This window comes from Psychrobacillus sp. NPDC096623 (assembly GCF_044762655.1).
Lineage (GTDB): Bacteria > Bacillota > Bacilli > Bacillales_A > Planococcaceae > Psychrobacillus.
Map to the genome: position 1 here is coordinate 346,029 of NZ_JBIWER010000001.1, position 57,671 is coordinate 403,699.

Sequence of the window (57,671 nt, forward strand, 5' to 3'; positions counted from 1 at the left end):
TCTTTTTCAAGTTGCTTATCTAATGCTCCCTGAAAAGCGGTAGAAACATTTGCAGTATTGGCACTAGACTCCTGGAAAACAGATAGTAAAACAGCTGGTTCATCATTCGCTCTAGTTTGAGAAAATTGTTCTGACTTAGTTAAATCGACAGTCGCTATATCTGCAATCGTAATAGTTGTCCCATCCAAAGGATTAACAGTTACTACTAAATTTTTTATATCTTCGACAGATGTTAACGTGCTAATAATTCTAGTAGTTAATGATTTATCCTCATTAGTTTCAACTGGATTACCTGGAAGTGAAATGTTGTTCGCCTGAATGACTTGTACGATGTCAGCTTGTGTAAGTCCCTTGTTTTTTAATTTCTCTTGGTCCAATAAAATCTGCACTTCTTCGACTAAAGAACCGGATATATTAACACTTGCGACTCCTTCTGTTCTCAATAATTCTTTCTCTAATTGCTTTGCTATTTGTTGAATTTCAGCTTTTGAATCCTTCGTGTTTAGGGATAGCTGGATGACTGGGAATTGAGCAGGATCAAACTTCAGAAATCTTGGCTTATCTGCTCCATCAGGAAGTGGTGTAATATCAATTCGTTGCATAACGTCTAACTGAATGGCATCCATATCTGTAGACCAATCGAATTCTAAAAGAATAAAATTAGCCCCTTCTTGGGATGTACTATTAATCGACTCGATTCCTGGTAAAGTACTTAACGATGCTTCTAAAGGCTTCGTAACTTTTTCATCTACTTCAATTGGACTTGCCCCTTGATAGTTCGTGACAACCACTGCAATCGGAGGATTTAAATCTGGTATTAAAGTAACAGGTATTTTAAAAAATGAAACCCCGCCAAGTATGATGATTAAAAACATTATAACGGTTGTAAATACGGGTCTTTTTATGGAAAAGTCACTAATATTCATTCGGGGACCACCTTCTTATTTGCTCTTTCTATCATATGCTCTACAGAAGCAGAGTTCAAATATTTATCCAGTTTAGCCTGAGAAATCAAGAAAAACCTGGCAAAAATGCCCGGTCTTTAAATAACTTTGCCGTAGATTTTCGCTCAGGGCGGACGCTTTCCGCCGGCATGACTTTAGCTGCTTCACTTGCTCCTGCGCAAGCTCGTCGAAAAAAAGATTTTGCTACGCTCATTCCAGGGTCTTCAGCTCATGCTTTTCCGGCAGGAGTCGCCGCCCTGAGCTCCAATCTACAAGAACCACTTAATATATGAAAGTTGAATCCAATACCATATAAATAAGTGCTCTTCTCTATGATTTGATAACGTTTTTATTCAAAAAAGATTACAAGTAATTTGAGTTAATCACTAAAAAAATTGGCCAATCTTTTAGTCTTTCGGGTAAGGTTTGCTTAATTTTATAGTTGAGTACTATTCACTGTATTGATTGCTGTGAAAGGTGGCTCTTCAGCGGGATGAGTGAGACAGATGAGTTATCAAAGCGGCGCATTAGCGACGGTGATAGCTCATCGCTCAGCCCGTGAAACGCATCCACCCGTAACGGAAATCAGTAGTATTTTTCATTCTTACAAGTCCTTCAACCAAGTGTTCACAGGACATTTTAATATCCTTTCATCCAAAAAAGGTCACCATAAAGGCAACCTTTTCCATTCTATAGTAAGTTATAAAGCTTAATATGCTCGTATTTGTCTTGGAACCAACGAGTGGCAAACTCATTTTCAAATAAGAACACATAATTATCATATCGATCTTTTACAAGCATCGAACGTGGACCTGTCATAGATTCCTTAACCTCATCTTCGTTCTCAATCCATCTGGCAACTTTAGAGCCGATTGGTTCCATTCTGACATCCACATTATATTCATTATTCATACGATGCTCAAACACTTCAAATTGAAGCTGTCCAACAGCACCTAAAATAATTTCCTCAGTGTGTAGTGTTTTATAATACTGGATTGCCCCTTCTTGCACTAATTGTAATATTCCTTTGTGGAAATGCTTCGACTTTAGTACATTTTTAGCAGTTACTTTAACAAATAGCTCAGGTGTAAATTGAGGAAGCTTTTCATATGTAAAAGCTTTCTTGCCACCGACAACCGTATCTCCTATCTGATAATTCCCCACGTCGTAAAGCCCGATAATATCTCCAGCAACCGCCGTATCAACTGTTTCACGATCATCAGCCAAAAATTGGGTAGACTGCGTAACTTTAAACGTTTTTCCAGTACGAGCCAATGTAACCGTCATGCCTCTATCAAATTTACCAGAAACGATACGAACAAAGGCAATACGATCACGGTGAGCTGGATTCATATTCGCTTGAATTTTAAAGATAAAACCTGAAAAATCTTCGTTTAACGGATTTATTTCTTCTTCCTTTTCAGTCATGCGAGGCTGAGGTGTTGGAGCAAATTGTAAATAGGTTTCTAAAAATGTTTGTACTCCGAAATTAGTTAAAGCACTACCAAAAAATACGGGAGTCAAATCTCCGGCCAATACTTTTTCCTTATCGAAATCATTACCGGCTTCGTTTAGCAACATTATATCTTCAATAGCCTGTGTATAGTAGGAAGTTTCTTTCATTGAATGATCAACTGCAAGCTCTCCCTCTTCATCTAAAGGAAGGAATCTCTCAGATTCTTCGGTACGGAATTGCTCGATGCGTCCATTAAAACGATCATAGATTCCTAAGAACTCTTTCCCCATACCAATTGGCCAGTTCATTGCATATGATTGAATGCCAAGAACCTCTTCTAATTCTTCCATTAGTTCAAGTGGTTCCTTCCCTTGACGGTCCAGCTTGTTTATAAAAGTGAAAATAGGAATACCTCTCATACGACAAACTTTAAATAGTTTTAACGTTTGAGCTTCAATACCTTTTGCTGCATCGACAATCATCACCGCGCTATCTACAGCCATTAGTGTACGATAGGTATCCTCACTAAAATCCTGATGTCCAGGTGTATCCAATATATTTATACGACAATTATTATAGTCAAATTGCATAACAGACGAGGTTACCGAGATACCACGTTGCTTTTCAATTTCCATCCAGTCAGATGTTGCAAATTTCCCAGACTTTTTCCCTTTAACTGTTCCTGCATCACGAATGGCTCCACCAAAGTATAAAAGCTTTTCCGTAATAGTTGTTTTTCCGGCATCTGGATGGGAAATGATTGCAAAGGTTCTTCTTTTTAATATTTCATCTTGTAATTTTATGTCCATTCTGTTATATCTCCTTCTTATTCACTTTCTTATCATATGGATTTAGAGGGAAAAAAACAAGTAAAAAAAGTGAAAGTACCTATCTTAGTTATGATGATCGTTGGACTAGATAAAGAAAAACCGGGCAGAAAGAAACCCGGTCCCTTAAGAATAAAAATCTAGATATACCTTTGATTGTAGCTCCGGTCGGACGCTTTCCGTGGGCACGGCTCGAGCCTGTAGTCTCTCCCTCGTGCTATTCCCACAGGAGTCGCCGACCTGCGCTACAATCCATAATAACCTCTATTATATAAGTATAGTTCCATACAATATCATTTAAATGACACTCTGTCTTTTACTGCTCTTATTGCACTACAATCCTATCCCAAAAAGATTACTGGTAATTGGATGATTGTTTATAAAATTTGCCCAATTCCTTTATGTTAAGGATAAGCTATAGCAAATCTCTTCGTGTAGTACTACACATTCATTGATTGAAGTGTAAGGTGGCGACTTCTGCGGGATGAGTGAGACAGATGAGATATCACAGCGGCACGAAGCGACGGTGATAGCTCATCGCTCACCCCGCGAAACGCGTCCACCTGAAACGTAAATCATAGGATTATTTATTATTCCTAGTTCCCTGAACTCAGTGTTCACGAGATACTTTTATTTACTCTCTTTTTTTAAAAAATCGGTTTTACCCGATTTTCAAGAGATTTTCGTGTTTACATAGCTATATAAAAGTTTGGCAGTATTTTCTAATGAATCGATATGTGTACGTTCATAAGCATGAGATGCTTCAATTCCAGGTCCTAATAATGCATGCTTCACATCATACCCTGCTCGAATTGCTGCCGAAGCATCAGACCCGTAGTATGGATAAATATCTAATTTGTAATCGATATTTCCTGTTTGAGCCAGCTCTACTAATTGACGAGTTAATTCATAATGGTATGGTCCCGAGGAATCCTTTGCACAAATAGAAACCGTAAACTCATCCGATGCTTGTCCATCTCCAATAGCACCCATATCTACAGCCAAATATTCCACCGTTTCCGCCGGTACATTTGAGTTACCGCCATATCCAATCTCCTCATTATTAGAAATATAGAAATGAGTTGTATGTGGTAAGGTCACCTTTGAGGTTTGAATAGTTTTGATTAATTGAAGAAGTAAAGCAGTGCTAGCTTTATCATCTAGATGGCGGGATTTAATAAACCCGTTTTCGGTTTCTTCAAATCGTGGATCAAATGAAACAAAATCCCCTACCTCAATACCTAATTTTCGTGTATCTTCTGCAGTTAATACTTTTTCGTCTATACGAACTTCCATGTTTTTTTCATCACGAGGTAAACCACTAGCATTTTTGTATACATGCACAGTAGTTTGGTGCATTAAAATAGTGCCTCGTATTTTTTTACCATCTGCTGTATGAATAGTACAATATTCACCTTCTACAGCATTCCAGTTAAAGCCACCTACCATAGTAAGCTGCAATCTACCGCTTCCCTTTACTTCCTTTACCATCGCACCTAAAGTGTCTGTATGCGCAGTTAAAAGACGATGCTTTGTTTCATCAGAACCTTTTATAGTTGCGATTAATGCCCCTTTATTTGTTCTAATATAATCCACTTTTAGCTTCTGTAGAATGTCTTCCATAAAATCCATAATCTCTTTTGTATAACCAGATGGACTAGGGATTTCTACTAATTGTTTTAATAATGAAACTGTATCTTTTGCATGAAATGAAAATGACATTAAAAATCCTCCTTTAAGCATACCTTTATCATACCAAAATATTACTTTAATATAAAACTTGGTACTTGGTATGCTTTAATAGGTTTTGAATAGTAATAGCCTTGTATTGTATGACAATTATGAGCCTTTAAAAACTCTACAACCTCTAAGGTTTCTACTCCTTCTGCAACTACTTCTAGACCTAAACTATGACCGATTCTAATTATGGAGGACACAATCACTTCATCACGGCCCGTTAATACCCGGTCCATTAGACTTCTGTCAATTTTTAATGTGTGAATTGGAAGCTCACTTAAATATCGGAAGTTAGAAAAACCAGAACCAAAATCATCCATTGCTAGCTTGATTCCAAGCTTTTCTAATTTATGTAGTAAATTCAATAATTTATCCATATTCTTCATTAATATATTTTCTGTCATCTCTATTTCTAAATATTTTGCAGGTAGCCCGGTTTTCTCCAAAATTTCTTGCAAATTTGTAAAAAAATCATTCTGCTCTAACTCTACGGGACTTATATTAACGGAAATAGTTTGAAAAGGGACCCCCTGTTTGAGCCATATAACTCCTTGTCTACAGACTTCTTCTAACACATATTTTCCAATAGAAATAATGAGACCTGTTTCTTCTGCGAAAGGTATAAAGTCATTTGGCGGAATAATTTCTTTACCTTTTTTATTCCATCGAATTAATGCTTCATAGCCATCAACCTTTTCTCTTTTCAAATTTACTTTAGGCTGATAGTCAAGGTAAAACTCATGATTATTTAAACCTGCCCGAATATCGCTTTCTAACCCTACCTTGTTGACATGCCCCTCCATAAACTTTTTATCGAATATCACAGCAGTTCGCTTTCCATAGTCCTTTGAAATATTAAGTGCTAGATCAGCTGCTCGGTGCATTTCCTTATAACTAGATCCGTGCAACGGAAAGGAAGCAATGCCGATAGAACAAGATATATATATTTCCATTTCCTCTATACTAAAAGGTTCTTCAATCTTTTGGATTAATTCCAATGCATTTTCTAGTGTTTTATTTTCTTTTTGTCGCTCCACAATAAGCACAACAAATTCATCACCACCAATGCGATATAACTCACCAGTTCGTTTATAGAAATTCTTAATTCTTTTAGCAACTACTTTAAGTAAGGAATCGCCGGTAACATGACCTAAGGAATCATTAATATTTTTAAATCGGTCCAAATCTATATATAGAAAACTAAATGGCAGGTTTTCATTTATAAGTTCTACAATATCTCTTTCAAGAGCAGCGGTATTATATGTATTTGTCAAATGATCACGGTACGCCATCTCAGTGAGTTCAGTCCTCGCTGATTCGAGCTCTGTAATATCGTTGCCAATACCAATCGCACCACTTATTATTCCATCTTGTTCAATTGGAGAAATTGTAATATGTACACATCTATCGCCAAACCATTCTTTGTAGAAGACTTCTTCCCCAATATTAACTTTTTTTATATAAAATAATAATCTGTCTGTCATCTCTTCAGAAAAGTATGTATTTATATTATAGATTGGACTTAAAACTTTTTTCTTAATAGAATCCCTGTTGGGTTGAATCGTTTGTAGCCCTTTTTCAGCTAAATATTCTGCAGCTAATTTCCCTGTTAATAAGGAAAAACCACAATTGTTATCACTATCTTTTTCCACTTTGAAAACTAAATTGTTAATATGGTGGACAACTGTTTCAAATGAGGAAAGTAGTTTGGACTGCAATAATACTTCTTTTTCTTTTTCTAATGTAATATCCGTACGGATGCTGAGGAAATAAGTATCATTACCATACGTTTCAACAGGTAATATATATGTTTTCACCCAATATAATTCGCCATTCTTACGTCTATTGCATATTTCACCTGTCCATGTGTTTCCTTTAAAAATAGTTTCCCACATTTCTTTAAAGAAGGATGCAGGGTGAGTATTGGAATTAATAATTTTATGTGTTTTTCCTATTAACTCTTCCTTCGAATATCCTGTAATATCGCAAAAGCGATCATTTACAAATAATATTTGTCCAGCCTTGTTGGTAACAGCTATTATCATCGTTTCGTTCACTGCATAATCCATAAGCTCCATATTAAAAAAGGCATCGTCAAGCTTCTCCTGAAGTGCTATATCACTCGCCAATGACTCATCAAATATTGCAGTTTTAACTTTATATAATAATTCATCGGTGTTCGTATTAAATACAGACTTCATATTACTCCCCCCGCCTAAAAATGGTTGTTAAGTATCAATATCTAACTCAATGTTAGTTAAATAGTCACTATTTGTCAATGAGTCGACAGTAAATATATATCGATTTTACAAGAGTTGTGACATTTTATAATCTTTTAGTAAGAATTGGTTAACACTGAATACAAAAAGCCATCCTAGCTTAAAGAAATAGGATGACTTTTGGATCATATAATATTACTAATTTTCAATTTCATTTAGTTGCATTTTCATTATTTACTTTAGCAAACCTCTTACTAGCTTTACTTTATTTTTATACGGTGGAAAAACAATATTAATCGGTAAGGTAGTATTTTTCTTCACAATGGATTTTTGGTGAGTAAATAAAGTAAAACTCGCTTCTCCATGATAAGCTTGAGTCCCTGAATTTCCTACTCCCCCGAATGGAAGGTGTACACTGCCAGCATGCGTAATCGTGTCATTTATACAGCCACCGCCAAATGGGAGCTCTTGAAGAAAGTATTGCTGAGCTTTTTCATTTTCGCTAAACATATAAGCAGCCAAAGGTTTTGGCAATTTGCGAATTCGATACACTATTCCTCGTAAATCGCTATAACTAATGATAGGTAATATAGGACCAAACAATTCTTCCTCCATAGATGGACTATTGAAGTCAACTCCATTTAAAATGGTTGGCTCTATAAATAAATCATCCCGGTCCATTTTGCCTCCGAAAATAATTTGGTCCCTTTCCGCTTCTAAAACACCACTTAGTCGATCAAAATGATTACTATTCACTATTCTTCCAAGGTCAGTACTTTGTTGAATATCGTTACCATAAAATTGAGCAATTGCTTTCTTTAACTGTTCGATAAACTTATCTTTAACAGTTTCCTCCACTAATACATAATCAGGTGCAATACATGTTTGACCAGCATTCACGAATTTCCCCCACACAATCCGTTTAGCTGCAACAGCTAAATTAGCCGTGTGATCAACAATTGCTGGACTTTTCCCACCTAATTCTAGAGCAATTGGAGTTAATCTTTCTGCTGCTGCCTTCATCACAATTTTCCCTACTTGAACGCTTCCAGTAAAGAAAATAAAATCAAACGCCGCATGTATTAGCAAGGAGGTTTCTTCCTTTTCTCCCTCGACAACGCGAATATATCTTGGGTCATATGCTTCCGCGATTATTTTTTTCACGATATCAGATGTATTTGGTGTTGCTTCAGAAGGTTTTATAATTGCACAATTTCCTCCAGCAATAGCTCCTATAAGTGGTTCCATCACAAGCTGGAACGGATAATTAAATGGTGCAATGATCAAAACCGTACCGTATGGATCGTTGACGATAAAGCTTTTAGATGGCATTAAAGCAACTGGTGTTTTTACAACCTTTGGTACCATCCACTGCTCCAAATTTTTAATCATATAAGATATATTGTCATAAACCAATCCGATTTCCGTCACATAGGCTTCAAATTCACTTTTTCTTAAATCTTTGTATAAAGCTTCGATAACTTCTCCTTCATACTTTTTAATCGTCTTTTTAAGTATTTCCAATTGTTCTACCCGAAATGCCACAGTTCTCGTCATTCCACTATAAAAGTAAGCTTGATGCTCGTCTAGCATACGATTTAGTTGTTCCTCTGTAAATCTCATTTATACTCACTCCTTTTCCATTTCTTTACTCTTAAAGAAATCATACTATGTATTTCTAATAGAAGATAGAACAAGCAATTATTTTTGGTATACATGAAGAGTGACTTTCGTGGAATACTACTTTTAAGAATTCTTTTCCAACTATATTGATCAATAATTTCTTGATTCTTAAACTGGAAAGTTTATTTTATCTTAATTTTTTAATCGTTTTTATATAGTCGATTCTGTGGATATTGGAGAGGCGAGTCTAGCGGGAACAGCACGAGCGAGAGAACAGGCTCGAGAGGCACAAGCCGTGCCCGCCGAGAGCGGAAATCAGCGTTGTAAGTGTGCTTTTATGAAAGTGGCACATATAGCAAAACTTTTAGCCTATACACTTTAGAAAATCTATGCTTATTGATTCATTTTTCAGCAAAATAGTTTATGAATGAAAGTTGGCAGGGTATAGAACTGATATATAAATAAACGTATTAAGGGAGGAAATAACAATGACTGAAACAGAAACTTGGTGGGAGCCCATTTTTACAGGAGCTATCGCATTAGGGCTTAATAAGGAACGAATGAATGAAATAGAAGAAGAATCATTTTTATATTTTAAAGAAGACCACGGTGAAACGGAGACACCTAATTGAATAACCGATATAGGATATCAGCTTTTCCCTTCATATGATTAAGGAAAAGCTGATTTTTTCATTCTATATTCTTCCAAAGGTATAAAGCGGCATAGCTATTATAAGGTGACCACGATTCTAAATGAGGTGTAATTTCACTTTTCATAGGCTTTCTGTCTAAATGCCAAAGTATTTTAAGTGAATTTTGAAGCCCTATATCCGCTAATGGAAATAGATTCTCTCTTCCTAAACCAAACAACAAGAAGCTTTCTGCTGTCCAAGGACCAATTCCTCTGTACTTAATCAGTTCTGAAATGATGAAATCATCCTCTTGAGTGGAAAGAGCCTCTAAGTTTAATTGACCCTCTGCAACAGCTTTAGATATCCCTACAATATATTCTGCTTTTCTTGTACTAAATTGCATTTGACGTAACGTATTAACATCAATACTCGCTATAGTTTCAGGAGACGGATACAACCAAACACCCTCCTTGCATTTACCAAAAGTGTGAACGAGTCTTTCAGTTAATGTTCTAGCAAAAGAAAGATTTAGCTGCTGATGAATGATACTTTTAATAATATTTGCGTATAAAGAAAAATCCGTAATAATCGGAGTTCCTTCGAATCTTAAAAACAACGAATGTAAATTAGTATTTAAAAAGTGCTTTTGAATTGGTTCTAAGCTTCGATTAAAATGAAAGATGGATTGCACTCGTTCATATTGTTCCTTTGTTTCTAAGCCCGATACTATAAATTTAGGTTCATGAAATGACCCAATACTTTGAACCGTTATAATAGATTCTTCCAAAGGGATTTTGACTGTTTGATTGGCTATATCAACGCAATTTAATGGATCGAAAGCTAGTCTTATTAAGACATCCTCCATCCGATAATTAAAGGCTAACTCTACTGTTTGTGTCATGGCTATCTACTCCTTTTTAACTCATGTTACAATACAATGGGTGATATTAATGAAAAAGTTTTTTGTATGGGTAGGTCTACTTTTTGGCATTCTGTATGGTTGTGAAGAAAATTCCTCTAATGGTGTCATTCAAACAAGTGGAAGCACAGATCAAATTTCCGTAGAAGTTGTTGAGGTGATTGACGGCGATACTATTAAGGTCAAGTATAATGGAAATATAGAAAAAGTTCGATACTTGCTAATAGATACACCAGAAACAAACCATCATACATTAGGAAAGCAGCCTTTTGGTCAGGAATCGAAACAACGCAACAAGGAATTATTAAATAGTGGGGATGTCACAATTGAGTTTGATGTAGGAAACCGTATAGATGATTACGGCAGAATGCTAGCATATGTTTATGTAGATGGGGAGAGCGTTCAAGAAACATTGCTAGAAGAGGGGCTTGCCCGTGTTGCCTATGTATTCCCTCCGAATACCCGGTATTTAGATGAGTTCGAAAAAGCTACTGAAATTGCGGAGAAGAAGAAAATGGGGGTATGGCAGACAGAGGATTATGTCACGAACCGGGGCTTCGATGTTTCAGTTAGAGCCAATAAAAACACTCAAGAAGCTGTACAATCAGCCAAAAAATGTAACATTAAGGGGAATATTAATCGGCAGGGTAAAAAGATTTACCATCTACCTACCGGAAAGTATTATGAGCAAACAAATCCTGAAGAATGGTTCTGCACCGAGCAGGATGCTACTAAAGCAGGTTTTAAAAAATCTGGGGAGTAACAAAAAAACTGTGTAGCCTCTTTGAACGAGGCCGCACAGCTTAAGTTCTAGCACCTTTTATTTTAACTTCTGGTGCTGTTTGTTCAGGTGGAATATCTGCAAACGTTTCATTTTCTTCTTCTAAATCTCTCGTCCGATGCGCCAAACGCGAAGCCGCACTCGAAGCAATGCTTGCTACTAAATCATCCAAGAAAGTATGAACCGCTCCACCGATCTTTGTATCTAGTTTAGAAATAAGTCCTATTTTATTTTTATCTAAATGACCAAACGTCGTTACTGCAATACTTCCGTACGTAAATACAGCCCCTAGTGCGATCGTTTCGTCTACCCCGAACAATCCTTCATCTGCTTCTACTATTTGTTGTAACGGTGCAGATAACATTTTCTTCTCTGCTAACTCGTCTAGTTCGATACCAACTAAAATGGCATGCTGCATTTCTCTTTTTTTCAATACACTTTTAACCGATTCTATACAATGCTCAATCGTAAGGCCTTTGTTGTATGGAAACTGCATTTCATAGACGATTTTTGCAATTTCTTCAATCGTAACTCCTCGTCTCTTTAAAGCATCCTTTGTAGCTTGCTCCACTTCACGTGAATGGACTCTTGATGTCTGTCTATCCATATTATTATCCCCTTTGATTTTACAGCGTTTGGTTTATTATACCTCTTTGCTAGTATATGATACAATTTCTTTACTACATGAATGACTTTAGGAGGAACTTATGAATAAAGGTACTATTCAAGATATATCTTTTTTTAGCGAAGCTTTACAGGAAGATATGCAACTACTAATTTACTTACCACCAAACTATTCACCACTATATAAATACTCAGTACTAATCGCATCCGACGGCAAAGACTATTTTCAGCTAGGTAGAATTTCCAGAGTTGCTGATGAGTTATACGAAGAGGGTGCAATAGAAAACATAATCATCGTTGGAGTGCCTTATAAAGATGTTAAAGACCGGAGAAGCAAATACCATCCAGAAGGTTCAAAGCATATTGCTTATACTCGATTTTTAGCTCAAGAGTTAGTCCCTTATATAGATGATAACTATCCTACCTATCAGGTTGGTATGGGGAGATCTCTTATTGGCGATTCCTTAGCTGCGACTGTTTCACTGATGACTGCTTTAGCTTATCCAAATACATTTGGAAAAGTAATTATGCACTCTCCGCTCGTAAATGATGAGGTTCTTAAAAAAGTGGAAAATCACGCAGACGTACATGCTTTTTCGCTATATCATGTCATTGGAACGGAAGAAAAAGCAGTGAAAACTGGTGACGGCAAACTAACAGATTTCATCACACCTAATAGAGAATTACACAATTTAATTAAGAATAAAGGGATTTTGACCTTTTATGACGAATTAGAAGGTAACCATACGTGGAAGCTTTGGCAACCAGATATGAAAAGATCTCTCCTGCATAATTTTAGCGTATAGAGATATATTTGTTATAATAGTAATGTGATTGTATAAAAATTTGAGGAGGTAGTTAAAATGAAATACGGAATTGTTGCTTTTCCATCTAAAAAAGTCCAGGACTTCGCAAACTCCTATAGAAAGCGTTATGACCCTCACTATGCTTTAATCACTCCACATATGACCGTTAAAGGAGTATTTGAAGCTGATGAAAATGAAATAAAAACAATTGCAGAAAAGGTTTCTCAAGTTGTAAAAAAACATAAACCTTTTACTTTAAAAACAACAAAAGTTGGTTCATTTGCCCCTGTTACGAATGCAATATACTTTAATGTACAGTCAACAGATGAACTAATTAAGCTACATGAAGATTTAAATGCTATCGAATACAATGATGAGGAAAGTTATTCTTTTGTTCCCCATATTACAATTGCTCAAAAAATGAGTGCAAGTGAACATGATGATGTTCTCCCTCAATTAAAAATGATTGGTGCACAATTTGAAGAAGTAATCGATCGACTTCATCTACTATATCAATTAGAAGATGGATCATGGACTGTATACGAAACATTTAGATTGTCTGGAGCTGAATAAGGATTGGTTTATGCAAAAAAAGTGGAAACTGAAAAAGAATATGAAGATGCTATTAAAATAAGAAGAAAAGTATTTGTAGAAGAACAGGATGTCCCACTACACCTTGAACTCGATGAGTTCGACGCAGAAGCAGCGCATTTTGTAGCCTATGATGAGAAAACACCTTTTGGAGCTGGCAGGATCAGAGTAATTGAGCCGGGTATCGGAAAAGTAGAACGTGTTTGTATTCTTCCTAGTTATCGAGGGAAGAATTTAGGAAATCTTATGATGCAATGCATGGAGGACTATTCAACTTCTGCTGGTCTTACTAAGTTAAAGCTTAATGCACAAAGTCAGGCTATCCTTTTTTATGAAAAAAGAAATTATACAATAACTTCACCTGAGTTTTTAGAGGCTGGAATTCCTCATCGAGCAATGGAGAAACAAATTTAATATTTTAACTCATGCGGAGGGCCGTGACTATCGTCATTGCCCTCCATTTGTTGTCGAAAAAATTCAAGAATTATGTGTTACTTAAATCAATATGCTGCATTTTTTGTGTCATTCTCTCTATCAAAAACATATACATACTAATAACTAATGTAATGCACTGTACATTGTAAGCAAACGATATAGGTCTCCATAGTAAATTCATCTTAACATTCCAAGCTTTTTATGATTTTCTAGTTGGCAGTAAGATTTTTTATCATGGATTCTTTTTATTTTTTATGTGAATCAATTTCAAAATTTATAATTTAATTTTCAAACACGAATGATTACTTTGTTTCGCAATTTATTATCCGTTATTAAAAAAGGTAATTCTGTCGATTGGTGCCGTTACCGTGGAAAGCGTCCGTCTAGAGTGGAACAAGTGTTGTTCGGTTTTCACTATTTAGTATGCTTTTTGAAATTATGTAATTATAGAATTATATAGAAAAGCAGGAGTCTTCCTTTTATTGAAAAGTTCCTGCTTTCTGATAGCCTATTTATCTCAATTACTTCTCTAAGCTAATTAAAAACTAACTGCACCCAAATATATAAGAGTGTTAGCGTTACAATCGTTGTTATTGGAATAACCTTTAAAGTAATGCTCAAATAATCCTTCCATGTAATTTTTATTTTATTTTTTCTTAGAATATCCATCCATATAAGAGATGCAAGTGTTCCAATTGGTAGCAACAGTGAACCCATGTCACTTCCAATTATATTTGCAAGATAGATTGTTTTTAGAGTTATTGGATCTAAGCCCATCTCTGTTAGTGTAATCGTCCCAATCATTAAAGCAGGGTGATTGTTAAAAAGGTTAGAGAGTATGGACACTACCCCCCCCATGATGAAACTTGCTTGAAATAAACCTTGCTGAACTATCGGTTCACACCATTGAACCAATAATGCAGTTAGTCCGACATTGTGTAGACCATAAATAATTACATACATAGAAAATGCAAATATTAGAATATGCCATGGCGTTTTTTTCAATATATCTATTGGATTTGATTTTAAATAGTAGCCTCGCCAAATCAGAAGTATGATCGAACTAACTACCGCTACGATTTCAATGGGAATATTTACATAAGATGCGACAAATAGCAGACCTCGTACAACTAAAACAAAAAATAGGACCTTCAACATAAATCTAGTACGTTTTTGTTTTGTTTCTAAGGAAATACTTGTTTTCAGTGGATGGAAGCTTTTTGTGAAAAAGGATTCTTCAATATTAATGAGAGAGTTTGGTAAAGTTACTGGCAGCTTTTTCTTCACAATAATAAACATCAAACATGACATAAACAATAACCCTATGGTTGCAGGGACAAACATCATTAAAGTATGCATCCATAAGGACATATCAACAATCTTTAAAGCTATTAGGTTAACTAAATTACTTACTCCTATAGGTGCGCTTGAGGCAGTTGCAATTAGTGCTCCACTAATTAAATAGGGGATCTGTTGAGGAGGTTTTAGTCGCATGTTCTTAAGAAGTAATATTAAAATGGGAGTAGTTATTAAAATACTACCGTCATTATTAAACAACAATGTCATCCCAAAACACAATAACTGTATATACCAATACAATCGATAACCCGATCCTTTTGATAAACTTACAATTCGAGTAGCTGCCCAGTTGAAAAAACCGAAGCTTTCTAATATAACAGCCATGACAACTGTCGATATGATCGTAATGGACGCCCCTCCAATTTTATTGATAATATCTAGTACATCTTCTAAAGACACAATACCTGCTATTAAAATAATCACAGCACCAATTGTTGCTGGCCAAGCCTCATTTACTTCCCTAGGTCTTACAAAAATGATTAGCATAGTAGATAGGAACACCAAGGTGGCGATTCCAATTTGCAAACTCATACATATACCATTTCCTCTCCTTGTTAAGATTGTCCTCTTCCTTGTATGTATATTCTCCTTCTCCTTGAAGAAACGAGGTGTATGTCCATACCTATTTAATTATTAATTTATATTTTCACTTTTACTCAAAAAAAAACTATATATTCCCAAATTCAAGAAGCATGAATCATTTCATGCTTCTTGAATTTGAGATTATTTTATCCAATACAGTGAGAGTATTATTCATAACTACTCCCTTGTCTTTCTTACTTATACTTCGTGAAATGTCTTTAAGTGATCAATATTTAGATAATTTTTAATTTCTCTTGCTTTCTCCAGTTCCACTATTTGTTTTTCTACATTTATTATTTTCCCTATATGACTCTTACTTCCGCCAATATTGAACACACCCATTTTAAATTTAAACTTTTCTATTTGAGCATTAAACGTATTTTCAAGGGGTGCTTTCACTAATGGGTTGACGTACGTGCTATCTAAACGGTAAGGACCTTCATTTGAAACATAAGGAATTAGCCACTTCAAATGATTAGTAGATATATACATCGTTTTGTACACAGGAGAATAAAACTCAAAATAGTCAGCCATTACCTGAGTAATGCAACCATGCAAAGGCTGATCATCTATCAAATATATTTCAGAATACTTACCCATAGCTTGGTGCAAGGTATTTTGTAAAGTCAAATCCTCACTATTTCTTTCAAACTGATTACTAGATGATTCAGTAGGAAAAATTGTTTCGAATTCATTCTTCTGGATTGCACGGAAACCATGGACATGATGGGTTGGGATGTACAAATAATCTGTTCCGTTGAAAATAACCATTAGGTCAGTTCCCAAATCAATTAGAACACCCTTTAATATCTTCTTTCCTGAAACTTCAATTTGAACTAATTCCTTGACCAGACTTTGAATAATTTTATTCAAGGTCACAACTCCTTTTACCATTTATTCATCTGTTAACTAAATTTTCCTTAAGCTACGGTACATGGATTTTGCATGTTTCATCAACGAAATATATTGCTTTTCTAATGCAACCGTCTCTTGTTTAGAATCATAAATTGGATTACTATTAGTGATTTTTCTCTGTCCAATTATCTCTGGACAGTATTCACTTCCTTCAATTCTTGGATGAAAGTATGATCTATTTACTGTTTGGTTCAAATTAAATCCATTTGAAATTTGTACTGCAGCGTAATTCATCAATGCAAAGTATTGCTGCTCCAACATTTCTTTTACTTCTTTTGGGCTTAGTACATTCTCATTTATTTGATCTTTTTTTTTTCAGAAACCTGCGATATTTTATTTGAAGTCTCTTGTTTGTCTTCACTGTTTGAACTTTCGATTAATTGATTTGAAAAAGATCTAGTTTGTGTGGTCGTTTTTCTTATCGAATTAGTTTCCTTTTGTTGGGCAACTGTTGATTGATCACTGTTCATCGTACTCCATGCCGTTAAAAGTACACTTTTTTCCTTCACTTTTAAAGGGTTTGTCGAAAGGACAAGCTGGTTATCAGAATGGGCAATATGTTGTTCTTCATCTAGGTGATTTAATATTTCAGCTGGATAAATTTCTAGCTCCTCTTCAAATTGAGGAGCAAATGCATTTTCCTCTAATACATCTTTTTTGGGTTCCGCTATCTCACTAATTGATAAATTGTCTTTAGCATATAAAATAGAAGAACTTTCCTTTTGTGCTACTTCTTCATTATTATTTATTAATTCTGTTATATCTCCGATAATCTTAATATCTGCAGGGGTATATTTCTCCTGTTCGTGTATCAAGTTTTCATCTTGAATTTCAAAAGTTTCTTTCCTTAAACCTGATCTGTATAGCTGTTGAATTGTACGCTGTTCCTTTTTATTTAAAAAGGTGTAATCATTAATCGTTATTTCACCAGAAATATCTGTAATATGTGAAATAGGCACATAAAGTAACTCTTTGTTATGGATTAGAATAATATAATCCTCATGGATACAGCTTAATACTCCAAAAAAACTATGATTACTATAATTATTTAATGTAACCCAGTGATATCGTAATGCAATTAATACATCTGTCAGATCTTCTCTAACAAGATGCGGAATGGGTTTCATTGCTAGACCTAGATCTGTGGTATTTTTTGAAAGTGCTTGTATTTGGTCAATTGCTAAATAGACAATATCTTCATTTATTTCTAAAACAATATGATTACGTTTAACATCTAATAAGATGCCCTCTACAAATCGATTATTTGTTAGGTGTAAACCTATATTCCTATTTTTATTGGTATACAACACATTTGTGAAGTATTTTTTCACTTTAAGGGCTCCTCCCTTATAAAATATTCGTCGCTTAGAATAAGCGACGAATGTATAATTGTATTATTAAGCTATTCCATAGCTTTAGTTTGTTTTTTCTTGATTATTTTTATCTGTTTTCGCTTCTGTTTTCGCTTCTGTTTTCTCTTCTTTTTTAGCATTATTATTTTTACTATCTTTTGTTTTTTCAATCTTAACTCCATAGCTAATATTACGAATATGGAACATAGCTAGATGAATAATTTCTTCGTTTGCCACGATTGTAATAACCTCATCTGTAACAACATCCATTACACCTTCTAATGTTTCTGGCCCACCGCGGTTAATTTTCACCCAGTGTAATGATAATTTCTCCAAAACACCTTTAAAATCATCTGCTTGGATATAATCAAAATCTCTAGGTATTACAAGATTGAAATCCATCTGTTTTTTTGAGTTATACGTGATGCTCTTGATATGTTGGGTATTATAATAAATTATGCCGTCATCTTCCGTTAGCAGTATAAAGTAGTCATCCTTTGCCGCTAATAGCTTACCGACACGAGATTCTGGACCACCTCTATCTACTTTAACCACTTTATCAACTAGTGAAAGTATCGTTTTCTTATTCACTCATCAAACCCCCTTTTTTAGTATCCTAATATCTATATGTATCTTGGGGTATTCGAGTATTGGCTAAACGCCCATTTCTCAATAATTATACAAGCATTCAAAATAACTTTATTCCCGAACAAAATTATTCTATACTACATATCCTGTAATAATGACATTAAATTATAGAAAGTAGTGAGTAATTTTGAAAGACCATAAAAAGAAAAAATTGCCTCATCATAAATCGGAAGATACATCAAATGAACATATAGATATTAATGAAAATGAAGCGCACGAAAAAACTCTAGAACAAAACGAAAGTTCTAAAAACAAAAAAGAGCAGAACCAGAAAAAAGAAGAGGATATTGCAGACAATAAGGGCAAAAAAGAGAAGAAGAGCTCTAGGGAGTCAGAGAAAAAAGAAGATAAAAATACAAATAAAAAAGAGAAAAAAGAGAAAAAAGAATCTAATGATGCTGATGATAAAGAAGCAAAGAGTGAAGCTAAAAAGGAAAAACATGAAAAAATAGAATCTGATGAAAACAAAAAAGAGCCTAATCATAAGAAAGACTCCACTGGAAAGAAAAAAGGACATAAAAAATAGCTGTTTTTTATTATTTTTCAGAACCGACTTTGGACAAATGGAATAATTTTTGAAAGATTATTGAAAGGCGAATGATTTACACATGTCAAGTGTTCATGTTTAACTGCGCATGAAAGCTAAAAAACCAAACATTTAGATAAAAAATTAAAATTATGCCAATTTCACGAAGTAAATAAAGGTCTGGCTAAATTCCATCATGGGAATAGCTAGACCTTTAGTTTTTCTACAAAAAAAATCGCTTATCGAAATAAACTCGATAAGCGATTTTCCAACAGCTTGAACTATACGTACAAATTTACACTATTACCTTTTCCATTAATTTCAGCAATTTTCGGTGATAGGTTTACTGGATTAGGTTGGATAAAGCTTTTGAATAAAGGCTGGATGGATGGTCTCTCGAGTTCCGATACCTGATTTTGCTCTTCTTCAAGAAGCTGTTCCTGCTTTTCTAAATGGTCCTCAAAATCTGATTTGAATTTTACATTTTGGACATCGTCTATATACGCAAAATTATAATCATTTGATATCATTCGATTTGCATAAACTTGTGATTGAATCGGTTGTATTGGAAGAATATATCCCATTTACTCCACCCCCACATTTTATTGTATTTAACTTTACCCCAACCTTATAAAACTTAAACTCTATTTTTAAAAATTTATAATAATTTTTGAATATCTGCCAAACTTAATGAACTACCACTCTGTAAAATAGAACGAGTCAGTTCATCTTCTAATTCCTGAGAAACAGGCTTCTTTGCTAACTTGCCAACTTTACGTACAATTTTACGAACCTGTTTTTCATCCGTAAAATCAGCATATGAGATGGCATTGGCAAGTGTAAATAGTTCATCCATTGATACACCGGTTTTGTTTTCAATTGATTTAAAAAATGAATTTTGCATAATTTTTCCCCCTCACATCTTTATTTTTTTAATAAGGGAGAAAGCTTCTACCAACAATGATTAATAATATAAATAATACGACGATTAGTACAAATGTAGAACTCTTATTACCTCCGTACTCGTTTCCTCCGTAATATCCAGGATAACCTCCGCCACAGTAGCCATACATACTCTTTCCCTCCTCTCCTCTTCGACTTATTGTATGCAAGAGGAGAATGGGAAAAAGGGCGATTTAACTAGTACATTGTTTTCCGTTTGTGAAAAATGAGTGCACCAATTGCTCCAAACAAAATAGCAGCACTAATACCAGAGCTTGTAACTTCAAACATTCCTGTTAAAACCCCTATAAGCCCGTGTTTCTCTGCCTCTGCTAATGCACCATGCGTCAAGGAATTACCAAAGGAAGTAATTGGAACTGTTGCCCCTGCTCCAGCAAAATCAATCAATGGCTCATATAGACCAAAACCATCGAGTACGGAACCTAATACAACTAATGTGCTTAATGTATGTGCAGGTGTTAGTTTAAATACATCCATGAAAATTTGACCAATAACGCATATTAAGCCCCCAACAATAAATGCTGTCACTAATGATGAAATCATGTTAACCCCTCTTTTCCATACGGCATTCAATGGCATGTGCAATACAAGGGATTGTTTCCCCCTGCTGAAAAGTTAAAGGAGACAATAATGCACCAGTTGCTACAAGCAAAACACGTTTAAAAAATCCTTTTTTTAACTGATCATATATTTGACCAAAGAAAACCGTTGCCGAACAACCTGCTCCACTGGCTCCTGCATTAAAAAATGTATCATTTCCATAAAACTGAGCCCCAGCATCTTGAAGGACCACCCCAGTATTTTCATCTTGAAACATTTCCTTTAATATAGAAATTCCTATATTCCCTAAATCACCTGTCATGATTACATCGAAGTCCGCCATTTTACTGTTTGTATTCTTTAAATGTCGCTCAATTGTATCTCTAGCAGCAGAGGCCATTGCAGCACCCATGTGTAATGGATTTGTTTGATAACTATCCACTACTTTACCAATAGTGGCATGTGTGACGACAGGAGCATTTTTTATATCTTTTTCTAACAGCGAAAAACCTGCTCCCGTTACGGTCCATTGGGCTGTTTTAGGTTTTTGAGCACCGTACTCAAGTGGGTATCTAAATTGTCGCTCTACTGCTTGATGGTGACTAGAAGCACCTGCAAGTACTGTTCGAGCATTTCCTGACTCCAATAAAAGACAACCAAGAATAACAGATTCCATCGAACTGGCACATGCAGAAAAAACACCTAGGAGAGGGACAGCTAAGCTTCGCGCTGCAAAATTTGTTGGGGAGAGCTGATTGATAAGATCGCCTCCTATCAGAACATCCACTTTATCTACCTGAGTATGATTCTTTTTAGCGGCCCAATGACATGCTTTTTCAATCATACGAGTATGTGCCTGCTCATGTGTTTCATCTTTTTCCGTTTCTAATGAAAGAACTTCATCAAAGGAATCAGCAAAAGCGCTATCCCTTTCAACTGGTCCCACGACTATTCCTGTACTGGCTATGCAAATTTTAGTTGAAAACTGTAAAGTTCCAAAAGTGTTTACCATGAGACTACACCAATGTTCACTAGAATTGTTTTAATAAGTGCAACGACAAATGCAGATAAAACTCCAAATAATATAACCGATCCAGCAAGCTTGAACATATTGCCTCCCACCCCTAAAACGTATCCTTCCGATCTATGTTCTATTGCAGCTGAAATTACTGCGTTACCAAATCCTGTAACAGGCACCGCAGAACCAGCACCTCCAACTTGTGCAATTTTCTTATAAATTCCAGTTCCAGTTAGTATCATTGCGATAAAAACTAAAGTTGCAACCGTCGGATTACCAGCAGTTGCTTCTGTGAAAGGAAAAAAACGCATATAAAAAAAAGTGATCAGCTGTCCAATCGTACAAATTATTCCTCCAACGATAAATGCCTTGATAATGTTCATAAAATAAGGTACTTTGGGATTTTTTTCATCTACTATTTTTTGGAATTGTTGTTGATCCATTATGTCTCTTCCTTTGATAATGATTTTATTTTTTCAATCAACTTTTTAAGTTGTTCCTTTTTCGGTTTTTCCTCGATGATAGATTCTACTTCCCACATAACTTTTTGATCGCCAGAGACAAGTACTTCTTTTTCCGGAAAAGCTTTTTCAATTTGCTTCGTTAATTTTTTTTCAATTTTAGTTTTATTAAAACGATCAAATCGATTGATAGAAATTGCCACTACAATAGCTTCCTCATTTATCACACTTTTATACCCGTGGATTGTATCATGCTTTTGCATGATCGGTTTTAGTGAAGTGGAATTATCTGAAGGAAAAATTACTTGTTCTTGGGCACTTGAACAAGCTCCCAACGATAAAGCCAACAGAAAAAGAATTATGCTTTTTTTCATACAATATAGTTGCTCCTTTTTTGTGTTAGTATGCTCGGAGCAACTTGAAATATGCAATTTGGTTACGAGATATTTGCCCTAATCAAGTTCAACTTCCCACATACGTTAGTAAGAGATAAAGAGGAGGTGAATTTAATGGGTTGTGGAAAAGTAGGTGATGTTATGGATGAAAGAGAATCTAGAAATTGTGTTTGTGATGTTGTCCGGGCAATTAAAGACATTCAAGACCAAGCAACAAACGATGAGTGCCCTCAATGTCCGACAAATTGTTTTCTAGAACCACTTGGAGGTCTTGTTAGTCCTGCTGCTAGACGTCAAGCTGACACACGTGTGTTTATGCTGTTAACAAAGGACGGAGATCCATTTAAAGCATTTTTCCGTGATAATGATAGACATGATTGTGATTGCATTTCTGTATTCTTCCGTGTAGAGGATATTTTCGACGGGTGCTGTGCAACTTTACGTGTACTAGAGCCACTTGACAGAGAACGTCACGAGGTTGATCTATTGAACGAATTCGGTACAAAAGTTGATTTACGCAAGCTTTGTAAGGTTCGTAACTGGAGATCGTCTGGTAGCTGTATAACTGTAGATTTGAATTGTTTCTGTGCAATTGAATGTATCGCCGATGTATTTTTAGGTGTATGTGACTGATCGTTTCATCTTTGTAGTGTCTATTCCGTTCGGGCTTACCCCGAGCGGTTTTTTGATGCAATCATTTTAAAAGGAAAAACTTAGATATGACATTGATTTCCGCTTCGGTCGGACGCTTTCCGTGGGCACGGCTCGATCCTGTAGTCTCTCCCTCGTGCTTTCCCAAAGGAGTCGCCGACCTACGCTACAATCACCAATAGCCTCTACTAAAAATAAGGAAGTTACATACAATATCGCATTTAATAAAAGTTTGCCTTTTGCATTTAATAATAGCCTACATTCCTTATTAAAAATGATTACCTGTTATATTAATGGATTTGATTGTTTACTAAAATTTGCCCAATCTCTTAATGTAAGTATAAGCGGTGCCAAATTTCTACGTGTAGCACTACACATACATTGATTGGAGTGCAGGGTGACGACTTCTGCGGGATGAGTGAGACAGATGAGATATCAAAGCGGCGCGATAGCGACGGTGATAGCTCATCTCTCACCCCGCGAAGGCCAACAGGATGTTGGTCACGAAGGCGTTGCCACACGAAGTGGCGCTTTTAGCCTTTGTTCCCCACCTGAAACGGAAATCATAGGATTATTCATTCTAAATTTATGTCAGCTTTCTGAGCATAGTATCCAAAGATCATTTTAATGAAATTTTTTCATCAAAAAAAGCTATCCTGCAATAGGATAGCGTTCTTTCATTTTAATATACTTCCACGCCAAACAATTCTTTCGATTTCTTCTACTGGATACTTCAATTCTTCTGTACCTACGAGTAAAGTAACCGTATCATCTTCAACTTTATCCACTTCACCTTGCACAGATACTCCACTTTTCAGATGAAAGACTAGCGGGCGATACACTTTTCTTTGAAATGGTTTTGCCAAAAAGTGCAATTTATCGATAATTGCTAGTGTTTTCGTAGAAAAGCTTTTTTGTATTTCATAAATCGATGTACTTTCATCTAGTAATTCATTCGGTGCTTCCATTCGTTCCTTCGGTGGTAGATGAAAGACTGGAGGACCTTTTATAAAGAGCAAAGGATCATTAAATGAGTGCATATGCACATCCTTTTTACTTTACTTTATGCAACTATTAAAAAATTTGATACAAATTACAAAGATGAGATAAAGATTGTAGCCAGGCCAAGGTATATTAAAATACTTACTACGTCATTAACCGTAGTGATAAATGGTCCCGATGCGACTGCCGGGTCTATTTTCATTCGATGAATTAATAAAGGTATAAAAGACCCTCCTAATGTAGCAATAAAAATAGATCCAAAAATAGATGACCCTACCAATATTCCAATTAGTAAATCATGTTTCCAAAAATATACTACTGCAACAACAAGCAAGCCACAAATGAGACCTGTAATTAAACCAGTGCCAGCCTCTCTAAAGAGCAATTTCGTTTTACTTTGCTCCGCTATATCACCTGTTGCAATACCACGAACTGCAACGGCTAGCGCTTGTGTCCCACTATTTCCAGCCATACCAGCGATTAAAGGTATAAAAACAGCGAGCAGTGCAACCTTATCAAGCGTTTGCTCAAAAATACTCATTAAATTAGCAGTAAACATTCCGAGGAATAACAAAATGATCAGCCATGGCAATCTTTTTCTTGCAGCCTGTAATGGTCCTTTATCAAAAGTGTCCATATTGGAAACCCCGGCAAGTTTAGAGTAATCGTCAGAGGCTTCTTCGTCCAATACATCTAATATATCATCGACTGTAACAATCCCAAGTAAATGATCTTTGAAATCTACTACTGGAACAGCTAGAAAATCATAGTCTTTAATCATTCGGGCTACTTCCTCTTGGTCAACACTCACTAGAACACTAACTACCCGATCATTCATAACATCCTTTATCAGCGTATCCTCATCAGCAATTATAAGATCACGAAGTGAAATAACTCCAGAAAGTTTATGATCATCATCCACAACAAATAGATAATAGATGGTCTCTGCCTCAGGTGCAGCACTACGCAAAATAGTCATGGCTGAGCGACATGTTGAATTCTCAGGAATTGCTACATATTCCGTAGTCATAATGGAGCCAGCAGTGTATTCCTCATAATGTAAGAGATCCTTAATTTCTTGAGCAGATTCCTTATCCATTATGTTTAAATAACTTGCAACCTGGTCTTTTCCTAACTCATTTAGTACATCTACAGCATTATCTGTATACATAAAAGAAAGCATATCAGCTGCATAAGTAATATCCATTTCCTGCATAAATAAATCATATTTCTCATCATCAAACTTTGTCGCTTCAAATAGCTCAGCTATTTCTTTAGGAGAAAGATAATGATAGATTTTCTTCCTTAAATCAGGCTCCACCTTTTCAAAAAATATGGATTGATCATACGGATGAAGTTGCATAAATTCTTCTCTAAAGTCGTCCATTGAATCATTTAACAAAAACTCAATTAGTACGGATTCCTCTAATGGTTGTTGAGTCATTTCATCTTTCATACTTTCCCCTCCTCCCGCGCGTTTGTCCTTATTTATTGTATGAAGTTAGGATTAAATAAGCAATAAAAATATTGCCTAGGAAATAATGTTTATCAATTCTAAATTTAAAACCCACCATTCTTCCTTATATTTTAGGAATAGTTAGTGGGAATTAAAGCATTCATATCATCTGGAAAAGGAGCTACTAAGTGAATATTTTCCTTAGTGAAAGGATGCAGTAGAGTAAGCTCCCTCGCATGAAGTGCCTGTCTATCTATTAACTGTAAATCGCCCCCATATAAATCATCCCCGATTAATGGGTGATCAATGGACATCATATGTACACGAATCTGATGAGTCCGACCAGTATGTAATTGTAATCGTACATGCGTTAGTTTTTCTCCATGTTCCTCAAAACGACTCAATACTTGAACAGAGGTTTTAGCCTGTTTACCATCCGAATCGATTATTCGTTCAATAATACTGCCATTCTTCCGTCCGATAGGGGCATCGATAACAAATTCTTCTCGTTGAATATGACCATGAACGATTGCTTCGTAAGTTCGCGAAATCTGTCCTGACTTTTGCATTTCACTCAGCAAATGATGAGCATGCCGATGCTTCGCTACACAAATGATGCCAGAGGTGTTTTTATCTAACCTAGTTACTATGTGTACTGTGGAGGATAGCCCACTTTTCTCCATATATCCCGCAATATAGTTCGCCATTGTCCCGGTCGGATGCTCTCGAGATGGAATAGTGCTTACTCCTGCATCCTTAGTTAGGATGAGAAGATGGTCATCCTCCATCAAAATTGGAAACTCTACTTGCTGTGGGATGAGGCCAGCACTTTTTTTCTCTGGTGGAAATGTGATCTGAACCTTATCACCTAGATCTAATCTATGGCGTACTGTCTTCTCTTCTCCGTTGACTGTAATTTTTCCACCCTCATATTTTATACTTGTCAATGCTTTTTTCGAAATACCATATTGTCGAATTGCATCTCGAAGTAGTTGTTCTGTTTTATTTACTTGAAATGTCAGTTGGATTAACTCTTTTTTCATATTTCCAAATCACTATCGATAAAGGAGGCATGTACTCTATGCCAAAATGGAAATGACCTAAATCTAGCAAAGCGAACTTTTTCATCTGCTACTCGATACTTAATGGACTGAACATCTTTGTGTAATAACTGAAGATGATCAACTGTTACCATGAAATCTGGTCCTTTGACGGGTTTTAGTAAGCAAGAATGATGTTTTGGTAAAACAAGTGATGAACCAACTGTACGGAAAACCCTGTTATTAATGGAAGCAATTTCTGCGAGTTGAATAGCTTCTAATGAGGGATGCACAATGGCCCCACCAAGTGCTTTGTTATATGCAGTACTCCCCGAAGGAGTCGACATACATAACCCATCGCCTCTAAACCGCTCGAAATGGTCTCCATTTAGCTCCACATCCATTACTAAAGTAACATCTGGGGATTTTACCGTAGACTCGTTTAATGCCAAATAAACTGAACTGTCCTCGCCATGTCTATAATTGATCGTCACTTCCAGTAAAGGGTATTCTATTACTTCAAATTCTTTTTTCGCTATACTTATGACTAATTTTTCAATCTCTTCGGGTTTCCAATCTGCATAAAATCCTAGGTGCCCAGTGTGCAGACCTACAAATGCCACCGAAGTGGTTAAATGCTTATACTTATGGAAGGCGTGTAACAATGTACCGTCCCCACCGATCGATAGCACAATATCGGGATTTTCTTCATCTAAAATAAGCCCAAAATCTACTAAATACGTTATTGCACTTTCCATTAATTGATTGGATAAATCATCATTTCGAGACAATACAAAAAATTTCATGATTTAGGTGCCCTCTCTTTCATTTTTCGATTCAAGTAGACTTGGATGCGAAAGTTCTTTGTTTTCACTAAAGTATTTTTGTGCTTCTTGAATTTCTCCACGTATGAGAGACATTTCTTCATCTAGTCGAAATGCTGCTTCTGCTGCATATTGTAGTCTCTTTTTTATTTCTTCCGGGAATATTCCCTTATACTTGTAATTTAACGAATGTTCTATAGATGCCCAGAAATTCATGGCTAAAGTTCGGATTTGAATCTCTGCAAGAATATTTATCTCCCCGTGTATTGTTTGAACGGGATATTCAATAATCATATGATATGATCTATACCCACTTTGTTTTTTATGGGAAATATAATCGCGCTCCTCGACTACTCTTATATCATTTCTAGCACGCAATAAATCAACAACCGTTTCTATATCATCGACAAATTGACACATCATCCGCAAACCAGCAATATCCGGAATTTCTTGCGCCAACGTATCAGAAGGCTCAAATATTATTCCTTTTTCTAAAGATTTATCATATATACTCGCCAACGGTTTGACACGACCAGTTACAAACTCAATAGGTGAATTTGTGTTCTCCCTCTCAAACTGCGCTCGCATTCCTTTTAATTTTACTTTTAACTCTGAAACCGCCTGCTTGTACGGTTCTAAAAAGCGATCCCATTGACCCATAAGCTTGACCTCCACTTCCATTGACCTAACGACTATGCTTGTAAAATTTCACTAAATGCTACTTCCACTGCTTTGGAAAATTCAGCACCGTAATTGTCATTACCTTCAATATTGAAAATAAGCATGTCTAGCTCTTCTTTAAAGCCATGTAAAGTCAACTCTTTGTCACCGATTTGCAACGATGGATCATCTACAGCTTTTAAGGTAGTTACGAGCAATGGCCAAACTTCTTGACCAAACTTTAAATAATGATAACCTGTTTCATCTTCTAATAGATAGATAAAAGCAATGGAATCCGAATCAGTAATCATTTGACCAGACGCTTTTAGATGAGAATCATTAGGTAATACCTCTAGCGTAAAACGTATATCATTTTCTAACTGAACTCCACTGTGCACATTATAAGTAATAGGCAAAATAATCGTTCCTTTCTGTCCATTCTTCCACTATTTTAACATATTGAAACTCGTTGAAAAGCGCTATAATAGAAATTATAGGAAAGGTCGTGTATTATGCAAATCGAAAAAGAAATAGAATTTAAAAATTTACTAACCAAGCAAGAGTTCGAGCTTTTTGTTTCCATTTTTCAGGTTGACCAAGAGGACTTCCACTCGCAAACAAATTATTACTTTGACACAGAAGATAACTTTTTTAAGGACAAGGGAATAGGTTTTCGCTTACGCATTTTAAAAGAAAAAAATGAACTAACACTTAAACGTCCATTAGTAGAACATGTTATGGAAGAAAATACGGTAACTGTATCTGACCAGGAGAGGGATATCATTATCCAAGAAACCACTTTTCCTTCTATTCCCTTTCTAGAGCAATTTAATCTTGTTTCTCCTTTAAAATGTATTGGTAGTCTACAAACTAATCGTGTACAGATTCCTTTTGAAAATGGAAATCTTTTTTTAGATCATTCCATTTATGGTCAAACAGAGGATTTTGAGGTAGAATATGAGAGTAGTGATGTAAAATATGGAGAAAAAGTGTTTCTCGATTTATTAGATTCACATAGTATTCCTATTAGACACACAGATAAAAAAATTGCTCGCCTTGTGAAATATAACGCTATGTTGAAAGGTTGATCCCTTTGGATATTCAATCCCTAAAAGTTTTAATGGAGATAGATGCAATGCAGTCATTAGGAAGTGTACAAAGCGCTCAAAACAACTCTTCTACTTCTTCCATGTTTTCAGAAATGTTAGGACAAGTTTTGCAAGCAAGTACTGGTGATTCACCGTCTGAAAATTTATCTTCTTTACTATATAGTGGTACCTCCTCTGTATTTGTTCCATCTAATTTAAACTTAGAGCAGAGTACCTTAAAAGAAGCCATTTCTACTAAGTTATCCACTACTACAAAATATGGAACCGATTTTGATGAAATCATCAAAAAAGCCGCTGCAACGTACAATGTTCCTGAAAAGCTTATTTCATCCATTATCAAACAAGAATCGAATTTTAACCCTTCAGCTACTAGTTCTGCAGGTGCTTCAGGTTTAATGCAATTAATGCCAGGTACAGCTAAGTATCTAGGCGTTACAAATACATTAGATCCAGAACAAAATATAATGGGTGGAGCAAAATATATAAGTCAAATGCTTTCTAAATTTGGTGGGAATATGGAAACTGCGCTAGCCGCATATAACGCAGGTCCTGGAGCAGTAAAAAAATATGATGGTATACCACCTTATAAAGAAACACAAAATTACGTAAAAAAAGTGATGAATTACTTCCATGCATAACTAAAGCACTAACAATCTATTAATATTAATAGGTTGTTTTTTTACCGCTTCATTTAGGCTTATTTGATAAACTGCAATGCTTGCGATAGCACTTACTAGCGTTAGGAGATCAGTTACTACTTGTGCTTTGTCGAATTTACTCTCGTTACTCAACGACTTACTTACGCTCACACATCGTTAACTTGCTCTCAAGTTCGATTTACTTTCTAAAAGGGAAGATAATATATAATTTCCTACATTATTTTGAATGCTATAAAAGGCTCTTGCAATAATAAATATGTGCTTAGAAGTATGAGTTTTATTAGGATCCGTTAACTCATTGGGTCTATCAAAATACCTAGTCATTCCTATGAGGTAATCTAATTGTTTGAGATATTTGGATTTCGTTGATAGAATAGGTATAGTGCTAGAGCAAAGGGGTAAAGAAAATGACACAGAAGCCAATACTTCCTTACGATGAAATTGGAGCAGAGAAATTACATCTGCTTGTCGATACATTTTATGGCAATGTCGCAAAGCATCCACTTCTTATACCGATTTTTCCAAATGATTTATCGGAAACTGCTAGAAAACAAAAACAATTTCTCACTCAATATTTAGGTGGACCTAATTTATATACAGAAGAACACGGGCATCCGATGATGAAAATGCGTCACAATCCTTTTCCTATTACACCTGAACGAGCACAAGCTTGGCTTTCTTGCATGAGAGATGCAATGGATAAGGTAGGATTAGAAGGCAAATTTCGTGATACTTTCTATAGACGTTTAGAGCTTACAGCAAACCACATGGTCAATCAAATGAGTCATGAGGAGGAAGAATAGTGTCAAGAATACAAATTCCGTCTGAGACGTTCACATCCCCTTTAGTAAACAAGCCGCTGGAAATGTATGTTTTTTTGGACCCACTTTGTCCAACTTGTTGGGATATGCAACCTACCCTACGGAAATTGCAAGTTGAGTACGGACAGTATTTTACTGTACGAACAGTGCTAAGTACTCAATTGAATAATTTAAATGCAATTTGTAATTTTCCAAGTGCCAATTTGAGTAATGGTTCATATAATATTTCTAAAATAGAGCATTCCGTTTTTCCTTCTATCGCTGTGAAAGCAGCTGAATTTCAAGGAAAAAAAGCAGCTCTACGATTTCTCATAAAAATACAAGAATACATGTTTTTGAAAACTAAAAAAGTCACATCCTTTTCCGTTTTACAGGAGATAGCAGATGAAGTTAAACTTGATGTAGATGAATTTACACGTGACTTTCTTTCCAATGAATGTGCTAGATCCTTCCAAAGCGACCTATCCATTACTTGTGAAATGGAAGTAGATACTTTTCCAAGTGTTGTATTCTTTAATGAAAATATTGAAGATGAAGGTATAAAAATAGCTGGAAATTATCCTTATGAGATATATGTACAGATTTTACAAGAAATGCTTTATGAAAAACCAGAAGTTCAAGAGCCTCCTTTACTGGAAAAACTTTTTGATCGTTTCTATTCTTTAACTACAAATGAAATTGCCAGCTATTATAATATTTCTAATCAATTAGCCGAACGTGAGCTTAAAAAACTACTATTATTGCAAAAGGTTGAAAGACTTGTCTTACCAAACACCGTATTATGGCGGTTAAAATAAAAAAATAGCAGCCTATCTTATAAAAAGATAGGCTGCTATTTTTCTATTATAGTAGAAATCATTTTGTTTAGAACAAAAGCGCAAGCGCTTATGTTAGCCCCAAAAAGAGCTGGAACATTTGCAATAAAAGCGCTCTTTGCCTCCATTCGTAAGTCTAAAGCGAATCGATGGGCTATGCTCTGGAGTCTGGACGGAGAATCACTTTATAAAGGAAAGTTGCTTTCAACATCGCATATAATAAGCGGTCTTTCTCTATCTAATATATAAATTATATTCTGCTTTCTTCATCTATCATAGAATAGTATTTCTAATAAAAAAGGTTACTAATATTTTGAATGGATTACTAAAAATTTGACCAATCTATTTATGTTAACGATAAGCTATGCCAAATCTATTAGTGTATTATTACACATTAATTGGTTTACTTTATAGGTGGCGTCTCCAGAGGGAAAAGCGTTAGGCGAAGAACCCGCGGCGAAGTCAGACATTGACCGAACTTTTTTTGTCCAATGTCTCTGGGTCGAGTAATCGCAGGAGCATATCGCTAGGAAGCTGAGGCAACGCTTAGCTAGATAGCGTCCAACTGTTTCTGCACCGCTACTCTAGCTTCGAAACATGAAAATGCGCTGTAACCGAAATCAAAGGATTATTCATTCTTACAAAGTCCCTTGAACCCAGTGTTCACGGGACAGTTTTATATACTTTCTAATCTTTCAAAAAAAAAGAAAATGCCCATTTCCTCCTACCGAGGAAAGGGCATTTTCATTTACAAAGGGGATGGGAGAAATGTTCACGTTCAAACAAAGGGGTGTATGTTATCTTGTGATTTATTTCACACTCTTACTTTAACACGTCATTTTGTAAAATACAATATATTCACTTCGCATTTCACAAATTCGTCATACATCATTGGACGTCCTACCTTTAACTGTTATTATATGGAACATTAAAAGCCTGGCAGATCGCCAGGCTTTTAGTTATTCCCCTAAAAGTAGTTGTTCCAATTCATTTAACTTTTCTTCAAATACACGACATGCTTCTTCAATAGGAGCAGCCGTATTCATATCTACTCCTGCCTTTTTCAATACTTCAATTGGATAATCTGAGCAGCCCGCTTTTAAGAACTCATTAATATAACGGTCTACAGCCGGCTTTCCTTCTGAAAGAATTTGATTGCTAAGTGCAGTAGCTGCGCTTAAACCAGTAGCATATTGGTATACATAGTAGTTATAGTAGAAATGAGGAATTCTTGCCCATTCCAACCCTATTTGCTCATCAATTACAATTTCATCACCAAAGTATTTCTGATTTAACTTATAATATTCCTCTGTTAGTTTATCCGCTGTTAATGCTTCACCATTTTGATCTAACTGGTGAATAATATGTTCAAACTCTGCAAACATCGTTTGACGGAAAACAGTTCCACGGAAACCTTCTAACCAGTGATTTAACAAGTAAATACGTTTCTTAGGATCGTCAATTGTTTTAAGTAAGTAATCGTTCAATAATGCCTCGTTACAAGTTGAGGCTACTTCTGCCACAAATATTGAATAATCTCCGTAAACATAAGGTTGGTTTGCTCTAGTATAATAACTATGAATACTATGACCAAATTCATGTGCCAATGTAAAAAGGTTATTTACGTTATTTTGCCAGTTCATCAGTATATATGGATTCGTACCGTATGTTCCAGAAGAATAAGCACCAGATCTCTTTCCTTTCGTTTCCACTACGTCAACCCAACGGCTTTCAAGCCCTTTCTTGACGATAGATACGTATTCCTCTCCTAAAGGTTCAAAGCTCTTAATCATTGCATCACAAGCCTCTTCATACGTATATTCCATATTCAGTTCTTTCACTAACGGTGTATAAAGATCCCACATATGCAATTCATCTAAACCCAATACTTTTTTACGTAGAGCTACATATCGATGAAGTAAATGGACGTTTTTATTAATAGTATTTACTAAGTTGTCATATACACTTTCAGGAATATGATTGTTAGACATCGCAGCTTCACGCGCTGATCCGTAGTTTCGAATTTTCGCGTTGACATTGTCTCCTTTAATATTTCCTGTTAATGTTGACGCAAATGTATTACGGAATTTACCATACGTATCATACATTGCTTTAAATGCATCCTCACGCACACGAGGGTCCTCACTTTCTAAGAAACGTGAAAATCTGCCATGTGTTAGTTGCACATCATTACCATCTTCATCTTTAATAGTTGGAAATTCTAAATCTGCATTATTTAACTTTCCAAAAGTATCCGATGAAGCTCCAGCAACTTCAGATAATTGTGCTAATAATGCTTCCTGTTCTTTTGGAAGCACGTGTGGTCGTTCTTTGTTAATTTCCTCAAGTAATTGTCTGTATACTTGTAAATTTTTATTTTCAGCTAAATAATTGGCAATAACACTCTCATCCAATGAAAGAATCTCTGGAACTAAAAAGGATAGCTCTGTAGAAACTTTCACATATAATGATTTAATGCGACTATCCATCGCCTGATATGTGCTATTAGCTGTATCTTGGTCTGTACGCATATGCGCAAATGTATATAGCTTTCGCAGTCTAGAAGTAACTTCATCACGATAAGTCAACACTTCAAGTAAAGCATTTGCTCCACTATCGATTGTTCCCTGATATGAAGAAGCCTTCTCTGATAATGTAGAAACCTCTTGATACTCTTTCTCCCATTCATCATTGGAGGCAAAAATATCTTCTAATTTCCATGTTAACTTTTCTTCGACTTCTTCACGAGTCAAAATTTTGTTTTTTGTATCTGCCGTCAAACTATGTTCCCCCTTATATTGTTTCGAATTTCGAATCACTTACTATTTTCTCAATTTTCTAATCATTTTGCAAGGAATTCATTGTACAACATTCGCATCATTAAAGGGTAATCTATTTTGCTAGCATATGTAACTTCATCGGATGAAATTAAACAGTGCTGCAATAGAATAAGATAGGATTCAACTGCCTTTATATGTTCTTCTGATAGATTGGAAGCTAGGTTTCTATAATTCAAGAATGATTCGCAGTGTTGGTAATTTGCTTGAGGTATAGTAAGTTCGAGTTTTTGTAAATAGTCGATAAACTGAATTTGCCACTCGACAGCATGCCTGGAGAAAATAGAAGCGTTATTTGTCGGAATGCCTATAAAGAATGGAATTTGTTTAGGATGGACTCTCCATCTATAACATATTTTCAGAAATGTAGATTGAATTCCTTTTCTATTAAAAAAGTATAGATTGTCCAAATGTTTGTATCGGTAATGCTTATATAGAGTGAAATACTTTTGAAAATCCTCCCACGAGTTCTTTTTTATAATAGCAAATGGCCAGGTCTGGTTTTCTAAAGAAAGCTTTTTTATTTTTACAATATAATTATTTGCCTTTAGATGCATGGGGTTTGAAATATAATGAAAATATTTAGATTGAGGGCAATAGGTGAGTATTATATGACCATTTGGAGTTTTGTAAAAAAACTGTTGTCTAAAAGCGGAGAGCTGCATAGTTCCGATTTCGAAATCAGAAATTTTTGGTGTTCGTAGTATCCAAATGGGATTAATTTTCTTGGAGATATAGCCTTCTGTTCGCTGCTGAATTGCGGTTACTGGTATTGGACTACATTGAAACTCTATTGCAAAGGGATAAGGTTCACTTTTGACATATAAATCAGGTCTTTGTAGAAGAGAAGGAAGATAGGCTTCAAGCTGTACGGACGGTGAATACTTTTGTAATAATTCATATAAATGGAGTTTTCCGTTTAGATGATCCTCACTTTCTCCTTCAGAAAAAGCTTGCGTACATGAAGCATTACGAGTATGGGCAAAATGTGGGGTTTTTATCATACCATTTTTTAAAATGACTTGTTCATTGCATTGTATGCAGAAGAATGTGTTAGTTGATTTCATTTTGTCTAAAATGGTACGTGGATGCTGTGCAGCTATGATAAGTTCTCCATTTGCTGTTACTGCTGTTAGTATTTGTATCACCTCCCGCTACTAATATACAAATTTTCAGTCAATAATGCAAGTTAAACCATGAACTGTTATTTAATAAAAAAAACCTTCTAAAAGTAGAAGGTTTTAAAAATGTTTATTTAACTCATCTAGAACAGCATCGGCAATTATCTGTTTCCCATATTCTTCAATCATATGAATAGTTGTCTTTGAACTATTGGCAAACTCTGAAACAATACTTAAAGTATTAAGTACTGATTCGAACTCAGTAATATCAAAATCAAAAACAATATGCAAATAGTACTTCTCTTCATAAAAATATAAAGAGGTCTGTAAATCTGCTTCATCTAACTTTTTCGCAAGACCAATTACATCATCGAAGCTCTCAAAAACAAATGTATAATCCGTTGGAATATCCTCTAATTCCTCCATATAACTTGAAAAATCATCAAACTCATGTGGGCCGATTGAACTTGATACCCCATTTTTAAATATTTTACTCGATATATCATCTACATCCGAATTATTACCTAAACGTTCATCTTGTTTTGTTATTTCCGTTCTTGTAACAATCACTTCCAAACCTTTTTCCATCGCATGAACTTGAATCCATAAAGGACCATCTAATTCTTCAAAATGATCATCATCATGAACCTCATCCATCATTTCCCAAAAAAGCTGCTCGCTCTTATCCTTATTGAACCAGATTTCATCTCGGCTGAAGCCTCTTTCTTCAATGTCGATGTATGAAATGTATACTTTGAAAGTGTTATCATTGATACGCTCGATATCCATTTAACACATCTCCTCTCGCTTCTTACCGTCTCAAATGTGTAGTGTCTATTACTATTGTATGTCGTTTGTGAAAAAAAGAAAAGGATTCCTGCTTCACTTTTAAAATTATTAATTAAACTATATGCATTGTAGGAAATTTTAACTCCGAATGCAAGTAGAAGAGAAAAAGAAAAGCCAATTATTTTTCAAAGGTGCTTGAAAAATAATTAGCTTAGTATAATACTAGTTAACTAGACGTTGTGCTTCAAGTAGTTGATAAGCACGTACTTTTCTAGGTAAGAACCTACGAATTTCATCTTCATTGTAACCAACTTGTAAACGTTTTTCGTCTAAAATAATTGGTCTACGTAGTAATCCAGGATGCTCTTGGATTAATTCATATAGTCGTTGTAACGGAAGACTTTCTAAATCCACGTTTAGTTTTTGGAATATTTTTGAACGTGTTGAAATAATTTCATCTGTTCCGTCTTCTGTCATTCGTAGAATTTCTTTTATTTCACTTATACTAAGTGGTTCGGAAAAAATATTACGTTCTTTATATGCTATTTCATGTTCTTCTAACCAAGCTTTCGCTTTTCTACAAGAAGTACAACTAGGTGATGTGAATAACGTTACGATCATTTTAAAAAACACTTCCTTTCAAATGTCTGTGTTATATAAAGTAGATTATAATTAATTTAATGTAGTAATGTACTTTATCAGTATACACTACTTTTATTTGATTTTAAATATGTTTTTAAGGAAATTTTACCTTCCAAAAATTAATGACACAATTTCGTGTTACTTATGAAGGAATCCTTAATTTTACTAAAGATAAGTTATATACATATTAATTAATACCCATCATTTAATGATCTTAAACATCTCCCGAATAAAAAAATCATATTATCAATTAGTAATACTTAATGAAAATAGCTGTTATACTAATAATACGTTTTTAATGTAAAAAGGTTTCAAAAAAAGAAAAAAAGTAGGATAAAATTTCATCCTACTTTTTCATTCTTTAGGTTTCCCTCAAATTATTAAGAAATGGTTAAGGAGTATAATCCACGCCTTTTGAATATTTATTTCCAGCATTCCATAATAAGTATTCATTTATACCTGCTTCTTTTAAAGCCTTAATTTGCGCTTCCACTTCAGCTTTACCATATGTTTGATAATTTCCTGCCCCTAAATAAGAAGCTGTAAAATCTTGTAACCATGGTCTAGATACAGGAGGATTTTCAAGCTCTGCTAGTTTAGCATTTTCCACTTTTGCGTATTCCTGTACTAATCTATATGGCTCTAAATCTGGTTTGGCTATACCAAAGTAAGAAGTCCAGTGACTTGGGTAGATCATGGAAGAAATAACATCAACGTTTTGAGATATTTTATTAAAATTTTGTCCGATTCCAGGTGCTTCAGGCAATGTAGCAGAATAACCAAAGATATCTACCGATAGTTGGGCACCATATGGTTTAAGCTTTTCCCTTGCATAAGCAACAAAATCCGTAACTGCTGAAACTCTGCGTTGAACAAAGTCTTTCTCTGAAGTCTCATATGTACCCATGGAGTATTTTAAACTGTTTTCTCTTTTTTCAAATCCTTCAGGAAAACGAACATAGTCAAATTGAATTTCTTTAAAGCCCATCTTCGCAGCCTCTATAGCAATTTCTACATTATAATCCCATACCTCTTGCATAAATGGATTGACGAATGCTTCACCTCGTCCATTTTTCCAAACCGATGTACCTTCTACAAATGACCATTCTGGCTTTCTCTCTGCAAGCTCAGTATCCTTAAAGATAACAACGCGCGCTATAGGATAAATTTGTTTTTCTTCCATTATTTTTAACATTTTTTGGGTATCTTTTATGTATGGCTTTCCAATATTATATTTAGCTAAAGGAGAATCTTCTGATGGAATGTAAGTCAGATTTCCAAAATCATCTTTTAGATCGATAACCATTGCATTTAGATCCGTTGTATCCATCAGATTCAGTAAGTCATTAAAACGTTCCCCACCGGCAGAATGTCCCGTTACATAGACACCTCTCACTGCATCTGGATATTCGAAAGTTAATCCAGAATCAAATACGAATAATTTAGAAGATGATACGATTTTTTCATCTATTGACTGAAAACTGTATTCTTTTGTAGCAAAGTCCTTTGAAAACAAGGGTGTTTCTGCATTACTTGTACTTGGTAGCAATATAGTCATTGCAATTGATACCGACGCTATTACACTAAAATGTTTTTTCATAAAATAAAAATTCCTTTCCTTTAAGTCCTTTCATTCTAACAATTCATGCAAATGAATGAAAGTGTCAATGTGACTAACATCTATAAAAATTCTAGCCAAAAAGAAGGTTGATCTTGTAAGTTAAAACTCTGTTTCTATCGATATCGAAGAGCTTTGGACAGACGTTCGCTAGACAATAATATATATATTTATTTCATCTAAAAAAACGACCGTTCGATTGAACGGTCGTTGAAACATTATATTTTGGAAGTTGAAATTGCTTGCAAAGTCGCAAACTCTTTTTCTGAACAATAAACGAAATGTCCAGGTGTTACTTCACGCATTGCGATCTCTTCCCCATCTTGATAATTATGAGAGGCAGGGTCGTATGATTTACGTACACGAGTACGCTCATAATTTGGATCCGGAAGCGGAATAGCCGACAACAATGACTGTGTATATGGGTGCATTGGATTATTGTATAAATCCTCTGCAGGTGCCAGCTCTACTAGCTTCCCAAAATACATTACACCGATACGATCAGAAATGTACTTTACCATTGATAAATCATGGGCAATAAACAAATAAGTTAAGCCCTTCTCTTCTTGTAATTCCTTCAGTAAGTTAACAACTTGTGCTTGAATAGAAACGTCCAACGCTGAGATTGGCTCATCGGCAATGATAAATTCTGGATTAACAGCCAAAGCTCTTGCAATTCCTAAACGTTGACGTTGACCACCAGAAAACTCATGTGCATAACGATCAGCATGCTCACGATTCAAGCCTACAGTTTCTAATAATTCAACCACTCGTTCTTTACGTTCTTTTGAATTTTTCACAAGTCCATGAATATCTAGGCCTTCTGCTATGATATCCAGTACTTTCATACGAGGATTCAGAGATGCATACGGATCTTGGAAAATCATTTGCATTTTACGGTTAAATGACTTTAAATCATTTTTTGATTTTTTATCATGTACATTTACTCCGTCATAAATTACTTGTCCATCTGTTGCATCATAAAGACGAATAATTGTACGCCCTGTAGTAGATTTACCACAACCAGATTCTCCAACTAATCCAAGCGTTTCCCCTTTATAAATATCGAAGCTAATGTCATCTACTGCGCGAACTTCATTAGGCTTACCTTGATTGAAATACTGCTTAAGATTTTTAATTTCTAGTAATTTTTCAGCCATTAGTAAGTACCTCCTTCCGTTCCTTCGTAATAGCGGCTTCCAGGGAATTTCTTCATACGTTCTACAATTGCTAAAGGCGGTTCAACTTCCGGAGCATCCGGATGTAATAACCATGTAGCAGCTGAATGAGTTTCGCTTACTTTAAAGAACGGTGGTGCTTGTTCTAAATCTATTTTCAATGCGTAATCGCTACGTAAAGCAAAAGCATCGCCTTTCGGAGGATTCAATAAATCAGGAGGAGTTCCTGGAATTGCATACAATTTCGCTTCTGCTGTATCTAGTGACGGCATAGAGCTTAGTAAACCCCATGTATAAGGATGCTGTGGATTGTAGAATATTTCATCTACAGTTCCAATCTCAACAATTTTACCACCGTACATTACTGCAACTCTATCTGCTACATTAGCCACAACACCAAGGTCATGTGTAATGAAAATGATAGATGTATCAATTTTCTTCTGTAGATCCTTCATCAATTCTAAAATTTGTGCTTGTATCGTAACATCTAACGCAGTAGTAGGTTCATCTGCTATTAGAATTTGTGGATTACACGCTAAAGCAATTGCGATAACAATACGCTGGCGCTGCCCACCAGAAAATTGGTGTGGATATTGTTTAATACGAGCTTCCGGTTTAGGCATACCTACTAAACGTAGTAAATCAACTGCTACTTTACGTGCTTCTGCTTTACCAACTTTACGGTGCTTTAAAATTGGCTCCATAATTTGATTACCAATAGTCATCGTTGGATTTAAAGAAGTCATCGGATCTTGGAAAATCATCGAAATATCTTTTCCTCGAATTTTCTGCATTTCTTTATCCGATAGCTTAGTAAGATCTTTACCATTGAATAAAATTTGTCCATTTTTAAATTCTGAACTTGATTCAGGCAGCAACCGCATAATTGCCTTAGTTGTAACTGACTTACCAGAACCAGACTCTCCAACAATCGCAAGTGTTTCTCCTTTTTTTAAGTCGAAATTTACACCACGAATGGCTTTTACTTCACCTGCAAATGTATGGAAGGAAAGCTCTAGGTCATTAACCTCTAAAATATTTTCCATTTTCGCTTTCCTCCTTTAGTCTTTCATCTTCGGATCAAGTGCGTCACGTAATCCATCACCTAATAAGTTGAATGAAATCATAAGTAAACTAATAATAATTGATGGGAACAACAGAATATGTGGTTGGAATTTAATCAGTTTATACCCATCGTTTATCAATGTTCCAAGTGATGCCTCTGGAGGCTGTAAACCTAACCCAATGAAGCTTAAAAATGCTTCGAAGAATATAGCACTTGGAATAGTGAACATCGTGTTAATAATAATAATACCTAAAATATTAGGTAAAATATGCTTTGAAATAATTCGACCATTTGTTGCACCTAATGTACGGGATGCTAATACAAACTCTTGGTTTTTGAATTTTAATACTTGCCCACGTACTATACGAGACATACCGATCCACCCCGTAATGGTAATGGCGATAATTATCGCGGTAATACCCGGTTCCATAAAGGTAAGCATTAGAATAACAATAACAAGTGTTGGAATTCCGTATAATATTTCAACAATACGCTGAAGAACGTCATCTACACGTCCACCATAATAACCAGATACTCCCCCATAAGCAACCCCAATAACCATATCGATTAAAGCCGCTACAAAAGCGATAAATAAGGAGATTTGTGTACCTTCCCAAACACGAGAGAACATATCACGGCCAAGACCGTCTGTACCAAACCAGTAATACGTATCAACCTTTTTCATCTCATATAGGTCTACTTCTTTACCTGCTAGTACACCAACACCATCCATTATTCCGAGTTTTTCAATTCCGGGAACCTTTGGTGGTAAATTAGCATGGGTGATTGTTTGTGTTTTCGCATCATGTGGACTTATCATTGGTCCAACAAATGCCATAATTATTATAAATAGTAATAGGAACATACTAACGATCGCAGCTTTGTTTTTGCGAATTCGAAGCCAAGCATCTTGCCAGAAGCTCAAACTCGGTTTTGTAATACGTTCCGCATGACTAGCATCAATTTCAATTCTTTCAAAAGAATCGGCAGGTGGTTTTTGTAAGTCGTGTTTCATTAATCTTTACCTCCTGACAAACGAATACGTGGATCGATGATACCATAAAGTACATCTACCAAGAATATTACGACAATTAAGAACGCAGAGAAGAACAAAGTAGTTCCCATAATAATAGAGAAGTCATTTGACATAATGGATTTAACAAATTGCTCTCCGATACCAGGTATTGCGAAGATTTGTTCAATAACAAGAGATCCTGTTAATAATCCGGCTGCTAGTGGTCCTAAAACTGTCACTAGCGGGATCAATGCATTTCGGAACGCATGCTTAAATGCGATTTCGAAACCAGTTGCCCCTTTAGATTTTGCTAAAGTAATATAATCTGAACTTAAAACCTCAATCATTTCCGTACGTATAAATCGAGAAGCTGTCGCAAGTGGACCCATTGCTAATGCAATAGAAGGGAGTACGCTGGACATCCAGCCATCCTTCCACAACGCTACTGGGAATAGCTCCCATTTAACTGCTAACCAATATTGAAGGAAAGTTGCAAAAACGAAAGATGGAATAGATATACCGATAATAGCCACAAAAGTACTACCGTAATCCCAAACTGTATTTTGTCTTAATGCTGCGATCATACCTAATAGTATACCAAGTGCCACACCCAGTACTAATCCTTGAGTTCCAAGTAACAGAGATGGTCCTAATCGATCTATGATTAAGTCTGTTACACTAGCATTCTTAAATTGAAATGAGTTACCAAGATCTCCTTGGGCTAAATTCAACATATACTTTGCGTACTGAACTGGAACCGGTTGATCTAATCCATATTTCGCTTCAACTACCGCAAGCTGTGAAGGGGATAGTTTTGAAGCAGAGCTAATCGGGGTTCCTGGAAGCGCCTTCATTAAGAAGAATGTTGCCGTCGCAATCAGGAAAAACGTAATAAACATATAAATAACACGACGAGTAATGTATTTTGCCATCTTTGCACCTCCTACAAAAAATATTTATTAAGATTAATATACTCTAATATATATAAACAGATAACCATGGTAGTTGTCAAAATCAAATTATTAATATTAAATATTTAGTGAATTCTGATTCATTTAAAAAGAGAGTACATGATCCATTCGGAACCATATACTCTCTAACTATGAGATTAAGAACTTGTTAGTTTGCTTCTTTACCTTCAATGTATGCCCACTTGTAGCTATAATCTCCACCAAATGGGTGAGCAACTATACCTTTAACGTAAGGCTTTTGAAGGAACATTAAACCGCGTTGGTAAATTGGTCCAACTGCAAAGTCTTGGTCAACGATGATTTTTTCAGCTTTCGCCATTGCTTCCCAACGAGCTGGGATATCTTGAGCTAAAGAACCATTAATATCTTGTAATAATTGATCGTACTCAGGATTTGAGTATGACATTTGGTTATTACCGCCATCAGTTTCCCATAGGCTTAAGAATGTGAATGGATCTTGATAATCTGGTCCCCATCCTGCAACTTGAATGTCATAGTCTTGGTTTGTATCAAGATCTAAACGAACATTGAATGGTACTTCTTTAAGAGAAATAGTTAATCCTGGTAAGTTAGTTTCTAATTGAGATTTTAAGTATTCGTCCATTTTTTTAGAAAGTTCAGTGTCTCCACCAAGAATCTCTAATTTAAGTTCAGTAACACCTAAATCTGCTAAACCTTTTTCCCATGCAGTTTTCGCTTCATCTGCATTAAATACAGCCATGTCTCCGTTAACATCACGGAAGTCGTTTCCATCTTCATCAAAAACGAAATCTTTTGGAATGAATGAATATGCTGCTACAGAACCATTTGCTAATACTACAGAAGCTAAATCTTCTTTGTTGAACGCTTTAGTAATTGCTTCACGAATATTTACGTTAGCAAGTGGAGTTTTTTCTCCACCACGTTCTTGATTGTATTTAAAGTAGAATACTGATGTTTCTGATTCTTTCGCTAACTCTGGATCTGCAGCGTATTGCATTGCATACTCACCAGAAAGTCCAGCGCGGTCTTTTTCACCGTTAGTATATAAGTTAACTGCTGTTGCAGTTTCTTTTACTACATCATAGTTAATTTCAGTAAGTTTTACAGTTTCTTTATCCCAGTACTGTTCATTTTTAAGTAGTTGCCAAGATAAACCTGTTCCGTCCCAGTTAGCTAAAGTAAATGGTCCGTTGTATAAAAGTGCTTCAGAATTTTTCGCGTAGTTTTCACCTTGCGCTGTAACGAATTCTTCTTTTTGTGGTAAGAATGTTCCAAATGACATAAGTGATAAGAAGTAAGGAATAGGTTTTTCAAGCGTAACTTCTAAAGTTTTTTCGTCAACTGCTTTAACACCTAATTCAGTGTATTCCATTTCACCTTCAGAAATCGCTGTTGCGTTTTTGATAACGCCAGACATCATGTATGGACCGTATTCAGATGCAGTATCTGGGTTCATAGCACGTTTCCATGCATACTCAAAGTCATTTGCAGTTACTGGAGTACCGTCAGACCAGTTAGAGTCACGTAATGTGAATGTATAAACTAATCCATCTTCAGAAACTGTTGGTTCACCGTCAGAAAGTGCTGGAACAGCAATATTTTCTTGACTCAAACGATATAAACCTTCGTTTACGTTGTTAAGTAGATCAAAACCAACTGCATCAGTTACAAGAGCTGAGTCCATTGTTGGAATTTCTGCTGTCATGATCAAGTTAAGAACTTGTTCTTCGTCTACAGCTACTTCTTCTTCTTCTGTTGTTGTACCTTCTTTTTCGTCTGTGTCTGTAGTTGTTTTTTCCCCTTTATCGTCGCCACCACAAGCAGCAAGGAATAAAGCAACAACTAACAAAAGGCTTAAAAGCCATACAAGCTTGCTATTCTTCAAAAAAATAACCTCCTTAAATATTCAGAAAAATTCATTACAATATTTATTATACATTTTCTTTTGGAGTTGTACAGGCTTTTTTCAAATATTTTTACAATAGTGTAACAAAATCATTACATTGTCCTAACAATTGTGAATCTTTGGAAAGATAATTACTTATTTTTGTAAATGGAGTTAATTATTTTTTTGCATATTTTAAGATACTATTTTATAATTTACATTTGATAGAGGTGAAATATGAAAAAAAAATTGATGTACTTTTTCGGTTCCCAAGTAATCACTTTTGTTTTAATGCTAATAGTTTATAGAAATTTCCAGCTCGTTTCGTATATAAATATGTCTTTTTTTGTCGGTGGAACAACCACCTTCGTCGGTTTAATGACATACGTTGTATCAGGAGGATTTTTTGACTTTTTCACGGAGAGCACACGCAAGGTGTTCACTCCAAGGCATATGAAAAAAGAGGCACAAGCAATGCGATTACCATCTGAAGTTTTTTCCTTTCCCTACAAACCGATCATCGCTTTAGGGCTTTCCGGTTTGTTTTGTATGTGTATCGCATTGTTCTTCTATTATAGTTTCTAGGATTGCTTGATTTTTGGGTTCCTTCTATATATAATAGTCAAAACTAAATAATTGAGCTTTGAGGAAGAAAAGTACATTTACTGTTGTATGTATAGAGAGTCTGTGGTCGCTGTAAACAGATCATACTGTAAATGGAATGGGCTTCTGAGCAGTGTTTGTGAAAATTCAATAGCATACACCGTCCCCTTCACGTTAAGAAGTAGAGTGGCTAATTATTTTAGCAAGCTGGGTGGTACCACGGATTTAACATCATTCGTCCCTTTTATAGGGATGTATGATGTTTTTTATTTTCTAAAAAAAAGAAAAGGGGTTTAGAAAGATGAAAAAAATTTTTTCAGGCGTACAACCAACAGGGATTATCACCCTTGGAAATTACATCGGTGCCTTCAGACAATTCACTGCATTACAAAATGATTTTGACTGTGTATTTTGTATTGTAGACCAACATGCCATTACAGTCGCACAGAATCCGAAAGAATTAAGCGAGCATATTCGTTCCTTAGCAGCTTTATATATAGCTGTTGGCATTGATCCAAAAAAATCCACATTATTTATACAGTCCGAAGTTCCAGCCCATGCTCAAGCTGGTTGGATTATGCAATGTATCTCTTATATCGGTGAGTTAGAAAGAATGACTCAATTCAAAGATAAGTCTGCTGGCAAAGACGCTGTTTCTGCTGCATTGTTAACATATCCTCCATTAATGGCTGCGGATATACTTTTATATCAATCAGATATCGTACCAGTTGGTGATGATCAAACCCAGCATGTAGAATTGACACGAGACTTAGCTGAGCGATTCAACAAACGCTACGGTGAAGTATTAACAATCCCTGAAATCCAATTACCTAAAAATGGGGCTCGTATTAAATCGTTACAAGACCCACTGAAGAAAATGAGTAAGTCAGATCCGAACCAAAAGGCTACTATTCGTCTGTTGGATAGCCCAAAAGAAATTGAAAAGAAAATTAAAAGCTCTGTGACAGATTCAGAAGGTATAGTCGCTTTCGATCCTGAAAATAAACCCGGAGTTTCCAATCTATTAACGATTGAATCTGCGTTAACCGACGTTTTAATCCCTACACTTGTACAAAAATATGAAGGAAAAGGATATGGAGACTTCAAAGCTTCTGTTGCAGGAGTTATTATCGATCATCTTACACCTATTCAACAAAGATATGAACAACTGCTAAATTCTTCTGAATTGGATGATATTCTAGATCTAGGAGCTGTGAAGGCACAGGCTCTTGCCAACGATACATTGGCTAAGATGGAAGCCGCAATGGGCCTCGGGAGAAGACGACCACGGTAATGGACAATATGGATACACATAAAAGTACAAACTCAGGTGACTCAAACATATACATGAGTACCGATCTAAACGAGTATCCTAGCGATAAAAAATTCAGATAAAGTACTAAGTGGGAGCAGCTAATTACTGCAATTCCATAGCTTATCAAAAATAGTAATAATCTTATTTGTATCACATCCTTATAAGACCATATGAAAAACCGCCCCTAAACTTTCGTTTAAGAGCGGTTTTTTTAAAATATTATTTAACTGGAGTATCTGCTACTAACTCGATATCGATATAATCGAAATCAGTATCATAACCAAAGTCATAGTTTTTCACGCGGTCATTAACCGGGAATAACTCATAACGGAATTGTAATGGAATTACAGCAGAAACGTCTTGCATATATTCTTGCCATTCACGGAACTTTTTAGCACGGAACTCTCCATCAATTGCTTCTGGAGAATCGATCGCAGTTAATAATCCTTCTAGCTCTTCAGAAGTGTAACGGCTGAAGTTATAAACTGCTGTCTTAGAGTATAGTCCAGCTGGAGATGGGTTTGTACCTGTTCCCCATGCACCCATAAATACATCGATTTCTGGATCATCCGCTTGAACTTTATCGTAGAATGTGTTGAATTCGATTAGACGACCTGTAGCTAATTGTACATCTAAGCCAACTTCAGTCCAGTTTTGTAGGTAGTAAGAAATTACTTGTTCTTGTGTTTCATCACCAGCCATAGCAGCTAGGCTAATTGTAAGTTTTTCTCCGTTTGGATCTTCGCGTAGACCATCGCCATCCGTATCTTTATATCCAGCTTCGTCTAACAATTGCTCAGCTTTCTCTGGATCATAATTATATCCTTCAATTGAAGAATCATGGAATGATTTAAATACTGGTGGAATTAGAGAATTAGCACGCTCACGTAAATCGAAGTAGTATACTTCATTTACTTGCTCAACGTCTAAAGCATAGCCCATTGCTTGTCGTAATACTTTGTCACCCATTTTTGCTTCTTCTTCATTTGTAATTGTAAGACTTGCATCATAGTCATATTTACCAAGTTTGAATCCTACATAAGAGTAGTACAATTCTTGACGACCTAGAAGCGTAATATTTTCAAGATCTTTTACGTTTTCATATGCGCTCGTTGGGAAAGATAGCGCCATATCGTACTCCCCTGTTTCTAAAGCTTTAGCAGCTGAAGCACTTGGTACAGTTTTAATAATTACGCCATCAAGTTTTGATTGACCTTTCCAGTAGTTCTCGTTACGTACAAACGATACAGACTCACCTGGAACGATTTTGTCGAATTTGAATGCTCCTAGAGTAACTGGGTTTTTACGTACTGCATCATTTTCAAGTAGCTCAGCAACAGGAATATCTTTTACGATATGACTTGGCTCAGCGTAGAACCAAAGCCCATCTCCTCCTGAATAGATAGCTGGTGAAACTTTGTTGAATGAAATCTCTAAAGTAGTTTCATCCACTTTTTTAAGTCCTGAAATTGTATCAGCTTTTCCATCATGATATTCTACAGCACCAACGATATTTTGGAAGTCAGAATCATAACGTACTCCAGCATAGTCCGGGTGTCCGATAATTAGGTAAGGTTGGATTAAATCCTCAATTTTAAGAGGCTCTCCATCTGACCATTTAACTCCCTCTTGAATCTTAATAGTTGCTTTGTTATTAGCCTCATCAACTGTTAAATTTGCGATACCACCATCAGTAATTAAGAAATCTCCATCAGTTTTAAAAAGTACATTACTTGCAAATGCCATTATTTCTGAATCATAAGCATCTTCATATAGTGTGTAAGAGAAAATACCTTGGAATGGAGAGTCGTTTACTAATGCTACTTGTAAAGTTCCACCGTCAATAGCGTCTCCTTCATTGTCAAGTACTACAGGAAATAACTCTTCTGAAGCTGTTTCATCTGTTTCTTCCTCAGTACCCTCTTCTGCGTCTTTATCTCCTGAACCATCTTCTTCTGTCTTGTCTGTCTCATCAGCAGGTTTTGCCGGTTCATCATCTGAATTACATGCTGCAAGAACTAGCATAAGTGTAAACAGCAAAGCCAATAAAGCTAAAAGCTTCTTATTCATTCTTTTTTCCTCCCTTTTATATCTTTTTTTATATATCAAACGCTCTTGCGTCTAATAACAGTTTTTACCCAAGTCGTTGACGTGCATCAGCAGATCGTCGAATGGCCTGACCAACATAATTGATCCCTAGCATAAGTAATAAGATTAGTATTGCTGCAGGTAACCAGTTCCACCATGCATGTTCCATAATGAATGGATCGGTTGCATAGCTTACAAGAGTTCCTAAACTTGGTGTAGAAGGCGGTAAACCAAAACCTAAAAATGATAGTCCAGTTTCTAGTCCAACATTTCCTGCAAAGTTTAGGGTCATATCTACGATTAGTATAGAACTTAAATTTGGCATCATTTCTTTAAAAATAATCACGATATTCCTGGTCCCTAATGTTTTCGAAGCGCTAATGTAATCACGTCTGCTTTCGGAAAGCGCCTTACTTCGAATAACCCTAGCTGTACCAACCCATAAGAACAAACTCATAATAAGTATGAATTCCACAATGGAGTACTTTGGAATAATAGTTACAAAAACAATAATAATCATCAATGACGGAATAGTAATGAAGAAATCTATAATACGCATAAAGATATTATCAATCAATCCACCAAAATAGCCTGTTATTAAACCAATTACAACACCTACAAAACCAGTTATAAGTGTAACTGCAATTGCAATTGTCAAAGAGTTTCGTGCACCTACAACTAATTGTCCAAGGATGTCACGTCCACCTTTGTCCGCTCCTAACCAGAATTTATCTCCTGGTTCTGCAAGCTTGTCACGCAGACTTATTCGCATCAATTGTGTTTGGTCAATCTGCCATGCCCAAATATATATGCCTCCAATAACGATTATTAACGATATTAGCGAGAACATGGCTAATTTATCTTTCATAAACTCCCGCGCAATTACTTGAAAACCTGTCGGGGGAGAGCTTGCTTTTATCTCTTTTGATGGTTCAATAACTTCAGTATTTTTCATTATCTGGACTCTCCTTATCCATTATTTTGTTAGTCAATCCTAATTCGAGGGTCAACAATGCTCATGATGATATCGGATAATAGACTTCCTAATAATGTTAAGAATCCAAAAAGCATAACAAGTGCTGTAATTACACTATAATCACGCCCATTTATAGCCTGAATGAACAATTGTCCCATACCATGATAACCAAAAATGGTCTCAATAAAGATAGATCCAGTTAAAAGTCCTGTAATGGTAAAACCTAAGAATGCCGCAATCGGTAACAATGAGTTACGTAATATATGACGAGAGTATACTTTATTGATTGGAATACCCTTACTTTTCGCAGTCCGCACATAATCCATCGACTTCGAATCGATAATTTCGGACCGTAAATACTGAATAATTCCAGTAGTCGCAAGTACAGCATAAGTAATAGCTGGTAATAAAATATGATAAAACTTACTCCAAAGGAAGCCAGCTGTTCCAGACTCGTATTTTATATCCACCGTCCCGCTTGTCGGGAACCAACCTAGTTCATATCCGAAGAAGAACAGATTGATTAATCCTAATACAAATGTAGGAATCGCATAAACAATGAAGCTATAGAATATGATAGATTTGTCTAGAAATGAATCTTGGAATCTACCAGATATTACCCCTAATGGAATTGCGATTATATATAGTAAAAAGACGCTTAGTAAAGATAACCATAGTGTATTGAGTGCACGGTCCCCAATTAAATTCGCTACAGGTACGTTAAACGTGTAACTACGTCCAAAATCTCCTTGGAAGGCATTTCCAATCCAATTCACATATTGCACATACCAAGGATCATAGAAACCAGCCTTTATACGCAGTTCTTCTACGCGAGCAGGATCCGTTTCTGGAGTAATTAGTCCTGTGAAAGGGTCACCAGGCATGAATTTCGCCATAATGAATATTAAAAGACTAAGTACAAATAATTGTGGAATCATTACGAGAATACGTCTTACAATCGTTTTCCACATATTACATGCCCCCTTTGTTCTGAGCATTCTTTGCTACTTTGTGTGTATCGGAAATTGGTTGTAAATCATATACTCTACCATTTTCATCATAATAATTATGGTGATTTGTTAAATAATCCACTTCTACTGCTCTTCTGACTTTCTTACGTTCTTCACGATCTGTTGGATTTACTTCCGGAATTGCCGAAAGCAATCTTTTTGTATATATATGTTGGGGATTGGTATAAATGTCTTTCCTATTTCCAGACTCAACAAAGCGCCCTTTGTACATTATGGAGATATTATCACACATATGTTTTACCACTCCAAGATCATGGGAAATAAATAAATAACTTAACCCAAACTCGTCCTGGATATCTTTTAAGAAATTTAAGACCTGTGCTTGAACCGATAAATCGAGAGCCGATACTGGTTCATCCGCAATAATTAGTTTTGGATTACTAGCAATCGCTCGAGCAATTCCGATACGCTGCTTTTGACCCCCTGAAAATTCATGCGGATATTTTAATCTTGCTTCCTCGCTCATACCCACAATAGCAAGCAATTCATTGATTCTTTTTCTTTCTTCTCCAGGAGAAAGCTTTAAGAAGTTTCGAATAGGTTCAGCGATAATATCTTGTACTCTTTTACGAGGGTTTAGACTCGAATGAGCATCTTGGAAAATCATCTGAATGTCTCGGTTATAGGCTGAGTTTCTACCTCTAACTTTGTTCGTAACATTCTCTCCTTCATAAATAATACTTCCAGCTGTAATTTTTTCTAATCCTATAATAGATTTTCCTGTTGTTGATTTCCCGCAACCTGATTCACCTACTAATCCGTAGGCTTTCCCTTTTTCAAATTCTAGGTTTATACCATCTACAGCGTGTACATTGTCAACAACTGTATTAAAAAAACCTCCACGAATTGGGTAATGCACTTTTAAGTCATTAATTTGCATAAAACTCATACTGAATTACCTCCTTTTTCACTTTCGAAGTGAAAATGTTGCCAGCATGTACATCTAACTAGATGCCCCGGAGATACTTCATGCAACGTCGGATTTTCCTCATGTACTCCTACTGGTATCCACGGAATACGATCTGCAAATCTACACCCTACTCTAGGTAATTTTACTAACGATGGGACCATCCCTTGTATTACTTGGAGCTTTTCATTTTCACTATTCATTTGAGGAATAGAATTTAATAGAGAACGAGTGTATGGATGTCTAGGGTTTGCAAATAACTCTTCCACAGGAGCCTCTTCAATAATTTGACCAGCATACATAACTGCAACACGATCTGCAGTTTCTGCTACTACACCTAAATCATGTGTGATTAATATGATTCCTGCTCCGGTTTCATTTTGAAGCTCTTTTAGCAGATCCAAAATCTGTGCTTGAATTGTTACATCTAGTGCAGTTGTTGGTTCATCTGCAATAATAATATTTGGTTTACAAGAAATAGCAATCGCTATAATAACACGCTGTCTCATACCACCTGAAAGCTGGTGTGGGAACTGTCTAGAAATTCGTTCAGGATTCGGTATTCCAACTTGTTTTAACAGTTCTAAAACTCGAATACTTCTCTCCTGTTTGGACATTTTAGTATGATACACAAGTCCTTCTTCAATCTGCTCCCCAATTCTCATTAATGGATTTAAAGCAGATAAAGGATCTTGGAAGATCATTCCTATTTCTTCTCCTCGAACATCATTTAATTTTTCCTCTTCCAGTAGTGCGAGGTTTTTCCCCTTGTAGAGAATTTCTCCTTGTACTCTTGTTTTATTATGATCGTATAATCCAATAATAGAAGTTGCCAAGGTCGATTTCCCACAGCCAGACTCACCAACTACTGCAAGTATTTCATTTCTTTTTAAAGTTACGGATACACCATCTACTGCATCGTAATATGTATCTTTTATGCGAAAACCAGTATGTAAGTCGTTTATAGTTAAAAGCTGATCTAAGTTGTTCAACATATTGCTCCTTTCAGTCATCGCTACTAAACTATTAATTTGGAAGATTACTATCTCATTAAATATTACAATTTTCTGTTTTTTTGTTGCTTATTGTTAAATTCTATTACAGTTTGATTACAATCGCAATAATATTTTTTAACTATTTGATTAATTTACTCTTTTTAGAAAAATTCACCCTAAAACAAATCTAGTAATAACAAGGTTTTTTGGTATTTTTTATTAAATAAAAAAATTTTTTTAGGATACTAATTATTCATTACTTTCAATAAATTTTATCAATAAAATATCATTCATTCTTCTGAATCACTAGCGCTTCAACGCTTTAAAGCATTGGGCAAGTAAATAAAAAAGAGAAGGACACAAAAATTCCGACAAAAATAAGAAGCCTTGAAAATTTTGCAAACTGTAAAATTTTCAAGGCTTTCTATTAGGTTTCGGCTACAATTGTTTTTCGTTACATTGGACGCTTTCCGGACGTCCGGCTCGTGCCTATAGTCTCTCTCAGGAGTCGCCGCCGCAAAGGAAAACAACCAGAATATAAAAGTTCTATAAATAATCTTTTGGCTATATATTCCCCAAAATAAAGAAAAAAACGTGAAATCAAATAATCGATTTCACGTTTTTAAAAATAAATTTAAGCTTTTTTAAATAATATACTTGCATTATGTCCGCCGAAACCTAATGAATTACTCATAGCAAATTCGATATCCGCTTTTCTTGCAGCATTCGGAACATAATCCAAATCACATTGTGGATCTGGTGTTTCCAAATTCATTGTTGGGGGTAAGATTCCTTCTTTTAAGGCTAATACAGTGAAGATTGCTTCCACTCCACCAGCAGCTCCTAGAAGGTGGCCAGTCATGGACTTTGTTGAGCTCATCGCTAATTTATAAGCATGTTCACCAAAAACAGTTTTCACTGCCATTGTTTCAAAATGATCATTATATGGCGTACTCGTTCCATGCGCATTAATATAATCGACTTGGTCTGGTGTAATTGATGCATCTTCAATTGCTTGTTTCATCGCACGAGCAGCACCTTCTCCTCCTGGAGCTGGAGCAGTGATATGATGGGCATCACCAGTAGAACCATAGCCAATAATTTCTGCATAAATTTTTGCACCACGAGCTACCGCATGTTCATATTCCTCTAAAATAATTATACCTGCACCTTCACCTATTACGAATCCATCACGATTCGCATCAAATGGACGTGATGCTTTTTCAGGCTCCGTATTTAGCGTAAGTGCAGTATTCGATACAAACCCTGCTACGGACATATTAGTAATTGGAGATTCTGCTCCACCTGTTATCATAACGTCAGCATCTCCACGTTCAATCACCTTAAACGCATCTCCAATAGAGTTAGTACCAGAAGCACAAGCTGTTACCGAGCAGGAATTAATAGCCTTGGCTCCAAAATGAATGGAGACTTGACCTGCTGCCATATCGGGAATCATCATTGGAACAAAAAATGGACTTACTCGGCGTGCCCCTTTTTCTAAAAAGGTACGGAATTGAGCCTCATAGGTTTCCATTCCACCTATACCAGAACCAATCCATACTCCTGTACGAAGGCCCACTTCTTCTGTAATTGTAAGATTTGCATCCTCTACAGCCATAATTGAAGCAGCTAATGCATAATGGGTGAAACGATCCATTTTACGTGCTTCTTTTCTTTCAATGTACTTCTCAATATCAAAATCCTTTACTTCCGCTGCAACTTTAGCTGCAAACTGGGAAGCATCTAGTCTTGTTAGCATACCCACACCAGATTTACCTTCTTTAATACCTGACCAAGTTGTTTCTATATCATTACCTAGTGGTGTAACAGCGCCTATACCCGTTACTACTACCCTACGTTTTGTCATGAATTATTCACCCTTCCAAATTGTACGTTTATTTTCCCCATTTTAAAGTAATTGCTCCCCAAGTCAAACCTCCACCAAAACCTACCATAACAATTGTGTCATCATCTTTTACTTTACCATTTTTAACTTCTTCTTTTAAAGATAATGGAATGGAAGCTGAAGATGTATTACCGTACTTATGAATTGTTTTAGACATCTTCTCAAGCGGTAACCCTAGTCTTTCTCTTGCGGATTCCATTATACGAATATTCGCTTGGTGTGGAATTAGCATGTCAATTTCTTCTTTGTTTAATCCAGCTTTTTCTATTACATTAACGGCAGATTCACCCATTTGTCTTACAGCAAATTTGAATACCTCTCGTCCGTTCATTTGAAGATGTGGACCTTCTTGTGATAAATGCTTACCACCACTACCGTCAGCACCAAGTTCGAAAGATAAAATTCCTCGTCCTTCAGAAACTTTGCTTAATACCGCAGCACCAGCACCATCACCAAATAATACGGCAGTGTTTCTATCATTCCAATCCGTAATTTTGGACAATTTCTCTACTCCCACGACAAGTACATGAGAATACGTATCAGACTCAACAAATTGCTTTGCTGTTACTAATCCATATATAAATCCTGCACATGCAGCAGATAAATCCATTGCAGCAGCATTCGTTGCACCCAGTTGTTCCTGTAGCATAGTTGAAACACTTGGAAACGGGCGGTCTGGAGTTACAGTAGCCACAATTATTAAACCAATTTGATCGGCGTTAATACCTGCATCTTTAATTGCTTCTTTTGCAGCTTTCACAGCCATATGAGATGTATTCTCTTCTGCTCCAGCAATTCGACGTTCTTCTATACCAGTCATCGTTCTAATCCATTCGTCAGATGTATCCATTCGTTTTTCAAGGTCTTCATTTGTCAAAATATGTTCAGGTGCATATGTCCCTAAACCAATTATTCCTGCATTCATGAATGTTCCTCTTTTCTTGTAATCTATTATTAGTACCTGGTGTTAATAATAACGAATATATGTACATTTTTCAACAAGAGAGTTTGTTTTCCCAAATATTCTTTTGTTAAATGGTATGCTATGGTATGATACATATAGTAAAATTAGTGTTGAGGTGAATATAGTGCAATATATTATGACGTTTTTCTGGTCAGTACTTTTAGTTTCTATGTTAAATTATGTTGTAAGCTCCGTTCAAAACGTTGAGTTTGTATTTATGAATGGTATTATCATGTCCATTCCTGTTGCCATTTTGGTTTTAGTAATCGCAGCAATCATTCCTGACGAACCAGTAGCTAAAACACATCACTAAAAAAAGCCTTCCATTGGGAGGCTTTTTTTGTTCAAATATAAGAAATTATATATAACACCACAGCGAACGAAAATGTTTTTTATTGTATGTCTAGCTTTGCACAGGGGCACCACGATCGCGTATATAGACTGTCATCCACTTTAGCAATAGGAAAGTAAATTTTTCTAATTATCCAAAAGTGCCCTTACCTGTTTCTAAAAAGTATAGGAGGGCGACTAAAAGACAGATGCGACAGGAGTACCGAAAAAAAGGGATGCTGGTTGGTTGCGACGGACGTCACAACCAGTCAGCATCCTAAAAATTCACTCGGTAATCATAACAGAAAACGTCTGTCCAAGCCCTTCGAAAACGGTAGAAACAGGTTTTGACATTAAAGGGACGGGCATTTTTGTCCGGGTTTTTGTTCAGAACAATTTTTCGAGAGGGTATTAAACCAACTTATTCTGTCGAGATCTTTAGTTCATTTTCCTCCATTTTAGCAACTACCTTGCTGCCCGGTAAAACAGTGCCACCGATTAAAAGCTTGGCAACTGCTGTTTCTAAATAACGTTGGATGTATCTTTTTAATGGTCTTGCACCAAATGCAGCGTCTGTACCTTCCTCCACGATCCAATGTAGCACTGCATCATCCACTTGCAACTCAATTTCTTGTTCACGTAAACGTTTTTGCAGTTGTTTTACATATTTTTCTGTAATTTTGACAAAATGATGCGTTGTCAATGAGTGGAACATAATGATGTCATCTAAACGATTCAATAATTCTGGTTTGAAATGCTCACGTAAAGCACTCATGACTAGTGTTTCTTCCTGATCCGAAACCTCTCCAGTCGTATTGGCTAAATACTGCGATCCTATATTAGAAGTAAGGATAACAATCGTATTTGTAAAGTTTACGATTCTCCCTTGGCTATCTGTAATTCTACCATCATCCATCAATTGCAATAATATATTGGCAACATCCGGATGTGCTTTTTCTATTTCATCCAGCAGTACAACTGAATATGGATTTCTACGAACAGCTTCCGTTAATTGACCACCTTCCTCATAACCGATATATCCTGGAGGAGCACCGACTAAACGAGAAACACTATGCTTTTCCATATACTCAGACATATCAATTCGAATGAAATGCTCCTCCGAATCAAATAAATTTGCGGCCAATGATTTAGCTAGCTCCGTTTTACCTACGCCGGTAGGTCCTAAAAATAAGAAAGAGCCAATTGGTTTATTTGGATCCTTAATCCCTGCTCTCGCACGCCAAACAGCTTCTGTAACTAATTGGACGGCTTGATCTTGTCCGACTACACGCTCTCCTAAAGTTTCTTTTAAGCGTAAAAGCTTTTCTCTCTCTCCTTCAACGAGTTTCGTAACAGGAATCCCTGTCCATCTGGATACGATGGACGCAATTTCTTCTGCAGTTACTTCTTCACGTAAAAGTCGAGTTTCTGATTCTTCATTTACTTCGTTTTCATACATTTGAAGCTCTTTTTCCAGTGTAGGAATTTTCCCGTGACGAAGTTCTGCTGCTTTGTTTAGATCGTATTGATTTTCCGCTTCTTCTAACTCTCGGCGATAGCGATCCAATTCTTCCCGCTTCTGTTGAATTACTTGGATGGCTTCCTTCTCTTGCTCCCATTTTGTTCGCATTTCACTTGTAGATGTTTCTAATTCCTTTAAGTCTATTCTTAGCTGCTCTAATCTTTTTTGACTAGCAGCATCTTTTTCTTTCATTAATGCTTGTTCTTCGATTTGAAGCTGCATCATTTTTCTCGTAACTTCATCAAGCTCTTGTGGCATAGAATCAATTTCTGTTCGAATCATCGCACAAGCTTCATCAACTAAATCGATTGCTTTGTCAGGCAAAAATCGTTCTGTAATATATCGATTAGAAAGCTCGGCCGCTGCAACGATTGCTCGGTCATGAATTCGCACACCGTGATGTAACTCAAAGCGTTCCTTTAGCCCACGTAATATAGAAACAGTATCCTCTATAGATGGCTCTCTTACCATCACTTGTTGGAAGCGTCTTTCCAGTGCAGGGTCTTTTTCTATATACATGCGATACTCATCCAGTGT

General features: G+C 35.9%; 58 protein-coding genes and 1 other annotated feature (2 of these 59 cut by a window edge). Of the genes, 14 read left to right on the plus strand and 44 right to left on the minus strand.

The features are described 5' to 3' along the window. From ACIQX2_RS01720 to ACIQX2_RS01740, 5 genes are all read right to left on the minus strand, one after another. Positions 1-926: the beginning of an efflux RND transporter permease subunit gene (locus ACIQX2_RS01720; RefSeq protein WP_402846304.1), read on the minus strand. The gene continues 2,146 nt to the left of window position 1, outside the view; 926 of the gene's 3,072 nt are visible here — the first part of the coding sequence; it begins with the start codon at positions 924-926; its stop codon lies beyond the left edge, outside the window. Between the two features lie 708 nt (positions 927-1,634). Next, positions 1,635-3,209, minus strand: a complete 1,575-nt coding sequence (locus ACIQX2_RS01725) for a peptide chain release factor 3 (protein WP_402846306.1) — start codon at positions 3,207-3,209, stop codon at positions 1,635-1,637. A 690-nt stretch (positions 3,210-3,899) separates the two neighbouring features. After that, positions 3,900-4,949, minus strand: coding sequence for a M42 family metallopeptidase (locus ACIQX2_RS01730; RefSeq protein ID WP_402846308.1), 1,050 nt, complete (start codon positions 4,947-4,949; stop codon positions 3,900-3,902). Positions 4,950-4,990: 41 nt separating this feature from the next. Beyond that, a complete protein-coding gene (locus ACIQX2_RS01735) occupies positions 4,991-7,165 on the minus strand; it encodes a sensor domain-containing protein (protein WP_402846310.1) in 2,175 nt (724 codons plus the stop codon). A gap of 252 nt (positions 7,166-7,417) precedes the next feature. Continuing rightward, positions 7,418-8,806: an aldehyde dehydrogenase gene (locus ACIQX2_RS01740; RefSeq protein ID WP_402846312.1), complete on the minus strand. Its 1,389-nt coding sequence runs from the start codon at positions 8,804-8,806 to the stop codon at positions 7,418-7,420. A 488-nt stretch (positions 8,807-9,294) separates the two neighbouring features. Between ACIQX2_RS01740 and ACIQX2_RS01745 the strand changes: the two genes are divergently transcribed. Next, a complete protein-coding gene (locus ACIQX2_RS01745) occupies positions 9,295-9,438 on the plus strand; it encodes a hypothetical protein (RefSeq protein WP_402846314.1) in 144 nt (47 codons plus the stop codon). Between the two features lie 58 nt (positions 9,439-9,496). Here the strand turns inward: ACIQX2_RS01745 and ACIQX2_RS01750 are convergent, their stop codons facing one another. Further along, a complete protein-coding gene (locus ACIQX2_RS01750; RefSeq protein ID WP_402846316.1) occupies positions 9,497-10,339 on the minus strand; it encodes a DNA-3-methyladenine glycosylase family protein in 843 nt (280 codons plus the stop codon). Between the two features lie 49 nt (positions 10,340-10,388). On the opposite strand from ACIQX2_RS01750, the gene ACIQX2_RS01755 reads away from it, so the two are divergent. Further along, positions 10,389-11,120 (plus strand): thermonuclease family protein, encoded by a 732-nt coding sequence (locus tag ACIQX2_RS01755; protein WP_402846318.1) that lies wholly within the window; start codon positions 10,389-10,391, stop codon positions 11,118-11,120. Between the two features lie 40 nt (positions 11,121-11,160). Here the strand turns inward: ACIQX2_RS01755 and ACIQX2_RS01760 are convergent, their stop codons facing one another. Then, positions 11,161-11,745 carry a phosphatidylglycerophosphatase A family protein gene (locus ACIQX2_RS01760; RefSeq protein ID WP_402846321.1) on the minus strand — a complete coding sequence of 195 codons (585 nt, stop codon included), beginning with the start codon at positions 11,743-11,745 and terminating at the stop codon, positions 11,161-11,163. 100 nt (positions 11,746-11,845) lie between these two features. Here ACIQX2_RS01760 and ACIQX2_RS01765 point away from each other — a divergent pair, with 100 nt between their 5' ends. From ACIQX2_RS01765 to ACIQX2_RS01775, 3 genes are read left to right on the plus strand one after another with little or no spacing between them, the layout of a single operon-like run. After that, entirely contained in the window at positions 11,846-12,568 is a 723-nt protein-coding gene (locus ACIQX2_RS01765) for an alpha/beta hydrolase (RefSeq protein WP_402846323.1), read from the plus strand. A 57-nt stretch (positions 12,569-12,625) separates the two neighbouring features. After that, entirely contained in the window at positions 12,626-13,141 is a 516-nt protein-coding gene (locus tag ACIQX2_RS01770) for a YjcG family protein (protein ID WP_402846326.1), read from the plus strand. A 3-nt stretch (positions 13,142-13,144) separates the two neighbouring features. Beyond that, complete coding sequence (locus ACIQX2_RS01775; protein ID WP_402846329.1) at positions 13,145-13,573, plus strand: GNAT family N-acetyltransferase; 429 nt, start codon at positions 13,145-13,147, stop codon at positions 13,571-13,573. Positions 13,574-14,128: 555 nt separating this feature from the next. Here the strand turns inward: ACIQX2_RS01775 and ACIQX2_RS01780 are convergent. The 5 genes from ACIQX2_RS01780 to ACIQX2_RS01800 all read right to left on the minus strand — a co-directional run bounded on the left by ACIQX2_RS01780 (position 14,129) and on the right by ACIQX2_RS01800 (position 18,393). Then, the gene (locus ACIQX2_RS01780) at positions 14,129-15,484 is read right to left on the minus strand and encodes an arsenic transporter (protein ID WP_402846331.1); all 1,356 of its coding nucleotides are present in this window, start codon (positions 15,482-15,484) and stop codon (positions 14,129-14,131) included. A 249-nt stretch (positions 15,485-15,733) separates the two neighbouring features. Then, entirely contained in the window at positions 15,734-16,408 is a 675-nt protein-coding gene (locus ACIQX2_RS01785; protein ID WP_402846333.1) for a DUF2642 domain-containing protein, read from the minus strand. A gap of 36 nt (positions 16,409-16,444) precedes the next feature. After that, on the minus strand, positions 16,445-16,711 hold the full coding sequence (locus ACIQX2_RS01790) for a hypothetical protein (RefSeq protein WP_402846335.1): 267 nt from the start codon (positions 16,709-16,711) through the stop codon (positions 16,445-16,447). Between the two features lie 35 nt (positions 16,712-16,746). Beyond that, a complete protein-coding gene (locus ACIQX2_RS01795; RefSeq protein ID WP_402846337.1) occupies positions 16,747-17,781 on the minus strand; it encodes a hypothetical protein in 1,035 nt (344 codons plus the stop codon). An 84-nt stretch (positions 17,782-17,865) separates the two neighbouring features. Beyond that, the gene (locus ACIQX2_RS01800; protein ID WP_402846339.1) at positions 17,866-18,393 is read right to left on the minus strand and encodes a hypothetical protein; all 528 of its coding nucleotides are present in this window, start codon (positions 18,391-18,393) and stop codon (positions 17,866-17,868) included. A gap of 184 nt (positions 18,394-18,577) precedes the next feature. Between ACIQX2_RS01800 and ACIQX2_RS01805 the strand changes: the two genes are divergently transcribed. Then, complete coding sequence (locus ACIQX2_RS01805; RefSeq protein WP_402846341.1) at positions 18,578-18,976, plus strand: hypothetical protein; 399 nt, start codon at positions 18,578-18,580, stop codon at positions 18,974-18,976. 281 nt (positions 18,977-19,257) lie between these two features. On the opposite strand, the gene ACIQX2_RS01810 is transcribed toward ACIQX2_RS01805, so the two are convergent. The 7 genes from ACIQX2_RS01810 to ACIQX2_RS01840 form a co-directional block, all read right to left on the minus strand. Beyond that, positions 19,258-19,560 (minus strand): hypothetical protein, encoded by a 303-nt coding sequence (locus tag ACIQX2_RS01810; RefSeq protein WP_402846343.1) that lies wholly within the window; start codon positions 19,558-19,560, stop codon positions 19,258-19,260. Positions 19,561-19,634: 74 nt separating this feature from the next. Continuing rightward, positions 19,635-19,880: a stage VI sporulation protein F gene (locus ACIQX2_RS01815; protein WP_402846345.1), complete on the minus strand. Its 246-nt coding sequence runs from the start codon at positions 19,878-19,880 to the stop codon at positions 19,635-19,637. A 28-nt stretch (positions 19,881-19,908) separates the two neighbouring features. Further along, positions 19,909-20,049, minus strand: coding sequence for a YjcZ family sporulation protein (locus tag ACIQX2_RS01820; RefSeq protein ID WP_093059697.1), 141 nt, complete (start codon positions 20,047-20,049; stop codon positions 19,909-19,911). Between the two features lie 67 nt (positions 20,050-20,116). After that, positions 20,117-20,482, minus strand: coding sequence for a stage V sporulation protein AE (gene spoVAE, locus ACIQX2_RS01825; RefSeq protein ID WP_402846348.1), 366 nt, complete (start codon positions 20,480-20,482; stop codon positions 20,117-20,119). Between the two features lies 1 nt (position 20,483). Further along, on the minus strand, positions 20,484-21,491 hold the full coding sequence (locus tag ACIQX2_RS01830) for a stage V sporulation protein AD (RefSeq protein WP_402846350.1): 1,008 nt from the start codon (positions 21,489-21,491) through the stop codon (positions 20,484-20,486). Beyond that, on the minus strand, positions 21,485-21,940 hold the full coding sequence (gene spoVAC, locus ACIQX2_RS01835) for a stage V sporulation protein AC (RefSeq protein ID WP_402846352.1): 456 nt from the start codon (positions 21,938-21,940) through the stop codon (positions 21,485-21,487). The genes ACIQX2_RS01830 and spoVAC overlap by 7 nt, the downstream gene beginning before the upstream one ends. Next, positions 21,940-22,332, minus strand: a complete 393-nt coding sequence (locus ACIQX2_RS01840) for a putative periplasmic lipoprotein (protein WP_402846354.1) — start codon at positions 22,330-22,332, stop codon at positions 21,940-21,942. The genes spoVAC and ACIQX2_RS01840 overlap by 1 nt, the downstream gene beginning before the upstream one ends. Positions 22,333-22,467: 135 nt before the next feature. On the opposite strand from ACIQX2_RS01840, the gene ACIQX2_RS01845 reads away from it, so the two are divergent. Beyond that, positions 22,468-22,986, plus strand: coding sequence for a CotY/CotZ family spore coat protein (locus ACIQX2_RS01845; protein WP_402846356.1), 519 nt, complete (start codon positions 22,468-22,470; stop codon positions 22,984-22,986). A 695-nt stretch (positions 22,987-23,681) separates the two neighbouring features. Here the strand turns inward: ACIQX2_RS01845 and ACIQX2_RS01850 are convergent. The 6 genes from ACIQX2_RS01850 to ACIQX2_RS01875 all read right to left on the minus strand — a co-directional run bounded on the left by ACIQX2_RS01850 (position 23,682) and on the right by ACIQX2_RS01875 (position 28,402). Continuing rightward, on the minus strand, positions 23,682-24,044 hold the full coding sequence (locus tag ACIQX2_RS01850) for a hypothetical protein (protein WP_402846359.1): 363 nt from the start codon (positions 24,042-24,044) through the stop codon (positions 23,682-23,684). Between the two features lie 53 nt (positions 24,045-24,097). After that, positions 24,098-25,450, minus strand: coding sequence for a magnesium transporter (mgtE, locus tag ACIQX2_RS01855; RefSeq protein WP_402847473.1), 1,353 nt, complete (start codon positions 25,448-25,450; stop codon positions 24,098-24,100). Positions 25,451-25,593: 143 nt separating this feature from the next. After that, entirely contained in the window at positions 25,594-26,505 is a 912-nt protein-coding gene (locus tag ACIQX2_RS01860; protein WP_402846361.1) for an RluA family pseudouridine synthase, read from the minus strand. After that, complete coding sequence (locus ACIQX2_RS01865) at positions 26,502-27,308, minus strand: NAD kinase (protein ID WP_402846363.1); 807 nt, start codon at positions 27,306-27,308, stop codon at positions 26,502-26,504. Before ACIQX2_RS01865 ends, ACIQX2_RS01860 begins: the two co-directional genes overlap by 4 nt. Positions 27,309-27,311: 3 nt before the next feature. After that, on the minus strand, positions 27,312-27,986 hold the full coding sequence (gene yjbM / locus ACIQX2_RS01870; RefSeq protein ID WP_402846366.1) for a GTP diphosphokinase: 675 nt from the start codon (positions 27,984-27,986) through the stop codon (positions 27,312-27,314). 32 nt (positions 27,987-28,018) lie between these two features. Further along, positions 28,019-28,402 (minus strand): UPF0738 family protein, encoded by a 384-nt coding sequence (locus tag ACIQX2_RS01875; RefSeq protein WP_402846368.1) that lies wholly within the window; start codon positions 28,400-28,402, stop codon positions 28,019-28,021. A gap of 96 nt (positions 28,403-28,498) precedes the next feature. Between ACIQX2_RS01875 and ACIQX2_RS01880 the strand changes: the two genes are divergently transcribed. The 4 genes from ACIQX2_RS01880 to ACIQX2_RS01895 all read left to right on the plus strand — a co-directional run bounded on the left by ACIQX2_RS01880 (position 28,499) and on the right by ACIQX2_RS01895 (position 31,372). Next, positions 28,499-29,074, plus strand: a complete 576-nt coding sequence (locus tag ACIQX2_RS01880; protein WP_402846370.1) for a CYTH domain-containing protein — start codon at positions 28,499-28,501, stop codon at positions 29,072-29,074. A 5-nt stretch (positions 29,075-29,079) separates the two neighbouring features. Further along, a complete protein-coding gene (locus ACIQX2_RS01885) occupies positions 29,080-29,733 on the plus strand; it encodes a lytic transglycosylase domain-containing protein (protein WP_402846373.1) in 654 nt (217 codons plus the stop codon). A gap of 428 nt (positions 29,734-30,161) precedes the next feature. Beyond that, complete coding sequence (locus ACIQX2_RS01890; RefSeq protein WP_402846375.1) at positions 30,162-30,557, plus strand: globin domain-containing protein; 396 nt, start codon at positions 30,162-30,164, stop codon at positions 30,555-30,557. Further along, the gene (locus ACIQX2_RS01895; protein ID WP_402846377.1) at positions 30,557-31,372 is read left to right on the plus strand and encodes a DsbA family protein; all 816 of its coding nucleotides are present in this window, start codon (positions 30,557-30,559) and stop codon (positions 31,370-31,372) included. The genes ACIQX2_RS01890 and ACIQX2_RS01895 overlap by 1 nt, the downstream gene beginning before the upstream one ends. A gap of 977 nt (positions 31,373-32,349) precedes the next feature. Here ACIQX2_RS01895 and pepF read toward each other — a convergent pair. The 10 genes from pepF to ACIQX2_RS01945 form a co-directional block, all read right to left on the minus strand. Next, a complete protein-coding gene (gene pepF / locus ACIQX2_RS01900) occupies positions 32,350-34,170 on the minus strand; it encodes an oligoendopeptidase F (protein ID WP_402846379.1) in 1,821 nt (606 codons plus the stop codon). A 62-nt stretch (positions 34,171-34,232) separates the two neighbouring features. Next, the gene (locus ACIQX2_RS01905) at positions 34,233-35,375 is read right to left on the minus strand and encodes a competence protein CoiA (RefSeq protein WP_402846381.1); all 1,143 of its coding nucleotides are present in this window, start codon (positions 35,373-35,375) and stop codon (positions 34,233-34,235) included. A gap of 93 nt (positions 35,376-35,468) precedes the next feature. Further along, complete coding sequence (mecA, locus tag ACIQX2_RS01910; protein ID WP_402846383.1) at positions 35,469-36,137, minus strand: adaptor protein MecA; 669 nt, start codon at positions 36,135-36,137, stop codon at positions 35,469-35,471. Positions 36,138-36,359: 222 nt separating this feature from the next. Beyond that, positions 36,360-36,755, minus strand: coding sequence for a transcriptional regulator SpxA (spxA, locus tag ACIQX2_RS01915; RefSeq protein WP_175453953.1), 396 nt, complete (start codon positions 36,753-36,755; stop codon positions 36,360-36,362). A gap of 415 nt (positions 36,756-37,170) precedes the next feature. After that, the gene (locus tag ACIQX2_RS01920) at positions 37,171-38,379 is read right to left on the minus strand and encodes a putative glycoside hydrolase (RefSeq protein WP_402846385.1); all 1,209 of its coding nucleotides are present in this window, start codon (positions 38,377-38,379) and stop codon (positions 37,171-37,173) included. A gap of 236 nt (positions 38,380-38,615) precedes the next feature. Next, positions 38,616-39,557, minus strand: coding sequence for an ABC transporter ATP-binding protein (locus ACIQX2_RS01925; RefSeq protein ID WP_402846387.1), 942 nt, complete (start codon positions 39,555-39,557; stop codon positions 38,616-38,618). After that, positions 39,557-40,621, minus strand: a complete 1,065-nt coding sequence (locus tag ACIQX2_RS01930; protein ID WP_402846389.1) for an ABC transporter ATP-binding protein — start codon at positions 40,619-40,621, stop codon at positions 39,557-39,559. Before ACIQX2_RS01930 ends, ACIQX2_RS01925 begins: the two co-directional genes overlap by 1 nt. A gap of 15 nt (positions 40,622-40,636) precedes the next feature. Next, the gene (gene opp3C / locus ACIQX2_RS01935) at positions 40,637-41,656 is read right to left on the minus strand and encodes an oligopeptide ABC transporter permease (protein ID WP_402846392.1); all 1,020 of its coding nucleotides are present in this window, start codon (positions 41,654-41,656) and stop codon (positions 40,637-40,639) included. Continuing rightward, complete coding sequence (opp3b, locus tag ACIQX2_RS01940) at positions 41,656-42,588, minus strand: oligopeptide ABC transporter permease (protein ID WP_402846395.1); 933 nt, start codon at positions 42,586-42,588, stop codon at positions 41,656-41,658. The genes opp3C and opp3b overlap by 1 nt, the downstream gene beginning before the upstream one ends. A gap of 187 nt (positions 42,589-42,775) precedes the next feature. Next, positions 42,776-44,494, minus strand: a complete 1,719-nt coding sequence (locus ACIQX2_RS01945) for a peptide ABC transporter substrate-binding protein (protein WP_402846398.1) — start codon at positions 44,492-44,494, stop codon at positions 42,776-42,778. A gap of 237 nt (positions 44,495-44,731) precedes the next feature. On the opposite strand from ACIQX2_RS01945, the gene ACIQX2_RS01950 reads away from it, so the two are divergent. Together ACIQX2_RS01950 and trpS are read left to right on the plus strand one after the other, a co-directional pair. Next, on the plus strand, positions 44,732-45,079 hold the full coding sequence (locus ACIQX2_RS01950; protein WP_402846401.1) for a DUF3899 domain-containing protein: 348 nt from the start codon (positions 44,732-44,734) through the stop codon (positions 45,077-45,079). A gap of 49 nt (positions 45,080-45,128) precedes the next feature. Next, positions 45,129-45,343: a binding site (T-box leader), on the plus strand. Positions 45,344-45,398: 55 nt separating this feature from the next. Further along, positions 45,399-46,391: a tryptophan--tRNA ligase gene (gene trpS / locus ACIQX2_RS01955; protein ID WP_402846404.1), complete on the plus strand. Its 993-nt coding sequence runs from the start codon at positions 45,399-45,401 to the stop codon at positions 46,389-46,391. Here the strand turns inward: trpS and ACIQX2_RS19350 are convergent. The 8 genes from ACIQX2_RS19350 to ACIQX2_RS01990 all read right to left on the minus strand — a co-directional run bounded on the left by ACIQX2_RS19350 (position 46,345) and on the right by ACIQX2_RS01990 (position 55,243). Further along, entirely contained in the window at positions 46,345-46,566 is a 222-nt protein-coding gene (locus ACIQX2_RS19350; protein ID WP_483880193.1) for a YuzI family membrane protein, read from the minus strand. The two genes, trpS and ACIQX2_RS19350, sit on opposite strands and share 47 nt — an antisense overlap. A 65-nt stretch (positions 46,567-46,631) precedes the next feature. Beyond that, positions 46,632-48,482, minus strand: a complete 1,851-nt coding sequence (locus ACIQX2_RS01960) for an oligopeptide ABC transporter substrate-binding protein (RefSeq protein WP_402846406.1) — start codon at positions 48,480-48,482, stop codon at positions 46,632-46,634. A gap of 64 nt (positions 48,483-48,546) precedes the next feature. Continuing rightward, positions 48,547-49,455, minus strand: a complete 909-nt coding sequence (locus ACIQX2_RS01965) for an ABC transporter permease (protein WP_402846408.1) — start codon at positions 49,453-49,455, stop codon at positions 48,547-48,549. Positions 49,456-49,484: 29 nt separating this feature from the next. Then, positions 49,485-50,447: an oligopeptide ABC transporter permease gene (opp4B, locus tag ACIQX2_RS01970; protein WP_402846411.1), complete on the minus strand. Its 963-nt coding sequence runs from the start codon at positions 50,445-50,447 to the stop codon at positions 49,485-49,487. Between the two features lies 1 nt (position 50,448). Next, positions 50,449-51,396: an ABC transporter ATP-binding protein gene (locus tag ACIQX2_RS01975; RefSeq protein ID WP_402846414.1), complete on the minus strand. Its 948-nt coding sequence runs from the start codon at positions 51,394-51,396 to the stop codon at positions 50,449-50,451. After that, complete coding sequence (locus ACIQX2_RS01980; RefSeq protein ID WP_402846417.1) at positions 51,393-52,406, minus strand: ABC transporter ATP-binding protein; 1,014 nt, start codon at positions 52,404-52,406, stop codon at positions 51,393-51,395. The genes ACIQX2_RS01975 and ACIQX2_RS01980 overlap by 4 nt, the downstream gene beginning before the upstream one ends. A 637-nt stretch (positions 52,407-53,043) precedes the next feature. Beyond that, positions 53,044-54,279, minus strand: a complete 1,236-nt coding sequence (gene fabF, locus ACIQX2_RS01985; RefSeq protein WP_402846420.1) for a beta-ketoacyl-ACP synthase II — start codon at positions 54,277-54,279, stop codon at positions 53,044-53,046. A gap of 28 nt (positions 54,280-54,307) precedes the next feature. Next, positions 54,308-55,243 carry a beta-ketoacyl-ACP synthase III gene (locus ACIQX2_RS01990; RefSeq protein WP_402846423.1) on the minus strand — a complete coding sequence of 312 codons (936 nt, stop codon included), beginning with the start codon at positions 55,241-55,243 and terminating at the stop codon, positions 54,308-54,310. A 163-nt stretch (positions 55,244-55,406) separates the two neighbouring features. Between ACIQX2_RS01990 and ACIQX2_RS01995 the strand changes: the two genes are divergently transcribed. Next, positions 55,407-55,595 carry a YjzD family protein gene (locus ACIQX2_RS01995; protein ID WP_402846426.1) on the plus strand — a complete coding sequence of 63 codons (189 nt, stop codon included), beginning with the start codon at positions 55,407-55,409 and terminating at the stop codon, positions 55,593-55,595. Between the two features lie 438 nt (positions 55,596-56,033). Here the strand turns inward: ACIQX2_RS01995 and ACIQX2_RS02000 are convergent, their stop codons facing one another. Further along, positions 56,034-57,671 carry the 3' portion of an ATP-dependent Clp protease ATP-binding subunit gene (locus ACIQX2_RS02000; protein WP_402846428.1) on the minus strand. The gene runs 495 nt beyond the window's last position, so the window shows 1,638 of its 2,133 coding nt (coding positions 496-2,133); the start codon falls outside the window, past its right edge — the gene reads right to left on this strand; the stop codon is at positions 56,034-56,036.

What these genes read in the sequence shown, in the direction of transcription:
- ACIQX2_RS01725 (WP_402846306.1), bottom strand. Translation starts at nt 3,209, where the DNA reads ATGGACATAAAATTACAAGATGAAATATTAAAAAGAAGAACCTTTGCA.
- ACIQX2_RS01730 (WP_402846308.1), bottom strand. Translation starts at nt 4,949, where the DNA reads ATGTCATTTTCATTTCATGCAAAAGATACAGTTTCATTATTAAAACAA.
- ACIQX2_RS01735 (WP_402846310.1), bottom strand. Translation starts at nt 7,165, where the DNA reads ATGAAGTCTGTATTTAATACGAACACCGATGAATTATTATATAAAGTT.
- ACIQX2_RS01740 (WP_402846312.1), bottom strand. Translation starts at nt 8,806, where the DNA reads ATGAGATTTACAGAGGAACAACTAAATCGTATGCTAGACGAGCATCAA.
- ACIQX2_RS01745 (WP_402846314.1), top strand. Translation starts at nt 9,295, where the DNA reads ATGACTGAAACAGAAACTTGGTGGGAGCCCATTTTTACAGGAGCTATC.
- ACIQX2_RS01750 (WP_402846316.1), bottom strand. Translation starts at nt 10,339, where the DNA reads ATGACACAAACAGTAGAGTTAGCCTTTAATTATCGGATGGAGGATGTC.
- ACIQX2_RS01755 (WP_402846318.1), top strand. Translation starts at nt 10,389, where the DNA reads ATGAAAAAGTTTTTTGTATGGGTAGGTCTACTTTTTGGCATTCTGTAT.
- ACIQX2_RS01760 (WP_402846321.1), bottom strand. Translation starts at nt 11,745, where the DNA reads ATGGATAGACAGACATCAAGAGTCCATTCACGTGAAGTGGAGCAAGCT.
- ACIQX2_RS01765 (WP_402846323.1), top strand. Translation starts at nt 11,846, where the DNA reads ATGAATAAAGGTACTATTCAAGATATATCTTTTTTTAGCGAAGCTTTA.
- ACIQX2_RS01770 (WP_402846326.1), top strand. Translation starts at nt 12,626, where the DNA reads ATGAAATACGGAATTGTTGCTTTTCCATCTAAAAAAGTCCAGGACTTC.
- ACIQX2_RS01780 (WP_402846331.1), bottom strand. Translation starts at nt 15,484, where the DNA reads ATGAGTTTGCAAATTGGAATCGCCACCTTGGTGTTCCTATCTACTATG.
- ACIQX2_RS01790 (WP_402846335.1), bottom strand. Translation starts at nt 16,711, where the DNA reads ATGTTGGAGCAGCAATACTTTGCATTGATGAATTACGCTGCAGTACAA.
- ACIQX2_RS01810 (WP_402846343.1), bottom strand. Translation starts at nt 19,560, where the DNA reads ATGGGATATATTCTTCCAATACAACCGATTCAATCACAAGTTTATGCA.
- ACIQX2_RS01815 (WP_402846345.1), bottom strand. Translation starts at nt 19,880, where the DNA reads ATGCAAAATTCATTTTTTAAATCAATTGAAAACAAAACCGGTGTATCA.
- ACIQX2_RS01820 (WP_093059697.1), bottom strand. Translation starts at nt 20,049, where the DNA reads ATGTATGGCTACTGTGGCGGAGGTTATCCTGGATATTACGGAGGAAAC.
- spoVAE (WP_402846348.1), bottom strand. Translation starts at nt 20,482, where the DNA reads ATGATTTCATCATTAGTGACAGCATTTATTGTTGGGGGCTTAATATGC.
- ACIQX2_RS01830 (WP_402846350.1), bottom strand. Translation starts at nt 21,491, where the DNA reads ATGGTAAACACTTTTGGAACTTTACAGTTTTCAACTAAAATTTGCATA.
- spoVAC (WP_402846352.1), bottom strand. Translation starts at nt 21,940, where the DNA reads ATGGATCAACAACAATTCCAAAAAATAGTAGATGAAAAAAATCCCAAA.
- ACIQX2_RS01840 (WP_402846354.1), bottom strand. Translation starts at nt 22,332, where the DNA reads ATGAAAAAAAGCATAATTCTTTTTCTGTTGGCTTTATCGTTGGGAGCT.
- ACIQX2_RS01845 (WP_402846356.1), top strand. Translation starts at nt 22,468, where the DNA reads ATGGGTTGTGGAAAAGTAGGTGATGTTATGGATGAAAGAGAATCTAGA.
- ACIQX2_RS01850 (WP_402846359.1), bottom strand. Translation starts at nt 24,044, where the DNA reads ATGCACTCATTTAATGATCCTTTGCTCTTTATAAAAGGTCCTCCAGTC.
- mgtE (WP_402847473.1), bottom strand. Translation starts at nt 25,450, where the DNA reads ATGACTCAACAACCATTAGAGGAATCCGTACTAATTGAGTTTTTGTTA.
- ACIQX2_RS01860 (WP_402846361.1), bottom strand. Translation starts at nt 26,505, where the DNA reads ATGAAAAAAGAGTTAATCCAACTGACATTTCAAGTAAATAAAACAGAA.
- ACIQX2_RS01865 (WP_402846363.1), bottom strand. Translation starts at nt 27,308, where the DNA reads ATGAAATTTTTTGTATTGTCTCGAAATGATGATTTATCCAATCAATTA.
- yjbM (WP_402846366.1), bottom strand. Translation starts at nt 27,986, where the DNA reads ATGGGTCAATGGGATCGCTTTTTAGAACCGTACAAGCAGGCGGTTTCA.
- ACIQX2_RS01880 (WP_402846370.1), top strand. Translation starts at nt 28,499, where the DNA reads ATGCAAATCGAAAAAGAAATAGAATTTAAAAATTTACTAACCAAGCAA.
- ACIQX2_RS01890 (WP_402846375.1), top strand. Translation starts at nt 30,162, where the DNA reads ATGACACAGAAGCCAATACTTCCTTACGATGAAATTGGAGCAGAGAAA.
- mecA (WP_402846383.1), bottom strand. Translation starts at nt 36,137, where the DNA reads ATGGATATCGAGCGTATCAATGATAACACTTTCAAAGTATACATTTCA.
- ACIQX2_RS01920 (WP_402846385.1), bottom strand. Translation starts at nt 38,379, where the DNA reads ATGAAAAAACATTTTAGTGTAATAGCGTCGGTATCAATTGCAATGACT.
- ACIQX2_RS01925 (WP_402846387.1), bottom strand. Translation starts at nt 39,557, where the DNA reads ATGGCTGAAAAATTACTAGAAATTAAAAATCTTAAGCAGTATTTCAAT.
- ACIQX2_RS01930 (WP_402846389.1), bottom strand. Translation starts at nt 40,621, where the DNA reads ATGGAAAATATTTTAGAGGTTAATGACCTAGAGCTTTCCTTCCATACA.
- opp3C (WP_402846392.1), bottom strand. Translation starts at nt 41,656, where the DNA reads ATGAAACACGACTTACAAAAACCACCTGCCGATTCTTTTGAAAGAATT.
- opp3b (WP_402846395.1), bottom strand. Translation starts at nt 42,588, where the DNA reads ATGGCAAAATACATTACTCGTCGTGTTATTTATATGTTTATTACGTTT.
- ACIQX2_RS01950 (WP_402846401.1), top strand. Translation starts at nt 44,732, where the DNA reads ATGAAAAAAAAATTGATGTACTTTTTCGGTTCCCAAGTAATCACTTTT.
- trpS (WP_402846404.1), top strand. Translation starts at nt 45,399, where the DNA reads ATGAAAAAAATTTTTTCAGGCGTACAACCAACAGGGATTATCACCCTT.
- ACIQX2_RS01960 (WP_402846406.1), bottom strand. Translation starts at nt 48,482, where the DNA reads ATGAATAAGAAGCTTTTAGCTTTATTGGCTTTGCTGTTTACACTTATG.
- ACIQX2_RS01965 (WP_402846408.1), bottom strand. Translation starts at nt 49,455, where the DNA reads ATGAAAAATACTGAAGTTATTGAACCATCAAAAGAGATAAAAGCAAGC.
- opp4B (WP_402846411.1), bottom strand. Translation starts at nt 50,447, where the DNA reads ATGTGGAAAACGATTGTAAGACGTATTCTCGTAATGATTCCACAATTA.
- ACIQX2_RS01975 (WP_402846414.1), bottom strand. Translation starts at nt 51,396, where the DNA reads ATGAGTTTTATGCAAATTAATGACTTAAAAGTGCATTACCCAATTCGT.
- fabF (WP_402846420.1), bottom strand. Translation starts at nt 54,279, where the DNA reads ATGACAAAACGTAGGGTAGTAGTAACGGGTATAGGCGCTGTTACACCA.
- ACIQX2_RS01990 (WP_402846423.1), bottom strand. Translation starts at nt 55,243, where the DNA reads ATGAATGCAGGAATAATTGGTTTAGGGACATATGCACCTGAACATATT.